Genomic DNA, 53115 nt, shown 5'->3' on the forward strand with positions numbered 1-53115 from the left:
GTATCGATCCGGTGCAGAGCCCTGGCGCAAAATCAGCACCTGCCAGCACCTCCGGCGACAGCGGCGATGTGCTACAGGGTGAACTGCTCGAAGCGTTGCTCGAAGGGATGGGGCTTGGCGATATGCAGCCCGTTCCGCAGTTTGATAAAGAGAACATGCGCCAGTTTGGCCAGATGTTAAGTATGTTCTCGCAGGGCACCGTGGCGCTGCTTTCCTCGCGTTCGATCTTAAAGCGCGGCGTGAAAGCAGATATGACAATGGTGCTGGACGATGCAAACAACCCGTTCAAACTGCTGCCGTCGGGTAAAACCGTGCTGATGCAGATGTTCGGTAACCGCATGCCGGGCTTTATGCCGCCGAAAAAATCGGTGCGCGATGCGCTGATCGACTTGCAGGCGCACCAGTTGGGGATGATCTCCGGTATCCGCGCCATTATCGCGGCGATGCTGCAATCCTTTAATCCTGAGCAGCTGGAAGAGGATGCGAAACGTGACGGTGCGACCTCACGTCTTGGCGTGCTCTCCAACCGCAAGGCCGCGATGTGGGACTACTTTGTGCGCACCTATGCGCAAACCGCCGGTGAGATTGACGATGACTTCCATACCCTGTTCGGTGAAGCGTTCCTCCACGCTTACGACATGGAGGTTAACCAGTACAAAGACTCACAAAGCGGATCGGAAGAATGAATATCAGCACCGCCTCAATATCACGACAAGGCGAGCGTGCCAGTAATCAGGATCAGACCGGAGAAACTATCGGCGAGCGTGCCGCCTGTTTTGTCGTCTGCGATGGCATCGCCGGTTTGCCCGGCGGTGACAAAGCGGCCGAACTGGCGCGCAATGCCATCATCACCGAGTTTGACGGCGATGAGCACCTCAATGCCCAGTACATTCGCAACTACATCAACGGCGCGAACCGTGCAATCCGTAAAGAGCAGCAAGCGGTACGGGATTACAACCGCATGGGCACCACCATGGTCAGCCTGTTTATCGATCGCGATTACGAGCTGGCTTACTGGGCCCACGCCGGTGACAGCCGTCTCTATCTCTTTCGCCGCGGCTGGCTCTATCATGTGACTACCGATCACAGCCTGGTCCAGCAGATGAAAGACGCCGGACATCAGGTTGAAGGCATTAACGGCAACCTGCTCTATTTCGCGCTTGGTCTCGGCGAGGATGAGCGCGAGCCGAGCTACAGCGATGTGGTGCCGATTGAAGATGGTGACGCTTTCTTATTGTGTACGGATGGTTTCTGGCACGGCGTCACCGAAGAGCAGATGCAGCAGTCGCTGCATATGGTCAATACGCCCGACGAGTGGCTGACATTAATGAATCAAATCCTGCTGAAAAACGGTGCCGGGTCACAAACCCAGCAGGATAACTACAGCGCCGTGGCGGTGTGGATGGGTACGCCTCAGGAGACCACGCTTTTGCATACGATCTCTGAAGCCGCTCAGTTTTTCCCTCTTCGTGATTGATACAGCTTACAAGGACTTTTATGAAACTTTGGCTACCGGGTTTGGCCCTGCTTGCGGCATGTGGCAGCGCGCAGGCAGAAAACTACCGCATCGTGCAATCGCCTTCGCAAAAACTGGATGTCTGGATCGACAATGTTGAGGATAACACTCCCAAAAGCTGGTGCGGTAAGACGCTGCCGCTGCGCATTGTCACCGGCGGCGAGAAAAAGCCTTCCGTTCTGAACAACTTCTTACCCCGTCTTGGCGCGCTGCTGGAAAACCAGTGCGGTGCCCTGACGCAGGTGCACTGGAAACTGACTGACGCGCAGGGTACGACGCTGGCTGAAGGTACCGCAGATAAAGCCAAAGAGTGGCAGCCGGTCGTCACCTCAAACGGCGCCGCGCCAGCGCAAACCACGACGCTGCAACAGCCGGTTGGCCGCCCTGAAGACCTTTCCCCACCCGCTAACCGTGCGCCGTGGCAGGAGTTCACCCTGCAGGATGGTTGCCATCTGCGCACCTTCTGGCAGGGCGATGCCAGCGCGGCAGCACTCTTCATCCCCGCTAAAGAGGATGGGAAATGCGAGAAGGGCGGCTGGCTGAACGGCCGCAGCGATGTTACGCAGGTCAGCAACGGCGCCGAAAAGAAAATTACTATGACCTTCGTTCACGGTTTCCCGGTGAGCGGCCTGAGCGACAAAGTGGACGCCGACCGTCTGCTGATCACCACCGTCAATAACGAACGTATGGTAGTGAGCGAAGGCAGTCTGGCGCAGAGCTGGATGATCTTGCCTTACGTTAACAGCCTCAACGGCTGGCAGGCCAACGGCACCGTCGCCGTCGAGATTTCGCGCGAAGTGGCCAGCGATGCCACACGCTTAAAAGCGCGGCTTGATGAAGTGCGCAAAGTCTGGACCCCGTGGTTCGAGCCGGGCACTCGCCTCAATATTCTGCTGATTGACTCCCTGCATCCGCAGTTGCGCGATCCCGCAGTCGGGACCTACAAAACCGTCAACTAAGGAGCAGCCATGAATACCCTATTTCAACAACTGGCGGGTGAGTCCCTGCAGGATAGCCTTGCACAGCTTGAGAGCCGTATTCGCACTCAGCCGGGCGACGCCGATTTACGCGCCGCGTTCGCACAGCTGCTCTGCCTGGACGGCAACTGGACACGCGCGCAGGCGCAGTTAAAAAGCTGGCAGGGGCTTAAGCCGCAGGCGCAGCCGACCGTCACCCTGCTGGAGCAGGCGATCGAGGGCGAGCGTCAGCGTGCCGACGTGATGGCCGGGCGCGCGCGTCCGGTTGCACCGGTCGAGCAGTATCCATGGCTGGCAGAGGTGATTAGCGCACTGGATCCGCAGGGCAGTGATGCCGACGCGCTGCGTGACGCGGCGCTGGAGAAGGCCGACGCCAATCCCGGTCAGCTCGCCACACAGGATGGGCAGACGGTAGCGTTCGACTGGCTGATGGATGGCGACAGCCGCTTTGGGCCGGTATGCGAAGCGATTGTGAATGGTCGCTACTTCTGGCTGCCGTTTAGCGCCATCTCCGCGATGCAGTTTCAGCCGCCCGCCAGCGCCACCGATTTAGTCTGGCGTCACACGCTGGTGCGCCTGCGCGATGGCAGTGAACAGGTGTGCCAGATCCCGGCGCGCTATCCGCTGGAGGATAACGCAGAAGATCGCTTTAAACTCTGTCGCGTCACCGAATGGCAGCAGCTGCCGGGCGAGTCGGCGCACTACCTCGGGATGGGGCAAAAAGTGTGGCTCAATGACGGTGCCGAATATTCGCTGCTCGATCTCGCCACAGTGACCTTCGCTGCGGACGCGACGAATGAGTAACTCCGCACAACATGACGAGGGCGATCTGCTGCGCAGCGGCTGGCGCTCGCGTCGCGGCAAAGATACCGTCGGCGCGCGCGATAAAATGCAGCCCTCGCTGCTCGATCGCCTGACCGATGACGCACCGGACAAAGTGCAGGAACCGGCGAATAACAATCTGATCACCCACTCGGCGCTGCGCCGCAATGTGCTGCGCGATCTGCAGTGGCTGTTTAATACCATCAATAACGAAGCGCAGCAGGATCTCTCCGGCTTTGATGAAGTTCGCCGCTCGGTGGTCAACTTCGGTATTTCGCCGCTGGCGGGCCAGCGGATGTCCGATATTGAATGGAATGATATTCAACGCAAGCTCACCGATGCGATCCTGCACTTTGAGCCGCGCATCCTGCCGCAGGGCCTGCAGGTGCGCTGTATCTCCGATACCAAATCGCTGGATCTGCACAATATTTTGTCGATTGAGATCAAAGGTCGTTTGTGGTGTGTGCCCTATCCGCTGGAGTTCCTTTTTCGCACCGATGTGGATCTTGAAAACGGGCATTTCGAGTTGAAAGACGCGGGGTAATTCATGGAAAGCAAATTACTGGAGTACTACAACCGCGAACTCGCCTGGCTGCGTGAGATGGGCCAGGAGTTTGCCGGGCGCTACCCAAAAGTGGCCGGACGTCTGGGCATGCGTGGGATGGATGTATCCGACCCCTATGTCGAGCGCCTGATGGAGGGCTTTGCCTTTCTCACCTCCCGCGTACAGTTAAAAATGGACGCCGAGTTTCCGCGCTTCTCCCAGCGTCTGCTGGAGATGGTCGCGCCGAACTACCTGGCGCCGACGCCCTCAATGGCAATTGCAGAACTGCAGCCGGACAGCGCCAAAGGCGATCTGAGCAACGGGTTTGTGGTGCCGCGCGGCACCATGATGGACAGCCAGGTGATGAAGAAGAATGGCGTCACCTGTAGCTACACCACCGCCCACGACGTCACGCTGCTGCCGCTGAAAATCAGCCAGGTTGAACTTGGCGGCGTGCCTGCCGATCTTCCTCTGGCGCAGGTTGGTTTAAGCCAGCGCGGCGCGCAGAGCGCGTTGCGTATTCGCCTGAGCTGCGATGGCCCGGTAAATCTCAGCCATCTCGATTTTGACCGTCTGGAACTCTTCCTGAGCGGGCCTGACATGCAGGCGCTGCAACTGCTTGAACTGCTGATGGAGCATCAGGTAGGCATGGTCTGCCAGGCAAACGCGCCGCAGGCTGCACTCCATGTGCTGGCGGATGACGCGCTGCGCCAGGAGGGCTTTGAGGCTAACCAGTCTCTGCTGCCTGACGACCTGCGCAATTTCGACGGTTACCGCCTGCTACAGGAGTATTTTGCTTTCCCGTCGCGTTTTCTCTTTATCAGCCTGCAGGGGCTGCGCACCATGCTGGAAAGCAGCGGCGAAGCCAAATCCTTCGATATCATTATTCTGCTTGATAAAGCGGACGGTCAGCTGGAGCGGGTGGTGGATAAGAGCCATCTGGCGCTGCACTGTACGCCGGTCATCAACCTGTTTCCAAAGATCGCCGAGCGGCAGAAGCTGAGCGAAAGCCTGCACGAATACCATCTGGTGGTCGATAACATCCGTCCGCTGGATTATGAGATTTACTCTGTTGGCAAAATCCACGCCAGCGTCGACGGCCAGCGCGATGAGCAGACCTTCCGGCCGTTCTGGAGCAGTTGGAGCCAGGATGAGGGCAATTACGGTGCCTACTTCTCGGTGCGCCGCGAGCAGCGCGCGCTCTCTGAGCATGCCCAGCGCTACGGCACCCGCACCGGCTATATCGGCTCCGAAGTTTTCGCCTCGCTAGTGGATGAGCAACATGCGCCGTGGCGAGAGGATTTACGCTATATCACCGCAGAAGTGCTGTGCACCAGCCGCGATCTGCCGCTGATGCTGCAGCAGGATATGGGGCAGTTTGTGCTGCCCGATTCGCTGCCGGTGAAATCACTCAAGTTGCGCAAAGGGCCGACGCCGCCGCGTCCGGCGCTGGCAGAAGGGCTCAGTACCTGGCGCTTAATCAGCCAGCTGCAGATGAACTACCTCAGCCTGATGGATGGCGAAAACGGCGAAGGCGCTGCGGCGCTGCGCCAGCTGCTTGGGCTCTATACCCGGCTGGCGGAAGCGCCGGTGGCACGCCAGATTGAGGGCGTGCGCCACTGCGTGCTGGAGCCCGTACATCGCCGGGTGCCGGAGCCGGGGCCGATTGTCTTTGCCCGTGGCGTTGGTATTACCCTTACCGTTGATGAGCAGGCCTTCTCCGGCTTCAGCCCGTGGCTTTTCGGCAGCGTGCTGGAGCGCGTCTTTGCCCGACTGGTGGGCATGAACAGCTTTACGGAGTTTACCCTCAAGAGCCAGCAGCGCGGCGAAGTGGGCTACTGGCCGCCGCGTATGGGCAAGAGGGCGCTGATATGACCGACACGCCCGCGCTCAAGCCTGCGATCGTCCGCCTGAACAGCTTGCCGGATGCCTTCTGGCAGAACGTGATGGCAACGCCGTGGCGTTACGATCTCTTTACTCTGCTGCGTCGCGTGGATGCGCGCGGCGGTGAGCGCTACCCGCTGGGGCGAGCGCCGCTGCCGCGCTTTGAGTCGCTGCGCGTCGGGCAGACACCATCGCTCAGCTTCGCGCCGGCAACGCTCGCCGGAGTGAAACAGCGCGAAGCGTCGCCGCTCTATGATGTGTCGATCTACAGCTTTGGTCTTTTTGGCCCTAACGGCCCGCTGCCCATCCATCTGACGGAGTATGCGCGCGAGCGTATCGACCATCATCAGGATGAGAGCATGAGCGCCTTTGCCGATCTGTTCCATCATCGGCTGACGCTGCTCTTTTATCGTGCGTGGGCGGATGCGCAACCGACGGTCTCTCTCGATCGCAAAGACAATAATCGCTTCGAGCACTATATCGCATCGCTGATCGGCATGGGGCAGCCAGGCCAACTGGAGAAGGGGACGCTTAGCCCCCATTCCCGCTTCGCGCTGGCAGGGCACTTAACCCGCAACGGCCGCGATCCCGAGGGGCTGGCGAAGATCCTGCGCGGCTATTTCAATGTGCCGGTCCACATTGTGGAGAACGTTCCGCAGTGGATGCCGCTCAGCCCGCGCGAACGCGCGCGTCTGCAGGGTGGGCGGCACGCGCCGCGTCTGGGGCAATCCACCTTTCTTGGTGAGGCGGTGCGCGATGTGTGCCATAAATTTCGCATTGAGATCGGCCCGCTACCGGCTGAAACCTACCGGCGCTTTCTGCCGGGAGAGAAGTATGTCGCCGCGCTTCGCGACTGGGTGCGCCAGTATCTGGGCATTGAGTATCAGTGGGCGGTGAAAATTATCCTGCGCAGCGAAGATGTTGTCGGCGCCGCGCTGGGCGGCGACAGCCGTCTGGGGTATAGCGCCTGGCTTGGTATGCAACCGAGACCAGAAGCGCGTGGAGATTTGGTATTTAGCCCGGAGGGGTAATCCTTCGATTTTGCATCCCTGTCTGACGTCTGCACATAATCATTCGCGTTGCGTTGCACGGTAAGCCGGCGTATCCCGGACGCTTACACCCGTAAGCACAAAGGAGATGGGGCCGCCATCGACGAGACAGCACGAAGGATGAAGTGCTAATTAATTATGAATAATGGAAGAACCCATGTCAGAAATCAGCCGCGCCGTCTTATTCGGCAAACTCGACACACTCTTATTCACCTCGCTGGAGAGCGCCACCGCGTTTTGTAAACTGCGGGGCAACCCTTATGTGGAGCTGGTTCACTGGCTGCATCAGTTGATGCAGCAGTCGGATGGTGATCTGCAGCAGGTTATCCGCCACTTTTCACTTGATGAGCAGGCGTTAACGCGCGATATCGTCGCGGCGCTGGATAAACTGCCGCGCGGTGCAAGTTCCGTTTCCGACCTGTCAGAGCATATTGATACAGCGGTTGAGCGCGCATGGGTCTACGGTTCGCTGAAATTTGGCGTCACCCGCATTCGCGGCGGTCACCTGCTCGCGGGGATCCTGAAAACCTGGAGCCTCGCCAACGTACTGAAAGGAATCTCCCCGCAGTTTGATCGCGTCAGCGCCGATGCGCTGCTGGATAATTTCGACACCATTTGTGCCAACAGCAAAGAGACGCAGCAGGCAACGGTCGCCCTGAATGATGAAAGCGGTGTTGCTGCACCGGCTCAGCAGGGAACGCTTGCTCAGTATGGCCAGGATCTCACCGCGCGTGCGCGTGATGGCAAGATCGATCCGGTTGTCGGGCGCGACGAAGAGATCCGCCAGATGGTCGATATCCTGATGCGCCGTCGCCAGAACAACCCATTGCTGACCGGTGAAGCCGGAGTGGGTAAAACCGCCGTGGTCGAAGGCCTGGCGCTGCGTATCGCCAGTGGCGACGTGCCTGAGCCGCTGGTGGACGTTCAGCTGTGGCTGCTTGATATCGGCATGCTGCAAGCGGGCGCAGGGATGAAAGGGGAGTTCGAAGCGCGTCTGCAGGCGCTGATTAACGAAGTGCAGTCCAGCCCGACGCCGATCATTCTCTTTATCGATGAGATCCACACGCTGATTGGCGCAGGTGGCCAGCAGGGCACTGGCGATGCCGCCAACCTGCTGAAACCGGCGCTGGCACGTGGGCAGCTGCGCACCATCGGTGCCACGACCTGGGCTGAGTATAAAAAATACATTGAGAAGGATCCGGCGCTGACCCGTCGTTTCCAGACCGTACAGGTTGCCGAGCCAGACGAAGAGAAAGCGGTACTGATGCTGCGTAGCACCGTGTCGGCGCTTGAGAAACATCACCGCGTACTGCTGCTGGATGAAGCCGTAGTTGCTGCCGTGAAGCTGTCGCATCGCTACATTCCGGCGCGACAGCTGCCGGACAAAGCGGTTGCTCTGCTCGATACGGCCTGCGCGCGCGTTGCCGTCAGCCAGAGTTCCCCTCCGCCGCAACTGGAAGATTGCCTGCACCGCATCGACGCGCTGGACGTGGAGATCGAGATTGCCAATCGTGAAGCCAAAGTCGCCGTTGGCGACAGCGAGCGCGTGGTGAAACTGCAGGCCGATCTGGAGAAACTCGCAGCGCAGCGCGATGAGCTGACGCAGCGCTGGGAGCAGGAGCAGGCGCTGGTGGACAGCATCATCGCCCAGCGTGCGCAGCTACATACCGCGCCGGAAGAGGCGCTGACCGAGTTACGCGCCACCCTTACCGAGCAGCAAAATGCGCTGCGCGCGTTGCAGGGCGATGAGCCGCTGCTCTTTACCTCCGTAGATGCCAACGTGGTTGCCGCCGTGGTCTCTGACTGGACCGGCATTCCGCTGGGCCGGATGGTGAAAGATGAGATCGACGCGGTGCTGAAACTGGCCGATACCTTAAATGAACGCGTTATTGGTCAGCGTCACGGTCTGGAGCTGATTGCCAAACGTGTTCGCACCTCGCGCGCGCGCCTTGACGATCCGAATAAGCCGGTCGGCGTGTTTATGCTCTGCGGCCCCTCAGGTGTCGGTAAAACCGAAACCGCGCTGGCGCTGGCGGAGTCGCTCTACGGCGGCGAGCAGAACATCATCACCATCAATATGAGCGAGTTCCAGGAAGCGCATACGGTCTCTACCCTGAAAGGCGCGCCTCCGGGCTACGTCGGTTATGGTGAAGGCGGCGTGTTAACGGAAGCCGTGCGCCGTCGTCCCTACAGCGTGGTGCTGCTGGATGAGATTGAAAAAGCGCATCCCGATGTGCATGAGATCTTCTTCCAGGTGTTCGATAAAGGGTGGATGGAAGATGGTGAAGGTCGCCATATCGATTTCCGTAACACCATTATCATCCTCACCTCCAACGTGGGTACCGATCTGATTACCGGCATGTGCGCCGACCCTGAGCTGATGCCGGATCCGGACGCACTGCGTGATGCGTTGCGCGCGCCATTGCTGCAGGTCTTCCCGCCTGCGCTGCTGGGCCGTCTGCTGGTGGTGCCGTACTATCCGCTAAGCGATGAGATGCTGGCGATGATCGTGCGTCTGCAGCTTAAGCGCATTCAGCGTCGTCTCGAAGAGAACCATGGCATCGTTTCCGAAGTGGATGAGAGCGTGGTTGAACAGATCGTTGCCCGCTGTACGGAAGTGGAATCGGGCGGACGTATGGTTGACTCCATCCTTACCAACACTTTGCTGCCGCTTATGAGCCAGCTATTACTCGACGCCAGCGCGCGAGACGAGCATTATAAGCGTTTACGTGTCACGTTTGAGCAGGGTGAGTTTCACTGTCAGTTTGCGGCGTAACGCCATTATCAAGAGAGTTTTCCAATATGACGGATCACGATAACAACCGGAGTGTACCGAACGCGTTGCCACCGGGATATCGCTTCAATGAGTTTGAAATTAAAGAAGTGATCGGTGGTGGAGGGTTCGGCATCGTCTATCGCGCCTGGGATCACCAGCTTGAGCGAACCATCGCGATTAAAGAGTTCATGCCCTCTTCGCTGGCAGTGCGTAACGACGACATGACGCTGGTGCTGCGCAGCGAGCGCTTCAGTAAAGCGTTTACCGCCGGTTTGAACAGTTTTATCCAGGAAGCCCGTTTACTGGCCCGTTTTAACCACCCGAACCTGCTGCATGTGCTGCGTTTCTGGGTGCAGAACGACACCGCCTACATGGGGACGGTGTTCTACAGCGGCACGACGCTGTCGCGCCTGCGCGAGAAGAATCCGGCACTGATCAATGAAGCCTGGATCCGCCGCATGCTGCCGATGCTGCTGGGGGCAATTAAGACCATTCACGATGAGGGTTATCTTCATCGCGATATCTCACTGGACAATATCCAGATTCAGGAAAACGGCTTACCGGTGCTGCTTGATTTCGGCTCCGCGCGCCGCAGTATCGGTTCTATTTCTGATGAAACCGAAACCATGCTGCGCCCGGGCTATGCGCCGATCGAGCAATATACCGACGACAACGAGAGCGAGCAGGGGCCGTGGACCGATATCTACGCTCTGGGTGCCGTGCTGCATACCATGATCATCGGCTCACCGCCGCCGGTCAGCGTAGTGCGCAGCATTCAGGACACCTATGTCCCGCTGACCCAGCGCGGGCTGCCGGGCTACTCTCATGCGTTATTGCAGGCTGTCGATCGCGCGCTGGCGCTGAAGATGGAAGATCGTCCGCAGTCGATAGATGAGTTTGCCGCGCTGATTGAGATGCCGGTCGCCGGTATCGACGATGTGCTGAACGTGAAGCAGCCTGGCACCATGCTGGTACCGGTTGAAGAGACGCCGGAAAAAGTTGAGGTTGCTGGCTGGCAGCGCTACAAACTGCCTGCGCTGGTCGCGGCAGGTGTGATTGTTGGTGTTATCGCCGGCGCGCTGCTGTTCAGCAGCAGCTCGGAGCCTGAAAAGGGCGCAACGGAGACGGTCAATAATTCGCAGCCGCAGCAGAACAGCGCGCCTGTCGAGCCGCCGCGCCAGACCGAGCCAGTTGCACAGCCGACGACTCAGCCAGCACAGAGCCAGAGTGAAACGCCGAGCGCCGCACCGGTGGCCTCGCAGACACCGATAGCACAACTCTTTGTTCGGATGAACGAGGGCGAGAAGCTGACGCTCAACGGCGAAAGCCAGTCTGTTTCACCGGCCACCAACGGTTTTGCCTCTCTGAAAGTGAAACCGGGCCGTTACGAGCTGGTGCTGGAAGGCAATGGCCAGACTCGTAGCCAGACTGTCGATATTGCTAACCCGGGCACCTGGCTTATCAATCCGCAGCCGCGGTAATCGTTGTTTACCCGGGCACCCTGACCCGGTCACGCGCGGGAGCGTCATCCCGCGCGTATCATTTCACCTTGCTGCAGGGAGCAACGGCTTCTTCTTTTCATCACGACCTTAGTCTCGTCCGACCTATAAAAAAGACAGAACTATGAATTTATTAACACACAGTAATAACGGTGGCAGTGAATTTACGTTTGTTGTCTCTCGCGCCAGCGCCAAAGCCGATGATAAGGTTCATACCGTCGCCGCCAGAAAGATCCGCGAGCTGGAGATGACGCTCACCGATTTTCACCTCGAATCCACCCAAATGTTAGACGTTGATGGCAATCCTGCCGTCGAGTTGTTTTATCAGTTCAGCAATGACAACCGGATCATTTATCAGCGGCAAACCATCATTTTGCTGGCGGATCCTGCAGCGGGTCAGAAAATGGTCAGCTATGTGGGCACCTGCCCGGGTGAATTTAGTGAGTCTTACCAACAGCAATATCAGGAAATTATTCAAAGCCTGAAATTCCATCGCGCTCGCTAACGCTGCACCGCCAGGCTCACCCTTCATTAAAATCAGATGTCACAGAGGACTTCACCATGCAAGACAGGATCACGGTCAAGCTGCCGGTAGACGGCCTGCTTTTCTGGAAACTCACCGGTCGCGAGGCGCTGTCTGAAGCGTTTGCTTTTTCCCTGACGGTGCTGGGCACCGACGCGCGTATCGACCGCAGCCAGTTGCTCGGCCAGCCGGTGACGGTGAATGTGCCGACGCAGGGGATTGCCGGCGGCATGCGCCATTTCAACGGTAAAATCACCCGCGTGGCGGTGAGCGCCACGGAGATGTCCGGGACGCGGTATGCGGTCTACCGGCTGACGGTGGAGCCGGACGTGTGGCCGATGAAGCGCGACCGCAACCTGCGCATCTTCCAGGAGCAGACGGTGCCGCAAATCGTGAAAACCCTGCTTGGCGAATACCAGGTGAACCTTGAGGACCGCCTGACCGGCAGCTACCGGAGCTGGGGCTACTGCGTGCAGTACCAGGAGAGCAGTTTTGACTTCATCAGCCGTCTGATGGAGCTTGAGGGCATTGCCTACCACTTCAGTCACGAAGCCGACCGGCACGTGATGGTGCTGACGGACGCCGCCACGGAACATCAGCCCTTCAGCGGGTACGAAACCATTCCCTACCACGCGACGCCGTCCGGCGGCAGCACCAGCGAGGAGGGCATCAGCCAGTGGGCGCTGGAGGACAGCGTGACGCCGGGTATCTACAGCCTTGATGACTACGACTTCCGCAAACCGAACGCCTGGCTGTTCCAGGCCCGGCAGAACCCGGCCTCGCCACAGCCGGGGAGCATTGACGTTTATGACTGGCCGGGCCGCTTTGTCGAGCACGGTCACGGGGAGTATTACGCCCGCATCCGCCAGGAGCGGTGGCAGGTGGAGCACCAGCAGATTCAGGCCACCGCCACGGCGACGGGTATTGCGCCCGGTCACACCTTTGCGCTCTACAACGCGCCGTTCTTCAGCGATAACGGCGAGTACCTGACCACTGAGGCGAACTACTTCCTGGAAGAAAACCGCTACGCCAGCGGCTCGGACGGCGAGACGGTGCACCGCACCGACTTCACCGTCATTCCCTCGTCAGTGGTGTTCCGCCCGGCACCGGTAACGGCGTGGCCGAAAACACACGGCCCGCAGACGGCAAAAGTGGTCGGCCCGCAGGGCGAGAGTATCTGGACGGACAAATATGGCCGGATAAAGGTGAAATTCCACTGGGACCGGCAGGCGAAAGGGGATGACACCAGCTCCTGCTGGGTGCGCGTGTCGAGCGCGTGGGCAGGCCAGGGCTTCGGCGGGGTGCAGATCCCGCGCGTGGGTGATGAGGTGGTGATTGACTTCATCAACGGCGACCCGGACCGTCCAATTGTGACAGGGCGGGTCTACAACGAAGCGAGCATGCCGCCATGGTCACTGCCCGACGATTCAACGCGTATGGGCTTTATGACGCGCAGTAAGGATGGAAGTAAAGACAACGCCAGCTATTTGTTCTTTGAAGACAGGCTGGGTAGCGAATCTGTCGATCTGCATTCTGAACGCGACATGAACGTTTCAGTCGAAGGTGTACATAATGAAGTTGTTCATCAAGCGACAATTTATGAACATAAAACAACCCGGTCAGTGACTGTCGATGATCACGATACACAGACATACAATAGTGGTCAGACAATCTCCGTCACGGCTAAAGGCCGAAAAGAGACGATAGTCGATAATGAGACTAAGTCGGTAAAGGGATATTCGGATAATAGTTACACAAAAAATCTCGTATTCAAAACTGACGAAAGTGTAAGCACAACGGCTGTAATAAAAATAATGTATGAAGCTCCGAAAATTATATTCGGCCAAACCATTGATGCACAAGGAAACGAAAGCCTTGTGAGAGCAATACCATTTGACATTAAACAAAAGCAAGGAGCAGTGGCATCCGCGCCCGGTGTGAGAGTTGCTCCTACCGATTATTTAGCATCCGCATCGAGTGCTGCAATCGGTGCAGCAACTGAAGTCTATTATAAAAAAGGCGTTGTAACAGAAATAAATGGTGTTGATAAATTAACGGTTAAGCAAAACCAAATTATTGATATTGAAGGTAACGTCGCAAGAAATATAGTTGGTAATAGTACTGATAATGTCCTTGGTGAAATAACTATTTATTCGCCTAGTAAAATTAATATTAAAAGTGATACTGAGGTCAACGTTGATACGCCATGGGCTGTTGAGAAAAAGTTAAATGTAACAGGCTTTGTGTTGAACTCAGTTTCTGTGACAGGTTTAGCTCTGGGTTTAACTGGTATGACTATAGGTATAACGACTACGAAAATTGAAAATGAAGCTGTGAAAATTGCCTACAACAATGGGTTTAAATATAAAAATGGAACAGTTAATGCGACTAACTATAAAGTAGCGTTGAAAACATCAATCCTAACAATGTTTAACTAAGAGAATAAAAATGCAATATCTAAAATATCTTAACATTATTGCTCCTATTATAGTTGTTCTTATTATATTATCCATTTTTGTTCGTAACTATAAAAATGGGCGAGTTGAGAAGCAAATTGCTAAAGACCCAGTTTATGTTAACGCGCTTATCACAAAAGTTGTGCCAGGAACACCCTCAACATTTGGTGTCGTAAACGTAACTCTGGATTATAAATTTAATGCTAACAATGGTGTTTTGATTGAAGAAAAAAATGTTATGACAGCAATCAAAACCATGGATTTATTCAATTATAAAGAAGGGGCTACTGTGCCTGTTATATATTTAAGAACAGATCCTCACAAGAACATGTTAAATGTAAAGAACGCTTTGGAAGAGTTGTAACTTAAAAATCCTACACTAGTGATTAATTGATGCAGGCTAAGTCTTTGAGACTAAAAGTCTCTAAATCCGATTTTTTAAGTTGCAACTTGGTCTGCAATAATTATTGCATAATTTCATAAGGTTTATCGCGCAAGAGGAAATGCTTTGTTGTTTGAGGTGAGGATTAATAATGGTATGGCGAAATGGTACTGAAATAAGTGCGGCAATATAAAAATACAATCATATGATTATATTTTCATTGATTTTTATGGGGCTGTAATTTGCTCGACTCATCTTTTATTACTCTTATAGGTGTCCTCATTGCGTGTGTCGGTGTGATTGCTTACTGCGATTACACCGGTGCTATTTACGATAAGTTTAAAAAAGAGGGAGTCAGAGTCGAAGCTAAAATAATAAGCAAAGAAAAATAGGTGCGTCAGGCACAGGGAATACAAAATTCCGTATGATTGTTGAGTTTCCAACCGAGGATGGCATCGTTAGGGCAACGGCTAAAAGATTTTTCACACCTGAGGATCTTATTAAAGTGATGAGAAACAATACCGTTATTCTTTACTATATGCGTCATGCGCCACAAAAGGTGCTTCTCATGCCAAACGAAATGGCGTGAAGATTTACACTTAAAAGGCCATCCGTTCTTCGGTGTTAATATGTCGACCACCAAAGCACACAATAGTAAATAGAAATCAGTATGCGAGGCGAATGGATGTCTGAATCAACATTATGGAGCATTTCCCTTTCAGTAATTGTAATAGGTTGGATGGCATACAGTGTTATTAAAACAGGCATTGATGACACGAAGTTTCGAGCCAAAGGGGTAAAGGCAGAAGCGCGGATAATTAATAAGAAAAATATTGGGGTGTCGGGTACTGGCAACATGAGGTTCAAAATGGAGCTTGAGTTCGAAACAAAGAATGGAACAACTCGCGCCTGGGCCAGGCGGTTTTTTACGCCTGAAGAGTTGATAAAAATAATGAGAAAAAATACTGTCTTATTGTATTATTTGCCGGAAAATCCTAAAAAGGTGTTTCTCGTGCCAGGGGATATGGAATAACGTATGCTTCATTTTGCTCCGACTTCACTCAAGATGACGACGTCAATGTCTCTAGCACGAGACCTGCGCAGGACAGTGAATGACTAATTTTTATGGAGATAGGACAAAGCGATATGATGGGGTTGCTGTTAGCACTCGGGATATTTGCCAGTATCATTATATTGTGTTTTATGTCAGTCGCCAGAAGGGATAAAATCCTTCGTGAAGGAAGGTCGGTAATTGCCATAATCGAAACGATAAGACCTGTTGCTTCTGATGATGCTGGAAATACAACAGTAGTATATACCTTGAATGTTGAAGGGCGTAAAATTCAGGGGCGAGAAAAAATTGATGCTTTTTATGCTCCCCAAATGCAGAAAGGTATGGGAATAAAAATTATGTACATCGATGATAAGAATTTTGTTTTTGTTTTTGATAAATAGCTCTTCTGAAAAACAACTTGCTATAGTGGATTTTTTAAAATCCAGTCATTATAAACTATCCTTTTTATTAAATTGGATTTAGAGGAGGGTTAATGGCTCTGGAGGAGTACTCTAAATATTTCATGTATGGGGGTGTCATTTTAACAGCAGCGGTCACCGTCTTTTTTTGCTTTTTAGAAAGACAAGATAAAAGCAATGTTTCGGGAATAAAGCATTATCTCTCCAGCAACCGTTGGCAGGGTGAGGTAATGCAAACAAATATTGAATCCTGGCAAAAGTTAAACGCCATGTATGGGAATGACCACTTTTATGATATTGATTTCTTCCTGCCCAATGACAAGCAGTTATACACAGCGAAAAGTTTAATTTTCTCAGAACAAGCGCATATGCTGAAAAAGGGATTAAGTATAAAAGTCAAGAAAGGGACGAAAGGTAAAATGGCCGTCATTTCAATATACTTTGGTAATTAGCGTTAATTGTTATGGGAAAATAGAGTTGCCATTAGCTTATTATGGTCTGCAAATACAGCCAAAAATAAATGCAATATGTCATGATAGTAAAGGTTAACCTTAGAGTAAATGACGGGCTGGTTTTTATAATGTCTATGCGCCTATTTATTTTGTAGCAATTATAATTATTGTTGAATGATGTGTTATTTATGTTTAATTTTTAAGCTTCCGTTTTACAGACATTATAATCAATAGAATCATTATCTATTCTCTTTATGTGAGGGCAAGGCGTGTCTATCGGCAACGATATTGGCTTGTTGTTAAGTATCGCAGCACCATGTGCATTAATAGGCTGGGTTTTCTATACTGGATCTGTTTATTATGCTTTTAAAAAGCATGGGGGCAGGACTGTAGCAGAGATCACAAACATAAAGCAGACCTCCACTTCAGGTACGGGTTCACCAAAGTGCGTTTTTAGCTTGTCATTTAAAACATTAGATGGGAAAGAAATTCATACAAACCACACTCAAGTTGTTACAGTGCTGGACTTAATGAAGCTTGAACGCGAAAGGAAACTAGATATCTATTATAATAAAAAGGATCCGGGAAAAGTTTGGCTGATATTGAAAGAGTATTAGAGATTTAGTGTCTCTCAAGTAAAAGTTGGCTTGTGATATTTTTAGGGCTGTTTTAAATAAATCTTTAACTCTATGTTTTAAGCATAATTCAGAAGGTCGATTTTGATATACCTGACATACATTTTCCCACTGCTTTGCATTGTTCTTTTTTTCTTTCTCGGACTCCGGGATTTCAAAAATCAAGAATGAAAAAAAGCATTGCCCGAGATCCCGTCTATACCGATGCATTAATCACTAAAGCGGCACCTGGCACACCGGCCCCCAATGGCATTGTCAATGTGACTCTGGATTATGAGTTTGAAGACGCATCAGGAAATCGATACACAAAGAAAAATACTGTAACTGTCGTTAAAACCATGGAAATGACGCAATACAATGTTGGCGCAACGGTTCCGATCGTTTATTTGCGCAGCGATCCCACACAAAATAAACATACTCTTCCGAGCGTACTGAAATAACCCTTTTTCTCAGGCGCCAACACCACTCTTAATCTTCCAAAGGAAGTTATATGAAGATTATCAAACCGCTGCGGCTAAGCGTGTTAAACCGTCCGTTCCGTTTGCAGGGCCAGAACCATCTGGGCGTTGCCGTGATGGCGCTGGCTGATATGAGTGCTGCGCCAAAGCTTCGTCCCGAAGTTGAACTCTGGCAACTGGCGGCCAGCGAGTTGCAAACGAGCGGCGGCGTGCTCGATATGGCGATGCCGAAGGCGCGCGCTGAGTTTCTTGCTACCGGTTACGCGTATACGCAGCACCATCAGGATAAAACAGCTTGCGCGGTTCGCATCGAAGTCGACACGCTGACTAAAACCCTCGCCGTTACCGGCGATCGTTACTGGGCAGGCTCAAGAGCGACCGCACCGAAACCGTTTGAACAGATGCGCCTCGACTGGAGCCGCGCGTTTGGTGGTGAAGGGTATGAAGAAAACCCGCACGGCATCGGCGCTGTGATGGAAAACTACAACGGCACCCAGTTCCGTCGCTTGCCAAATATCGAAGCGCTACAACATCGCGTAGTTTCGCCGCGCATGAAACCGGAGCCGGCGAGCTTTGGGCCGCTGGATCTGACATGGCCGCGCCGTTTCCGCCGCATGGGCAAAAACTACGATGCCCGCTGGCTGCAGAATGATTTCCCCGGTTTCGCCCCGGATATCGACTGGCGCGTCTTTAATGCCGCCAGCCCCGATCAGTGGTGGGAAGAGCGTGATTCACTGCCGCCGCAGGCCGCCTGGCGAATCTGGAACATGCATCCGCAAAAGCCGGTGCAGGAAGGCACTTTACCGCCGTGGCAGGCGCGCTGCTTTATTCAGCGCCAGCGCGGGGAGGAGATCCTGTTTGAGGAGATCGCGCTGCGTGCCACCACCGTCTGGTTCTTCCCCCACCTCGAGCAGATGGTGCTGATTTGGCACGGTAACCAGCGGATCAACGAAGATGATGCCGCCGATGTGCTGCACCTGATGCCGGCGCTGGAAAAAACGGGTGCGACACGCTCCGTTAATCACTACCGCAAAGTCCTCACTCAGCGTCTCGATAAAGAGAAGGGTGCGCTGTTTGCCTTCCGTGAAAAAGATTTGGTGCCGGAAGAGGCTATCGGCCCGTGGATCGACAATGAGGTGCAGCAAAATCACAGCCCGATGCGCGAGAACCAGAATGCGCGTGCCACACAACTGCGTGAGCAGCACCGGGCGCGGCTGGAGGCGCAGGGCGGCGATGTCAGTGACCTGATGAAAGCGTTTGATGAACCTGAATTGCCCAAACTTGATGAACTGCCTGAGTTTATCGAAGAGATGGAGCGTAAAGCGGCGGAAATGCAGCAGCAGGCCGAGGCGCGTAAAGCGGAGATGGAAGCAAAATATCCTGACGCCGCAAATGATGAAAATCGCCCGCGCGGCCCGGAATCGATGCATCGTATGAATGATATGCTTGAGCGCAACGCCTCGCAGATGAGCGAGAAGAAGCTGGCGCAAAGCCGTGAAGCACTGCATCAGATGTACCTGATGTCTGCTGCGCAACAGCCGCCGGCAATAAAACTGACCGGCGATATCGCACTCATCATTCGCCAGCGTGCCGAACGCACCATGGCGCAGGGCGGCGACTTTAGCGGGCTCGATTTAACCGGGGCCGACTTCTCCGGCATGGATCTGAGCGGCGCAAACTTTACTCACACCCTGCTGGAGTGCGCGAATTTAAGCAATTGTAAGCTTGATGGCGCGACCTTCACTCAGGCGATGCTGGCGCGCGCCGATTTACAAAATGCCTCATTGCGCGACTGCTGCCTCGACAAGGCCAGCCTGGCGCTGGCGCAGTGTAAAGGCACCGGTTTTCAGGGCGCGCAATTCAATGAAACCGAGATGACCGGCGCGTTGTTCGACACGTGTGACTTCAGCCATGCCCGCCTGAATAATCTCTTATTCCGCGAGACAGGCTTTAGTGAGTGCCGCTTTAATTACGCCACTATTGATAGCGGCGTCTTTATGGAGCTGACGCTACCAAAGCCGGATTTCAGCCATGCGGTGATGAATAAAAGCAGCTTTATTAAATGCGAGCTTCAGCATGCCAGCTTCGCCGCGGCACAGCTGGATAGTTGCTCATGGGTTGAAAGCCAGCTGGAAGAGGCGAATTTCGCGGGTGCCACGCTTGTGACCTGCGCGGTGGCCTCTGGCGGCACGCTTGCAAGAGCAGATTTCAGCGGTGCACATCTCAAGCAGAGCAACCTGCGTCAGGCGGTGTTAACCGGCGCGCGCTTTACCCGGGCCAGGCTCAATAATAGCGATCTCAGCGAGGCGCAGTGCGAAGCGGCGGATTTTAGCGGCGCAACCCTCACCGGCAGCATGTTTATTCGTACCGACTTTCGCCGCGCACGTCTTAACGAGGCGAATCTGATGGGCGCGATGTTGCAGAAAAGCCGCCTCGAAGGGGCCGATCTCAGCTTCGCCAACCTGTTCCGTGCCGATCTGTCGCAATCTTTTACCAGCGAGACGACGCAGCTCCAGGGCGCTTATACCAAACGGGTTAAAACATTGCCGAAGCGTGACGGGGAGGTGATATGAAGAGATTAACGGCCGCAGAGCTACAGCAGAAAATTAAGGGCGGCGAAGCGATCATGGAACTCAGCCTCGACGACCTCGATCTGCAGGGCTGCGATCTCTCCGGGGCGATTTTTCAGGAGGTGTCATTGCAGGGGGCGAACCTGCAAGGTGCGAACCTCAAAGAGAGCGTTTTTACCGAATGCCAGCTGAGCGGCGCAAACCTTAAAGCAACCCTGCTGGAAGAGACGGTATTTAACCAGTGCGAGATGGCGGACATCACCGCCATCGGCGCGACGCTGACCCGCTGCGTCTTTAATGACTGCAATCTGGCAAAGAGTGATTTTTCGCGCATAAGCAGCGATACCAGCCAGTTTATGCGCTGTGCGCTGGAGCAGAGCCTGTTCAGCGGCTCGACCTTCGATCGCTCCACTTTCTATGAGACCCCGCTTGGCAGAGCGAAGCTCGATAACTGCACTAATCTGATGACCACGCTGTTTAATATCGATCTGCGTGATGTCGATCTGCAGGCGAGCCAGTTTGAGCGCACGGTCTTTTTCAACTGCGACCAGCGCGGCAAACACTATGCGAAGCATAAATTCACCGGTTGCCAGTTTACCGATAACCAGCTTGATGGCGCTGATTTCAGTGGCGCGCAGCTTACGCAGTGTAACTTTAAAGGCGCATCATTAAAGCAGGCACAGCTTCGTGGCGTGAATGCCACCCAGGCACTGTTTATGGAAGCGGACTTAAGCGGGGCGCAGGCGCAGGGCAGCCTGTTCGATCAGGCAATATTCGTCGGCGCGACGCTCAACAAGGCCTCCTTTAAGCAGAGCCGCTTCTTCCAGAGCATCCTGCAGCAGACGACCGCGCAGGAAGCGGAATTCACCCTGTGTGATTTGACCTATGCGGACTTCTCTGCCGCCGATGTCCGGCTGGCGGATTTTCGCGGTGCGACTTTTTCGCGCACCCGTTTTCATCGCGCCCGGCAGGACAACGCGCGCTTTGCCGATCGTAAAGGCATCCTTGAATATGACGAAGAGTTACTGGCGGCGGAAGCCTGGAGCGCCGAACGCCATAGCAGAATTTACGGAGACTCATTATGACGAATATTAATCACCAGCTGCTGATGGCGGCGATCCCCAGCGGACAGTTCTCCGCACAGGTCACTCACTGCTTTGAGGATGGCAGCCTGATGGTTGAAAGCGAAGGCCGCGGCTGGCACTGTCGTCGCGCCGTGAGCTGCGTCATCGCTCCGCAGGCGGGTGATACGGTCCTGATTAGCGCCGTTGATAACCAGATGTGGCTGCTCGCGGTGCTGGAGCGCCAGAATCCGGCCTCTGCCGCAGAGCTGAGCGTACAGGGCGATCTGCATATTGCCAGCCAGGGTGCTCTGAGCCTCAGCAGTGAAGCGCTTAATATCAGTGCGGCAAAAGGGGAGTGTCATATCAGCGAGATGAATTATAGCGGCGACAAGATCTCCGCATGGGTATCCCTTTCGCGCATTGTCGGCAAGCGGGCGGAATCGGTCTGGCAGACGGTGACGCAAATCAGCCAGCAGCTGTTTCGCACCACGCGCCAGATGGAGCATGTGCGTGCCGGGCAGCTGGATATGAAAGCAGAAGATTATCTGCGCATGCATGCGCAGAACACGGTCATCACTTCAAAAGCGATCACCAAAGTCGATTCTGAACAGATCCATATGGGTTAAGGAGAGAGTATGTTTGCTAACTGCCAGCTGATGGGCGTTGACCTGGCGTTTCCGGACGTCTGCCTGACGCCGATGCCTGCTCCGACGCCCATTCCCTATCCGGATATTGCGCTTGGGCCAACGGCTATCCCGAATGCGCTGAATATCCTTTTTATGGGGATGCCCGCACATAATATGGCGACGGTCACGCCGCTTACCAACGGCGACAACCCGGGCGTGGCGACCGGCGTTGCATCCGGCACCGTAATGGGGCCATCACGTCACCTGACCGGCGCATTCACCGTATTGTTGAAAGGCACGCCGGCCACACGCTTAACCAGCGTAAGCCTGCAAAACTCCACCAACGCAATCGGCATGCGCATCGTGCCGAGCCAGTTCAAGGTATTGATGCTGGCACCTTAATCACCATCAAACACACAGCAATTTTATTAAAACAATAAGCGCACCGATAATTTCAGGTGCGCTTTGACATAGTCGCTTTTGAGGGATTAATCACTATGTTGAACAGAATTACGGTCAAGCTGCCGGTAGACGGCCTGCTTTTCTGGAAACTCACCGGTCGCGAGGCGCTGTCTGAAGCGTTTGCTTTTTCCCTGACGGTGCTGGGCACCGACGCGCGTATCGACCGCAGCCAGCTGCTGGGCCAGCCAGTGACGGTGAATGTGCCGACGCAGGGGATTGCCGGCGGCACGCGCCACTTCAACGGCAAAATCACCCGCGTGGCGGTGAGCGCCACGGAGATGTCGGGGACACGGTATGCGGTCTACCGCCTGACGGTGGAGCCGGACGTGTGGCCGATGAAGCGCGACCGCAACCTGCGAATCTTCCAGGAGCAGACGGTGCCGCAGATTGTGAAGACCCTGCTTGGCGAATACCAGGTGAACCTTGAGGACCGCCTGACCGGCAGCTACCGGAGCTGGGGCTACTGCGTGCAGTACCAGGAGAGCAGTTTTGACTTCATCAGCCGTCTGATGGAACTTGAGGGCATTGCCTACCACTTCAGTCACGAAGCCGACCGGCACGTGATGGTGCTGACGGACGCCGCCACGGAACACCAGCCCTTCAGCGGGTACGAAACCATTCCCTACCACCCGACGCCGTCCGGCGGCAGCACCAGCGAAGAGGGCATCAGCCAGTGGGCGCTGGAGGACAGCGTGACGCCGGGTATCTACAGCCTTGATGACTACGACTTCCGCAAACCGAACGCATGGCTGTTCCAGGCCCGGCAGAATCCGGCCTCGCCGCAACCGGGGAGCATTGACGTCTATGACTGGCCGGGCCGCTTTGTCGAGCACGGTCACGGCGAATATTACGCCCGCATCCGCCAGGAGCGGTGGCAGGTGGAGCACCAGCAGATTCAGGCCACCGCCACGGCAACGGGTATTGCGCCGGGTCACACCTTTGCGCTCTGCAACGCGCCGTTCTTCAGCGATAACGGCGAGTACCTGACCACCGAGGCGAACTACTTCCTCGAGGAGAACCGCTACGCCAGCGGGTCAGACGGCGAGACGGTGCACCGCACCGATTTCACCGTCATTCCCTCGTCGGTGGTGTTCCGCCCGGCGCCGGTAACAGCGTGGCCGAAAACCCACGGCCCGCAGACGGCAAAAGTGGTCGGCCCGCAGGGCGAGAGTATCTGGACGGACAAATATGGCCGGATAAAGGTGAAGTTCCACTGGGACCGTCAGGCGAAAGGGGATGACACCAGCTCCTGCTGGGTGCGCGTGTCGAGCGCGTGGGCAGGCCAGGGCTTCGGCGGGGTACAAATCCCGCGCGTGGGGGATGAGGTGGTGATTGACTTTATCAACGGCGACCCGGACCGTCCGATCGTGACAGGGCGCGTCTACAACGAAGCGAGCATGCCGCCATGGTCACTGCCCGCTGCCGCAACACAGATGGGCTTTCTCAGCCGCTCAAAAGATGGCTCGGTTGATAACGCCAACGCCCTACGCTTTGAAGATAAAGCGGGGGAGGAGCAGGTGTGGATTCAGGCCGAGCGTAATCTGGATGTACATGTAAAAAACGATGCTTCCCATTCCATTGGCAGTAATCACAGTCATTATGTGCGCAAAAACGCGCTTCATCGCGTTGAAGCCAACCAGACCCATGTCGTAAAGGGGCAAACAGAAAACCTCACCGGAAAAGGCAAGCTTGATGCTGCGGTTGAGCAATTTATTATCGCCTCTGGCACGCAGCTTCGGCTGGTCTCCGGTGATAGTGCGATTGAGTTGAACGCTAACGGCAAAATCAATCTGATCGGTAAATCGTTTAACTTTTTTGTTGAAGAGGATGGGCATATAACCACCGGTGGTAAATTGCATCTCAACACTGAAGGAACACCTGCGCCAACCGCAGCACCGGGATCGGGTCATAAAGGCGATATTCACACAGCCGTAGAGCGATTTTTCTCTCCGCAAAGTGAGGTAAAACATGCCGCGCCTGTGGCAACTGCCACTGCGTCTCCTCCAACTCAAAAACCGATCGCGAAATATAAAGCACCGCCGCCGCTGAAAGGGGATTATGTTTACAGTAATGAAAAAAGCAAGAAACTCTTTATGCCTTTTAGCGATGGTGTGATAGAGAAAATAAACAGCTCACCTAAAATGCAACAAGATTTGAAAAAATTGCTGGATGATGAGTGGAATATAGCACCAAACGTGCCAGGTTCAGGCTCCTGGACAGATACTGATAACAAACTTATGGTGCTGGATCCAGAACATATGGCGAATGACGATGAGGCTGTTATTACCCTTGCCCACGAATTGGGGCACGCCACTAGCCCTTATACTCATGATTTAACATCTCGGACCAATTTTGTGAATAGCATGCTCAATGATGAGGGTCATGCCACGTTGAATGAAATTGAGGTTAGGCGAGAAATTTATCACAATATGGGAGTAGATATAGGCTCAGTCTTTGGATCACAAAACGAGAGTAAGTATATTAAAATATTTAAAGATATGGATAGCGGTAAGATTACACGTAACTCAGCAAGCAAAGCAATCGGTGAAATATATAGACGGGGAGAAGTTGCTTCCAGTTCGCTTACAGACGAGGTTTATGAGGAACATTATGGCAAGATGTATGATGCTAATAAGTCGAAACCGTAACCTGGCGAGAATTTTACTTATTAGTGCTTCCCTGTCTTTTTCAGCTTGTTTATGTGCAGAAGAAAAAAATATGAATACAGAATCTTTATGGTCACTTGCTTCAGAACTTAGAAATAGTATCGGTATGAACGCAAGTGTTATTGGAGAAATAACCGGTCAGCCGCTTTCTCGTGTTGATCCGGATAATGACATTCGCTTAACAACACCATCATTTAAACTTGATGACGGTGTTCAGATTAATAATTTTATTGTTCGATTGCATGTTAATTACCCTCATAGTATTAACATCATAAATTTTGATATTGAGCAGTCATGTATTTTGGTTTCGCAGGTTAAAGATCTTTACCCTCAACTCACCCTATCAAGTGTGCCAAGAGGTAGAGCAACAAATGAGAAATTCAACTGGGTTACTCCAAAGGATGATAAGGGGAATCGCATAATTTTGGGGTTTTCTCAATCTACGCCATCATGTCTTAAAAGCCTCGGCTTCAGACATTATGATAATTAGATTCTAGTACCTATTTTATTCAGGATGAATTATGGAATATCTGCTACAGGAAGGTTCCTTCTCTCTTTTTCCTGCCAATTGGCAAGATACTAGCATGACTGTGCTTCGCGATAATGATAGTGGCCTTTCGATCATTGTCAGCCGGGGGACCATCCCCACAGGTAGCGATTTTGAAAAAGAGTTCCATCGCCAGTGGGATGTTTTACGTACTCAAATGAGTGATATAAACCAGAGCGAATTTCAGCGAATTTTCGTAGGATCGGACCGCAAAACCCGCGCGGTGGAGGTAGAAACATCCTTTACCGGAAAGGGGCAACCAGCCAGGCAGAAGCAATTTGCTGTTCAGGTTCCTGATACAGCAGTCATTATGATCTTCACCCTTTCAGCGTTACGAGCGTTTGACGACAAGGACCAGGCGCGTTGGGAAGGGATTAAACAGAGCCTTAAGCTGCACGAATAATGGAATCGGTAGCATGAGCGAGACACACGCTGCCCGTCAGGGCGATCAAATTATCCACTCCAGCGTTTTCGCTGATATCACAAGCCTTGTTGCTGAAGGCGTGGCGTATGCCGTAATCGGCTCGGCCGTTGCGTTTGCAGCGACCACCGCCGCACCCTTATTGGGGGTGGGCGCAGCTGCAGCCAGCGTCGCGGCCATTGGCTCAAGCTGTATTTTGAGCGGGATACTGGGCGGAGTACTGGCGAACGTTGCCGGGATTACGGATGACATCAGCAATGTGGCCAGCAGCCTCGGCGATGCGTTATTTCCTCCATCACCTGCGGGAACCATCGTAACCGGGTCGTCCAATGTAATAACGAATGGCAAGCTCGCCGCGCGCGCTGCGGGAGAGTTAACAGCCCCCGAGTATACGCCCGCTCAGCCGCAATCGCCGGACAGCTTCGCAGACTATGCTGGATTGTTACTCGCCGGCGCAAAACGGTTTGGCAGCGAGATGTGGCAGCCTACGGTGGGCTCGGCAAACGAGGCAACCTCACCCTGTGAAGAGGATAAGGTTGCCTGTGAAAAACATTCGGGGCCGCAATATCTGGCTCAGGGTTCAAAAAGTGTCTTTATTAATGGACGACCCGCCGTTCGGGCAAAAGATAAAAGCACTTGCGAAGGGACGGTCTCTGATGCTGTTTCGCCAAATGTCATCATAGGTGGGGATACGCTGACGGTCCGTGATATCAAAAGCGGCAAATTACCAGGGCTGTCGGTTGCCATGATCGCACTTTCGCTCATCCGCGGCCGTCCAGGGAAGATGCTGAAAAACATGCCTTGCGCAATCGTTGCAGCTGGCGGTGGCATGTTGGCAGATATGGCGGTAAATGCTCTCTTCGGCTCACCAAATCCTGTTCATGCGGCGACCGGTGTGAAAGTGCTTAACGATGAAAATGAACTCGATTTTTCACTCGCGGGGCGTTTTCCGCTGCGATTTCAGCGGAGTTACAACAGCCTTACCACCCGCGTTGGGCTGTGTGGGCTTGGCTGGGCAACCGTTTTTGATAGTTATCTGTTGCTGGATAATGAAGAGGTAACTTGGTTTGACGATAGCGGCCGTGAGTTACGTTTCAGAATGCCTGCCATCGATCAGGCGCTGTATAGCATCAGTGAAGGAGTAATTGTTCGTCGTAACGATAGCGGAGATGTGGCTATCGCTGATGAAGATGGTGCCGTGTGGCGCTTATTTAAGCCGACTCGAGCAGACCCGACTATTTTACGCTTGGCCTCATTGAGCGATGAATATGGAAATGCGTTAGAGACTGGTTGGGATGAAACGGGGCGACTGGTCCTCATCCATGATGCTCCCGGTTCTATCAACATCAAGCTAACTTATGACGACGCGCGTTTTCCACTACGCGTAACGGCGGCCAGCCATATTGATGGGGAGCAACATTGGCCATTGATGCGTTGGCATTATGATGCGCGTGGACAACTTGCTTCAGTAATTGATGCGACAGGTATTACCCGACGTGAATATCGTTACAACGATAATGGATTGATGACGTGGCACCGCTCAGCAAGTGGACTGGAAAGTGAATACCGCTGGGAGATGTTTGATCATTGGCGTGTAATTGAAAATCGTACAAACAGCGGTGACGGTTACCGTTTTGCTTACGACCTTGTTGCAGGATTGACCACTGTTACACACATTGATGGTCAAACTCGTCAGCACTACTGGAATCAGCAGGGGTTAATTGTTCGTTTTATTGATGAGCGCGGAGAAAATTGGCGCTATGAATGGAATGACGACGAGCAATTAACCTGTCGTATCGATCCGCTCGGCAATAGAGTCAGGTTTGTCTATGACGACATAGGCAACAGGGTTGAAGAGGTTGATGCTGCTGGCCACTCGCGGTCGACTCAATGGTTGCCAAACCGTGCGTTGCCCTCGGCAATCAGTGAACACGGGCGAACCACGTTTTTTTATTATGACGAACATTTTGGTCTTGTGAGAGTGGTTGATGCTCTCGGCCAGACAACATTATGGCGTCGCGATGAGTTTGGTCAAGTTATCGAAGAAATTGACGCGGGTGGAAACCTAAGGCGCCATGAGTACAACGACGCGGGCCTGATCATTCGCGAAACCGATTGTTCGGGTTATGTCACTCGTTACCGCTATCATTCTCTGGGCTGGCCACTGGTTGTTCAAACAGCCGATGGCGAAGTAACCCGATACCATTACGATGCTGCCGGACGTCTGCTTAAGATAGCACGAGCAGAAGAGTGGCTCGAAACCGTGGTGTGGAACGATAAAGGCCTTCCGATAATTCATGAATCAGCTGATGGTGGCCGAAGTGAATTTGGATATGACCCTATCGGGCGGCTCATTGCGACGCGCAATAGTCAAGGGGAAGAGATCCGCCGCAGCTGGGACACTCGCGGACGTCTTATTGCGCTGCATAATCAAAATGGCGAAGCATACCGTTTCCGTTGGGGAGCAGACTCGCTGCTGTTGGAAGAGCAGGGGCTGGATGGCGTAATAAGCCGTTACAGCTACGATGCCTGCGGACGTACGCTGACGCGAACTTTTGCAGCCGATCATCCTCAGGCCATAACGCACAGTTTTCGCTGGAGCGCGACTGGAGAATTGTTGGCACGAACGACGCCTGAAGGCCAGACACGCTGGCACTGGTCACCAGAAGGCCTCCTGAAGCGTATTAGCCTGCATCTTGCGCTTGATGAGAACAGCTGGAGTTCCCAGGCTGAACAGGAAATCCTGTTTACGTTCGACGATCTTGGACGCTTGACGAGTGAAGAGAGCGAAAATGGGATCCTTGCATGGTCCTATGATGCGCTGGGTAATCGCGTTTCGACAAAACTGCCTGATGGCCGAGAATTAAAACAGTATTACTACGGTAGTGGCCATCTGTTGGGGATTGCCGTCGACAATCTGCCGATCACAGATTTCAGCCGAGATACACTCCATCGTGAGGTAAGCCGAACGCAGGGTTTGTTAACAACCCGTAGCCATCACGATCGACTCGGTCGATTACAGCAACGGGATGTCTTCGAAGGCAATGCGCAGCGACCAGCACCTCGCCGCTGGTCGCGTCGTTGGGATTATGACTACCAAAATAACCTGATCCGCGAAGAGCGTGATGATAACCCCTTTATTTGGCATCGCTGGAAATACGACGGTGCGGGGCGCCTGCTTGTGCAGGACGGGTCGCTGCCCGGACACGAGCAGTGGCGATGGGATGCCGCAGGTAACCCAACGGATAATCTTTCGCCCAAAGTTGTGCGGCATAATCGCGTGACGCAATTAAATGGTATTCGTTGGCAGTATGATATTCACGGCCGCACCGTAGCGAAAGATAATGGGCAGACGCGTTGGTTGTACCGCTACGATGGTGAACATCGGTTGATAGAAGTCGTTAGCCAGCCCCGTAATCGCAACAAACCACAGGTGCAGGTAACTTTCCGTTATGACCCTCTGGGAAGACGCACCAGCAAAATCTGCCGTCAGATTCTTGGTGGCCAGGTGGTCGGGCGCAGCGTAACAACGCATTTTGTCTGGGATGGCTTCAGGTTGCTCCAGGAAATTCATGGCGATGTCCCGCTGACATATGTCTATAGCGATCAGGCGAGCTACGATCCACTTGTACGTATTGATGGCATTAATGACCCGGAGATCTACTGGTTTCATTGCCAGCCAAACGGCACCCCTGAGCTACTCACTGACGCAGAGGGTGAAGTTCGCTGGAAAGGGCAGAACAGCGCGTGGGGTAAACTGTTACGTGAAACGTTGGATAATCCCACTGATTATGCGCAGAACCTGCGAATGCAGGGGCAATATTTGGATCGTGAAACGGGTTTACATTACAATCTTTTTCGCTATTACGATCCGGATTACGGAAGGTTTACCCAGCAGGATCCGATAGGGCTGTCTGGCGGGTTAAATCTTTATCAGTATGCGCCTAACGCGCTTGGCTGGGTGGATCCATGGGGATTGAGTCAGCGTAAGTGTTCTAATACCAGCACCAGCTCACTGAAGGGTGGAATAAAGTCTGAACATCAATCAGGCTCAGCGGTTATCCACTGGCATGACAATCGGTCCCCGGATAACCGGTTCGGTCATTACTCTGTTGAAGTTAAAATTAATGGGATGAGTTTACACACGCACCAGGCTGGGGGCCCGGGGGAATCAACAATGATTACAACTCGTGGTTTTGATAGGTTACCTCCGGCAGCTAAAAGCGCTGAAGTGGAATTACCTAAGGCTGATGAAGCTGTTAAATACTTAGGGGGGGTATTAGATAAGAATGGCCCTCTTTATGATCTTAAAACACAAAGCTGTGTAACCCATGTTTGTGATGTTTTAAGGCGCGGTGGGATAGATGTTCCAAATGAACCTGGGGCACAAATGAAGTATATTCTGAGGCTTTTAAAATAAGGATTAAAAATGTTTTCATTATGTCCTATTCACAATGTTGCCCGAAATGTGACAGTTTCATTGGCTATAAATGAGGCCTTGAAACAAAGCAGGAAACTGCCGGACGTAGTCAAGGTGGTAATTATTAAGCCGGATGAGGGGATGAAGAAAGAGTATGTTTTTGTTGATCGGGAATTGCTGGTAAGTCACGGCTTAAATCAAGTTGATGGCATTGTTTTCTATGACAGGGATAAGGCAAATAAAAAGATGAATGATAGAATTACTATAAATAAAATATCTCATCATCTTTGTAGCGTCTGCCCGGAATGCTTAAAGGAAAAACTTGGTTTAGATGCGAATGCTTAATAGTTGCCACCAAGAGTTTTTAACCTTCGTCAAAATGTTCTGCAGAAATGCGCAGATGATTTCTTAGGGTTATTTGTAAATGTATTTTATGATCAATATAAAGTTAAAAACTGTCGCATATTCAGAAGTGAAAACCACATTGTTTATTCGCTCCTTGCTTGTTTTCACCACCATTTGTATTTCGACTCCTCTTTATGCAGATGAAAATCTCATCAAACTAAAAGCGTTGAATGACTTTGCAGATCAGCTCAAAGAGAACATCGGTCAGGATGTGAATACCGTTGAGCCGATTGTGGGGCATCCGCTTTTTCGTCTCAATCCGGCCAATGAGTACTGGCTGACAACCAAACCTTTCACGCTTAATGGCGGGGTTACTCTCTCTAATCTCGCTGTGCGATTGGATCATAAGCATCCACCGAAGGTTTTTATCATTCATTATGACGTGAGTGATGGATGTATTTTATTGTCAGACGTTAGAAAGATTTATCCGCAGCTAAAACTCTTTAGCGCGCCACACGGGCACTCGGTTAATGAAACTTTTGCCTGGATCACCCCTTTAGATAAAAACGGTAATGCGACAGCTTTCGCCTTTCCTTATGCCGAACCGGCCTGTCTTAAGGGAATGACGGTGCGAAATTTTGCCGATGACGTATAACTCCAGTGCGCTTTGTAACACTTAACCGTCGACATTCAATCGCTTTTTATAGATTCATTTATCACCTGTGATGTACTTTGTTCCGTGCAGTTAAAACATCATAAGAATCAACTTAGGTTATCAGGGAAAGAGTATGTCTTATCACCGTCGCACCTTTGGCAACGTGCCATATTACGCTGCTTTATTAACCTGCCTGTTATTTGCGCTCCCTCATGCTTCAGCCGCACTTCAGCTTAACCAGTACGATAAGTTAGATACGGTTGAGAGCATTACTGCCGACAAAGCGGTCGTTGTGCAGCTAAAAAAGCTGCTCGGCAATGAGTACGACAATTTTATTTCTAACTTCGATGTTTATGGCGAGCCGCACCACACTGCGGATGGTGGCCTGTTTGTTTCTGGCTGGATGCAGCATCTTGCTCAGGAGAACGCCTCGGCCTTCGTCATCTATCCCGATGGTCGGTTGTCTGCAGCATGGATTTTGCCAGATGACAGTGTGGTTAATTACCGTACCAACCACCCCAATGACGGCATCAGCAAGGATATTCAACAGTGGGCAAGCCAGCTTAAGGGAAAAACGCTCCCGGATATTGCGCCTCAGGATGCAAGTTTCACCGGCACCTGGCAGGGCAAGGACAACGATGCCTCAACGCTAAGCCTGAAGTTAACGCAGATGGGCAACAAGGTGATTGGGACTTACTGTTACATCACACAGCAGGGGAATCGTATTGATTGCGCTGAAGAGGATAAACCTAACCTTCTTGGCTCGGTGAAAAATAACGTTGCGACAATCAGCTTCGATTCAAACTTTGGTGCGGTGAATGGTCAGGCGACATTAAAACTTGAGGAAAGTACGCTTCGCTGGACTATGACGCGAACGCCGGTGAATGGCGAATATTACGCGCCTGAACAGTTTGTCCTGAGCAAAGAGGATGTCCCGGCGGGTGCGACGACCCGTTTATTACAAACCGCAAAGTTTACCCTCTTTGTCCGCAATAATTGCGGCGCATTCTTGAAGCCATGCGACGACGTGCTCTATAACGGCGTGCGCAATAGCGATAGCACCACGATTAGCCTGAAGGGGAAAACGCTGCAGGACAGTGCAAACAACGTTACCGGCGCCGAATTCCATAATGGCAACATAACCTATCGCGTTGATTATCAACAGCCGGGCTTATTGGTTATGCAGGGCGCAAAGGTGCTGGTTAATCAGCCAGCAAAATGGCTGAACTAATGACTCAACGGAACAAAATAATGACCGGACGTTTATCCCTTGCAGCGCTGCTGCTGAGTTTTACCGCTGTGGCCGGGGCACAGCAGGGCCTTGAGGAGCCTGATTTCACGGTAACGCTGAATCAGCAGCCCGTTTCACTGGGTCAGCCATGGAGTGATAAACTCCAGGCGTCGCTGGGTAAGAGCAGCGAAGACAGCTTTGTCGGTGAAGTCCCTTTTGGCGACGGTAACTACAAATTTTATCGTCACGTATTTAATGATTTTGATGTCTATAGCGCAAATCTGTGGTGGGACAGCCAGAGCCGAGATTTTGATAGCTATATCGTTGCGCAGATAACCCTGCGAGGAGCGACATCGCATACCGCGCGCGGCATTGCTCCAGGTAGCAGCGAAGACAATGTCACAGAGCTTTATGGGCCGGGTGAAAAAGAGAGTAGCGATGGGGCAGAATGGATTGGCTATCAGCGCGATAACAAGCGGATCTCTTTCGAGATCGTAAAAGGCAAAGTGAACTCCATCAACATCAATTACGTTGACGATCGGCAGTAACTGCGCTCCGCGATAAAAGCCCCTGCCAGGTTTCCCTGCCGGGGGCTTTTTCGTTATTACTGTTTACAGCCCGCGCACTGCTTGTTCTGGATCTGCTGGAAGAAGTCATTCCCTTTATCATCCACCAGAATAAACGCCGGGAAGTTCTCCACCTCGATCTTCCAGATCGCCTCCATGCCCAGTTCCGGGTACGCAACGCACTCCAGGCTCTTAATGCTCTGCTGCGCCAGCACCGCAGCCGGGCCGCCAATACTTCCCAGATAGAAACCGCCGTGTCTGGCACAGGCATCGGTAACCTGCTGGCTGCGGTTGCCTTTTGCCAGCATAATCATGCTCGCACCGTGGGATTGCAGCAGGTCAACGTAGGAATCCATACGCCCTGCGGTGGTTGGGCCAAGCGAACCGGAAGCATAACCTTCTGGCGTTTTCGCCGGGCCTGCGTAGTAGATCGGGTGATCTTTTACGTACTGCGGCAGCTCTTCACCATTATCAATCAGCTCTTTCAGCTTCGCGTGGGCGATATCGCGCGCCACGATAATGGTGCCATTAAGCGAAACGCGGGTCGATACCGGGAAGGCGGAGAGCCGGGCGAGGATCGCTTTCATCGGCTGGTTAAGATCGATTTTCGCCACATCGCCTTCACCCTGCTGACGCAGTTCTTCCGGAATATACTGCGCCGGATTAGCCTCCATTTTCTCAATCCAGATCCCGTCGCGGTTGATCTTCGCTTTGATATTACGGTCGGCGGAGCAGGAGACACCCATACCGATCGGGCAGGAAGCACCGTGGCGCGGCAGGCGGATCACGCGGATATCATGGGCGAAGTACTTCCCGCCAAACTGCGCGCCAAGTCCGAGGTTTTGCGCCTCTTCCATCAATGCCTGTTCCAGTTCAACGTCACGGAAGGCCTGACCATGCTCATTCCCTTTGGTTGGCAGACCATCGTAATAGCGGGTCGACGCCAGCTTCACGGTTTTCAGCGTTGATTCAGCGGAAGTCCCGCCAATCACAAAGGCGATATGGTAGGGCGGGCAGGCCGCGGTGCCCAGCGTACGCATCTTCTCCACCAGATAGTTTTTCAGCTTCGCTGGGGTGATCAGCGCCTTGGTCTCCTGATAGAGATAGGTCTTATTAGCCGAACCACCGCCTTTGGCGATGCACAAGAATTTATACTCGTCGCCATCGACACTATAGAGATCGATCTGCGCGGGCAGGTTGGTACCGGTATTCACCTCTTTGTACATATCCAGCGGCGCATTCTGTGAATAGCGCAGGTTATCTTCGGTGTAGGTGTTATACACCCCACGCGCCAGCGCGGCTTCATCGCCGCCGCCGGTCCAGACACGCTGGCCTTTTTTACCCATGATGATTGCCGTACCGGTATCCTGGCAGGTCGGCAGTACGCCTTTGGCCGCGATTTCAGAGTTACGCAGGAACTGCAGGGCGACATACCTGTCGTTCTCGCTTGCCTGCGGGTCGGTCAGAATGGCGGCAACCTGCTTCTGATGGGAGGGGCGCAGCATAAACGCGGCGTCGTGGAAAGCCTGCTGTGCGAGCAGCGTTAGCGCCTGCGGCTCGACTTTTAGCACCTGCTCACCTTCAAACTCTGCGACAGAGACATGTTCGCGGCTCAGCAGATAGTATTCCGTTTCATCTTTTGCCAGCGGGAACGGATCCTGATAAACAAACGGTTTGTTCGACATAGCTCATTACTCCACAAAAATAAAACCGCCGGGAAAGCCCGACGGTTATGAATCAGAACATCATGGTAATCCACGGATAGCCAATCAACAGCAGGGCGGCGAGGAAGATGGCACCGAAGATGGTACCCAGACGCCAGTAATCTTTAGTCGGCAGGTATCCGCTACCGTAGTAAATCGGGCTTGGGCCCGTGCCGTATGGGGTGATGATACCCATGACACCCAGTGAGGTGCAGAGCACCAGCACAACGACTTCCATATTGATACCAGGAATGGTCGCTGCGATGGTTAACATCGCCGGCAACAGCGCTGTGGTGTGTGCCGTGGTGCTGGCGAAGAGATAGTGCAGCAGATAGAACGCCAGCAGCAGAGCGATGGTTGCCATGCCCGGAGAGATGCCGCTCATCAGCAGTCCACCCTCTTTGCCCAGCCAGGCAATAAAGCCGGTGGATGAGAGGCCATCAGCCAGCGCGACCAGCGTGGCGAACCAGACAAAGGTGTTCCAGGCCGGTTTATTGCTGGTGATATCATTCCAGCTCAGAACACCGGTCCACAGCATCAGCACCACAACCAGCAGGGCGGCGAGTGCCGGTTCAATAAAGTCGGCTGCGAAAATCCACATCAGCAGCGCACAGCAGACAAAGACCAGCAGCAGAATTTCATTACGGGACATTCTGCCGAGCTTCTCCAGCTCGCGGCTCGCCCACAGCGGGACTTCATCATTCACTTTCACTTCAGGCGGGTAGAACCAGTACGCCAGCAGCGGCATAGTCAGAATCAGCAGCAGGCCCAGCGGCAGGAAGGCGATGAACCAGGTGCCCCATGAAATATTGATTCCAACGATGCTTTTCACCAGCGCCAGCGCCAGCAGGTTAGGCGCAAGAGCAGAAAGGAACATGGAGCTGGTGATACACGCTGCGGTGATCGCCACCCACATCAGGTAAGAACCAATGCGGCGCGCACTCGGATCGTTCGGTTTTGAACCATACAGCGGCGGCAGGTTGGCAATAATCGGATAGATGGTCCCGCCGCTGCGTGCGGTGTTAGAGGGCGTAAACGGTGCCAGCAGCAGATCGGCGAAGGTGATGGCATAGCCGAGCGTCAGGCTGCGGCGACCCAGGTATTTAACGAGGATCAGCGCCAGGCGGCGACCAAACTGGGTCTTATCGTAACCGGCGGCAAACATAAATGCGCCGAAGATAAGCCAGACGGTGGAGTTGCCGAAACCGCTGACTGCCCATTTAAAGGACTGGCCCGCCAGCTTGAATTTCGGGTCTGCCAGCTGTTCCGGACTGAAAAGCACCCACTGACTACAGAGCGCAATTACTACCACGCCCGTCATGCCGATCACGGCACCCGGCAGCGGCTCGAAGATCAGGCCGACAATGACGCCAACGAAGATAGCAAAATAGTGCCATGCGTAAGGCGGTAAGCCTTCTGGCACCGGAACGAACAGTAACAGTATGGCCACGATAATGGGCAACGCCATCATCACCAGGCGGTTTTTATTACCGGCCTTTGTGTGCTCTGCAGTAGCAGAAGCTGGGGTTGGAGTTTTCTCTTTCATAGTGAGCATCTACAAGTAGTTAAGAATTCGGATTGATCGTGGAAGTGAGTTTGATTTATTTAGTTTCAAAAGATATTTTAGTTATTAAAATCATCTTCTCTTATTCCGCTGATCTTTATTTATCGCAAAAACGATCGGCAATAAATAACAAAATAAGTCTATTTCTATATTGCCCCTGACGATGGGATTTCTCTTGATTAAGATCAATAAAACGAAAAGATAGGTGCTTTTTTTAATATCTGGAATACCCACTATGAATGATGTGGTTAATTTCCAGAAAATCAGGAAAATGTTAAATATTTGTGTTGTTATTTAACGGGCACGCACTGTAATTCTTGATTAAATTATTGATATTTAGGGTTTTTGTCTGTCTTGCTCTCACGTCATCAGGCGTAGCCAAGTAATAGTTATGTTACCGGTAATTATAAAAATGTGAACGCAATATTTAAAAATGATAATACAGTGGAGGTAGGTCTGTTATTGCAGGGGTTAAATAGTTTTATAACTAACGTAATTAATTTGGTAAATAAAATTCGCGGTATATTAATTACACGACACCAGGATTAATAACCAGAACGAAAATAGATCCGTCACCGAATTCAAGATTTATCAATTTTAGATGTGGAGCTTATTATGACCAGCAACGAACGTATTCTCAGCCCGTTTACATTGCCAAACGGCGTAGAACTAAAAAACCGTTTGTTAATGGCGCCAATGACCACCTGCACGGGTTATTTTGACGGTACCGTTACTAGCGAGTTAGTGGAGTATTACCGCGCACGTTCAGGGGCTATTGGCACCATTATTGTTGAGTGTTGCTTTGTCGACGATCTCGGCCTCGCTTTTCCGGGGGCGATTGGGATTGATAGCGATGAAAAAATCGCCGGTCTGGCGAAGATTGCCGCCGCCATTAAGGAGAAAGGTTCAAAAGCCATTCTGCAGATTTACCACGGCGGGCGCATGGTGGAGCCGAAACTGATCGGTGGACGTACACCTATTGCGCCGAGCGCGATTGCCGCACCGCGCGAGGGTGCCGCGACCCCGGTAGCGATGAGCGCTGCGGAAGTGGAAAACATGATTGCCAAATTTGGCGAAGCCGTACGTCGCGCCATCCAGGCAGGCTTCGACGGCGTTGAGATTCACGGCGCTAACACTTATCTCATTCAGCAATTCTTCTCTCCTCACTCCAACCAGCGCGACGACGAGTGGGGCGGCAGCCGCGAAAACCGGGCCCGCTTCCCGCTGGCCGTGCTGGATATCGCTCACAAGATGGCGCGCCAGTATGCTGATGACGCGTTTATCATCGGCTACCGCTTTTCACCGGAAGAGCTGGAGGTCCCCGGCATCCGTTTTGATGACACAATGTTCCTGCTGGAGAGGCTGGCCGCTCGCGGTCTCGATTATCTGCACTTTTCCGTGGGTGCTGCGCTGCGCTCCTCCATTAATGACACGACCGATCCGACGCCGCTGATTGATAAATACTGCGCATTGCGCTCAGAAACGCTGGCGCAAATTCCGGTAATGGGTGTTGGCGGCATCGTCAACGCGGCGGATGCGGAAGAGGGGCTGGATCACGGTTACGACCTGATGGCGGTGGGCCGCGCCTGCATCGCCTACCCGGACTGGGCTTCGCGCATTGCCAACGGTGAAACCCTTGAGCTCTTTATGGACAGCACCCAGCGTGAAGCGCTGAACATCCCCGAGCCGCTATGGCGTTTCTCGCTGGTGGAAGCGATGATCCGTGATATGAGCATGGGCGCGGCGAAGTTCAAGCCGGGCCTCTTTGCTGAAACCGTGCAGGATGACAGCACCACGCTGGTGTTCAACGTCAGTCTCGAAACGGACTGCATTGCGGATATTACGCTGGCTGAAGGCCCGCTGGATGACGTCGAGTTTACCAGCAGCTTTGAAGAGATCCGCAGCCGTATCATCGATGCCAACTCTCCGCACGTAGACGCCATCTCCGGCGCAACCAGCCAGAGCGAAGCGGTTAAAAAAGCGGTGTCGAAAGCGATGGTGAAATCGAGCAAAGCGCGGATCGCCGAAGAGGGTGGTGATGTCAGCGCGCCGAAAAATTACGATGTGATTGTTATCGGCAGCGGCGGTGCTGGCCTGGCTGCGGCAATTCAGGCGCACGACGAAGGTGCCAGCGTCCTGATCGTCGAAAAAATGCCGACTATCGGTGGCAACACTATCAAAGCATCGGCAGGGATGAACGCGGCGGAAACCCGCTTCCAGCGCGTAAAAGGCATTCAGGACAGTAAAGAGCTGTTCTACGCTGAAACCCTGAAAGGGGGCGGTGAGAAGAACGATCCTGCTCTGCTGCGCCGCTTTGTTGAACATGCCCCGGAAGCGATTGAGTGGCTGGCACGTCGCGGCATTATGCTTAACGACATTACCACCACCGGCGGCATGAGCATTGACCGTACGCACCGTCCACGCGACGGATCGGCAGTAGGTGGCTATCTGATCAGTGGCCTGCTGCGCAACGTTACCAAACGCAATATCGACGTCATGCTGGACACCTCCGTCGAAGAGATCCTCTTTGACGCGGGCGAAGTGCGCGGTGTACGCCTGCTGACCGAAGAGCAGGAGACCTTGAGCGTCGAGGCGAAGAGCGTGATTGTCGCCACCGGTGGCTTCAGCGCCAACAGCGCGATGGTCGTGAAATATCGCCCCGATCTGGACGGCTTCGTCACCACCAACCATAAAGGCGCGACCGGTAGCGGGATTTCGCTGCTGGAACGCCTTGGCGCTGCCACCGTGGATATGGGCGAAATCCAGATCCACCCGACGGTTGAGCAAAATACCTCTTATCTGATTTCAGAATCGATTCGCGGCGGCGGGGCAATTCTGGTCAATCAGCAGGGCAACCGCTTCTTCAACGAGATGTCGACCCGCGATAAAGTCTCTGCGGCCATCATCGCGCTGCCGGAGCACTATGCTTACATCGTCTTTGATGAGCACGTTCGTGCAAAAAACAAAGCGGCGGATGAGTATATTGCCCGCGGTTTTGTCACCAGCGCCAGTTCGCCACGCGAACTCGCGGATAAGCTGGGTATGGATTATCATGCCTTCCTCGCCACGCTGGAGCGCTACAATGGCTTTGTTGAAAAACAGCATGACGATGATTTCGGGCGCACCACCGCACTGCGCGCACCGATTAACGAAGGCCCGTTCCACGCTATTCAGATAGCGCCAGGCGTGCACCACACTATGGGCGGTGTGACCATCAACACCGACACCCAGGTGCTTAACAGCGAGCAGCAGGTTATTCCGGGGGCTTTTGCAGCGGGTGAAGTGGTAGGCGGTCTGCACGGCGGTAACCGCATCGGCGGCAACGCGGTGGCAGATATTATCGTCTTCGGTTCGCTGGCGGGGCATCAGGCCGCGCTGCGTGCAAAACGGTAACGCATTAACGTAAAATGGCTGCGCCTTATCAGGCCTCACTCTCCCTGGCCTGATAAGCGTAGCGCCACCAGTACGCAACAGAAGGAGTATGCAATGTCTGCTAATCCGAGCTGGCGCTACTCAGCCGTGCTGATGGGCTCGCCCATCCTGCTCACGCTCTTTGTCCATGATGAGGCGCTCGCCTCCCGCGTATTCTCCCTGATTAAGCGCTACGAAGATCTTTTCACCGTCAACCGCGCCAACTCTGAAGTGATGGCAATCAATCACGCCGCAGGGCAGCATCCGGTTGCCGTCAGCCGTCCGGTTTTTGAGCTTATCAAATGTGCGAAAGCCGCCAGCATGATGCCGGGCAGCGCCTTCAACCTGGCAATAGGCCCGCTGGTGAAACTGTGGCGAATCGGTTTTAAAGGTGACCGGGTGCCAGAGGCGGACGCGATCGCCGCGCGGCTGCGCATCACGCGCGTGCAGGACGTTGTCCTTGATGATACCGCGGGCAGCGTTTTTCTTACCCAGGCCGGGATGGAGATCGATCTTGGCGCGATTGCCAAAGGGTTTATTGCCGACAGGGTGCGCGACTATCTGCACAAGCAGGGGGTGAGCGAGGGATTAATCAATCTTGGCGGCAACGTGCAGACGCTGGGGACGCCGCAGGGGCGGTGGTCGATCGGCGTGAAAAAGCCGTTCGCACAGGCGGATGCGCTGATTGGCACGCTTGAGGTCGCCAACCAGTCGGTAGTCACCTCTGGCACCTATGAGCGCTATTTCGAGCAGGATGGCCAACGCTGGCACCATATCCTCGATCCGCGCAGCGGCTACCCGCTGGAAAATGAACTCGACAGCGTGACCGTCATCTCCGGCGACTCACTCGACGGCGATATCTGGACCACGCTGCTCTTCGGCCTCGGCGTCGAGAAAGGGTGTGAGCTTCTGAAACAGCGCGAGGATATTGAAGCCCTGTTCGTCACCAAAAAGCGTGAAGTGATCCTCTCCTCCCGCCGCCACTTCACCTACAACCACGTTGACGACAGCTACCGGTTTATTGACTGTACTGCTTGAGCAGGCTGTACTGCTCCGCAATAAGCTGATAGCGATAGACCGGCCGACCAGTCGCACCATAGTGGATGGTGGTGTAGAGAATATTGATCTGCGCGAGCCAGATCAGATATTTACGGCAGGAGACGCGGGAGATATTGACCGCATTCGCCAGCTCATCCGTCGAAAACTCAATCCCCGGATGGGCATCGATCCACTGGCAAATGGTGCGCAGGGTCTGGGCAGTGAGCCCCTTCGGCAGCCGACGTGTATCTGCAACTTCCGGCGCGCCGCCGTGCAGCAGGCGATCAACATCCGATTGCTCATAGTAGGGGTGTGCATCCATCAGCTTGCGCTTCTCGCGCCAGGTGGTAAGCGCCTCTTCAAAACGCGGGAACTGGAACGGCTTAATCAGATAGTCGACCACACCGTAGTGCAGTGAGGTCTGAATGGTGGCGGCATCGGCAGAAGAGGTGATCATAATCACGTCGATAGCCCGCCCGCTGGCGCGAATGATCGGCAGCAGATCGAGACCGCTGTCCTGCTGCATATAGACATCCAGCAGCACCAGGTCGATCGCAAGCAGCGGATTGTTCACCATCTCCTCGGCCTGACGCAGCGTTGACGCCGTGCCGCAGCACTGAAAACCGGCTATCTGCGCCACGTACATGCGGTTCAGCTCGGCAACCATGGCATCATCGTCAACAATTAATACATTTATCACGCGTTCTTCCTTTCACTATCCCACGGGAGATGGACAAAAAATTGGGTAAATACACCGGGTTCAGATTCCACGCTCACAGTGCCGCCAAGTTCAGCCAACTGCTGGCTGGCGAGGAAAAGCCCGACGCCGCGGTTTTCACCCTTGGTAGAGAAGCCTTTGCGAAAGATAGCGTCGATATTGCCCGGCGCAATACCCGGCCCGTCATCGCTCACTTCACCGGCCAGCCAGCCATCCTGGTAATGCAGGAACAGACCGACTTCACCCTCCTGCTGGCCGCTCATCGCATCAAGCGCATTCTCAATCAAATTACCAAGCACGGTAACCAGCACCGTCACCTGTTTCTCATTCGGGTTATCCGGCACATGGCTCTCATCAGCCAGCGTCAGGGTAAAACCGCACTCTTTGGCCCGGTTGATTTTACCGAGCAGAAAACCGGCCACCACCGGCGACTTGATCTGATGCTGGATCGCGCCGATATCGCTCTGGTAGTTCTGGGCCGTTTGCAGCACATACTCCTGCAGCTTGTCATAGCGCTTCATATTTAACAGACCGAGGATGACATGCAACTTGTTCATGAATTCGTGCGAGGTGGTTCGCAAGGCATCGACATAATTGACCATACCATCGAGCCTCTGCATCAACTGGCTCACCTCGGTCTTATCGCGGAAGGTACAAATGGCGCCGATAATACTCTCCTGGCTGCGTACCGGTACGGTGTTACTGAGTAGCAGACGACCGTTACACCCCAGCTCGCGATCGAAAATAGGCGTGCCGGTCTGCAACACGCTCAGCAGATCGGCAAGCAGAGGTTGATGCGTGCCGGAGCCCTGCGCCGTACTGCTGAGCAACATCCGTCGCCCGGCATGGTTCAGCAGCGTTACGCGCCCGTCGGCATCCACCGCCATCACCCCCTCTTTAAGGGACTGCAACATCGCCTGGCGCTGTTTAAACTGGGCTGAAATCTCATACGGCTCAAGGCCAAGCAGAATGCGCTTTAACACACGCACCACTTGCCAGACGCCAACGAAGCCCACCAGTGCGCTGAATATTAAGATCCACATCGCCGCCTGGCGGCTACGGCTTACCTGCTCGTCGACCTCGCTTAACGAAATGCCGACCACCACGACGCCGATCTGCTGGTGGCGCTCATCAAAAACCGGGGTAAAAACGCGCAGCGCCGGCGCCAGTACGCCGCGGTTCACTGCGGCATTCTCGTGGCCCTTTAACGCAGGCTGCAGATCCTCGCCAATAAAGTTCTGCCCGATCATGCTGGCATTCGGGTGCGCGTAGCGAATGCCCTGCATATTGGTCACCACCGCATAGAGCAGATCGTTTCGCGCCGCCACCGCCTGCGCAAGAGGCTGAATAACATTGCTATTAGGCGGCAGGAGCAGCCCGCGCCTGATTTCCGGCGCATTGGCAAGAGTACGCGCCACCGCGAACCCGGTTGCTTTCACGCCGTCGCGCGTGGCGTTGCTTATCTGCCAGAACCAGAGGGCGCAGGCCAGCAGCAGCACGGAACCCGTCACGCTGCACACCATAAGTGTAACCATGGTGCCGAACTTCATTGGCCGTTTGCGCGGGGAGGTCGCCGTGGGCGCTATTTGAGTCATGCCGAACCCGAATCATTTATCTGAGAAAAGTTATTATCGCCGATGGGCGGCAATTCATAAAGCCGTGTGATAAATGAGGAAAAATAGTCGCGCCGGGAAGCGTGACCCCACTCGCAAGCAGGAAGCGCAAATACCCTTATAGTGTGTGGGGAACCTTTAACAAGGAGCAGGATATGAGCAGTAAGCCAAACGGTTCAATGGAGGCGCGTCGTAATAGCCGCACGGGCGATATCGACCGCCTCGCCACGCTGGATATGCTGACGCTTATCCATCAGGAGAGTGAAGAGGTCACGCAGGCGGTTACCGCCTGTCTCCCGACGATCGCCCGGCTGGTTGATAACGCCAGCGCGACGCTTAACCAGGGCGCAAGAGTGGTGCTTGCCGGGGCGGGTGCCTCGGGGCGGGCGGCAGTACAAACCGTCGAGGCGTTCGCGCCGGATAGCCAGCACGGGCTGCTGGCGTTAATGGCCGGTGGCCCACGGGCGGGGAAAGCGCAGCAGGATCGCGCAGCGGGGGACTATGCCTGCGGCGGTAACGATATCAGGGCGCTGGGGCTAACGGCGCGCGATATGCTGGTGGTGCTGTCGTTAAGCGGCAAAACACCGTGGGCAAACGGGGCGCTGCAGCAGGCGAGGGCGCTTGGGGCATACGTGGTGTTGATCACCCGCGCGCAGGCGTGCGAAGCGGCGCAGTACGCCGATATTGTCATCGCGCCCGATACGGGAGCCGAAGCGGTAAGCGGTTTTGGCGAGCCAAAAGCGCAGCTGGCACAGCAGCAGATCCTCAACATGTTTTCTACCGGGCTGGCCATTCGTGGTGGGCGCGTTTACGGCAACCTGCGCGTCGACGTGGCGCCGGTGAATCTGCACTGGGCCGAGCGGCAGATCGCCGTAGTGATGGCGGCGAGTGGCTGTTCGCGTGAAGAGGCGAAACGCGCGCTGGCGCAGGCGAATAATGAGTGTCGCACCGCTATTTTAATGCTGCTGACCGGCGTAAGTGCCTCACGGGCGCAGGTTCTGCTGGCAGAGAACCATCGCCATTTGCGTCTGGCGATCGCCGGCGCGGAAAGTGAAAAAGTCGACGCCTGATAATCGCTATCCGGCCGCTGCGTGCGGCCGTTATTTATTTTCCATTTAATTGAAATACGCTAAATTTTATTTCTCCCCTTAAGATAAATTCCCGCCAAAATAAGTCCACACAGAGTGCGCCACTACTTTTTTTAATTAAAAAAAGCAGGCAGCAAATAAAAACAAAATTATTCTATTTTGTGAATGATATTTTAAATTAACGTAAAAATACGTTAATATGCGTCACCACGAATCACTTGTTGTTACCTAATCGAATAATTATGCCTGCAATGAAAAAAACAATTATTGCCTTCAGCGCCGTCGCGATGCTCGTCAGCTCTGCGACCAGTGCATGGGCGGAAGAGAACCAAAAAACCGACTTCCTGCTGATTGGCGGCGGTATCATGAGCGCCTCCCTGGGCACCTGGCTGCAGACCCTGCAACCGGAGTGGAAACAGGTGATGGTTGAGAAGCTCGACGGCGTTGCGCTTGAGTCCTCTAACGGCTGGAATAATGCCGGTACCGGTCACTCGGCAAATATGGAACTGAACTACACGCCACAGCGTGAAGACGGCTCCATTGATGTCACCAAGGCGCTGGAAATTAATGAACAATTTATGATTTCCCGCCAGTTCTGGTCCACCCAGGTGAAGCGCGGTATTTTAACCAACCCGCACTCCTTTATTAATTCCACGCCGCACATGAGTTTTGTCTGGGGCGATAATGTGGATTATCTGGCAAAACGTTATGCCGCGCTGCAGCAAACCACGTTATTCCAGGGAATGAAATTCTCCACCGATCACCAGCAAATTAAGCAGTGGGCACCGCTGGTGATGGAAGGGCGCGATCCGCAGCAAAAAGTGGCCGCGACCTGGACGCCGGTCGGTACCGATGTGAACTATGGCGAAATTACCCGCCAGCTGATCGGTAGCCTGAAAAAGAGCAAAAACTTCTCGCTGCAAACTTCGTCTGAAGTCACCGATTTCAAACGTAATGCCGACAACTCCTGGCATGTGACGATCAAAGATGTGAAAAGCGGCGATGAGCACACTATCGATGCGAAATATGTCTTTATCGGTGCTGGCGGCGGCGCGCTGAAGCTGCTGCAAAAAACCGGTATTCCGGAAGCGGACAACTATGCGGGCTTCCCGGTAGGCGGCTCCTTCCTGATGACCGAAAACCCGGCTGTTACCAACATTCACCGTCAGAAAGTGTATGGTCAGGCTTCCGTGGGCGCACCGCCGATGTCGGTTCCGCATATTGATGCGCGCGTCATTGACGGTAAACGTGTGGTGCTGTTCGGGCCATTCGCGACATTCTCGACCAAATTCCTGAAAAACGGCTCCTTCTTCGATCTGCTGAGCACCACCACTACCAGCAACTTTATGCCGATGACCCATGTAGGTCTGGATAACTTTGACCTGGTGAAATACCTGATGGGTCAGGTGATGCTGAGTGATGACGACCGCTTTGAAGCGCTGAAAGAGTACTACCCGCAGGCGCGTAAAGAGGACTGGAAACTGATCCAGGCCGGTCAGCGCGTACAGATCATCAAGAAAGATGAAGATAAAGGCGGCGTGCTGAAGCTGGGCACCGAAGTGGTGGTCGATCAGCCGAAAACCCTCTCTGCGCTGTTAGGCGCATCGCCGGGTGCCTCTACCGCAGCGCCGATTGCCCTGAACGTCATCAAGAAGATGTTCCCGGAGCAGTTCAACTCGCCGGAGTGGCAGAGCAAGATCAAAGAGGTTGTACCGAGCTTTGGTCAGCATCTGAACGGCAACGTCGCACTGACGCAGCAGGTGTGGGATGACACCGCCGCCGCGCTGGAGCTGACCAAGCCGCCGGTTATCGACATGAAAGACGCGCAGGCTGCAACGCCAGCCGCGCCGAAGAGCGAAAACGCGCCACAGCATGATATGGCGCTGTAAATAAGAGAGGCGCACCGCGGTGCGCCTTTTTTTATGCCCTACAGATGGCGGGCAAACCATGCGGTTTGTACCTTGCTGACACGCTCAAACGCCTCCCCACTATAGATATCGTAATGGCGCGCGTCTGCCTCTTCGTGCAGCGCTTTCTCTGCTGCCGCCACTGCGTCAAACAGCGCCCGGCCTTGTGCAGGCGGGTTAACGCTATCTTCAGCCGCAATCACCACCAGCGTCGGGCAGGTCACCTTCGCCGCCCACTCCGCGGGGTGATAATTCACCGTTTCGCGAACGGTCAGAAAGGGGATTTTGATATCCATCTGCGGGAAGCGGGTGCGGTTCTCCTCAAAGAACGCTTTCGATTCCGCATCGGAAAGCACGCGAGTGATCGCCACCATCATCTCTTTGCCGGTCGCCTGCTGCTTCTGCGCCATCTTATCCAGCGTGTCGATAAAGGCGCGCTTTTCGCCTTCATTCATATGCCCGGTGACGATCGCCTCACCGTCTGCAAAGGCCAGCTGGCTGACCACGCATTTTATACGCGCATCCTGCGCGGCAGCGGCGAAGACGTGGCAGCCGCCAAATGACGTGCCCCACACTCCGATGCGCCCGGCATCCAGCGCGGGCTGCTCAACGACCCACGCTACGACCGAAAGAATATCCTCAATCTGCATAGCAGGCACCAGCCGTCCACGCTCTCCTTCGCTGTCGCCAAAGCCGCGATAATCGAAGGTGACGGTAGCAAAACCGGCCCTGGTGAAGGCCTCGGCGAAAGCAGGCAGCAGGATCGGCTGGATGCCGCAGAAGCCGTGACATAACACGACGGTGGGATGGGGGCCTGCCGCAGCAGGCGAGCGCAGGGTAAGGGCGATACCATTGGTGAGCGAGTAAGTTGAAGTATCCATATAACTTATGATTTCCTTTTTATCATTTGTCTGAATAATCAATTGCTTAACGGTGAAATGTCATCTTACCCGCCCGCGCTTTTTATCGCCAGATATCAATGCAGAGATAACCTGTTTTGCTATACCGGGATAGTTTTCATTAATGGCACAGCCGCGATGATACGGCGTTAAATCATTTCGTACGCCTTGTGCGAAGTGAGGGTTGAGAATAATCGCAACAACAGGAAAAGTGTCTCTGTTTACTTCCCGCGCCGCGCTTTATATATTTCACGCGGTTTTAAATCATCACTATGGCCCGGTTAACAGAATCACGCTATTTCAAAAAAGGCGGCTATTAGTGCTGCCCTGCGTGCGTGTCGGCCCTATTTCGGAGAAAACAGAGTGAACCCAAAAATTAAAACGGCGCTTTGCGTTGTCGCCGCGCTTTTACCATTTGCCAGCGAAAATATGGCTTCAGCCAGTGACCGCATGGCCAGGATCGTCAACGGCACACCGGCGCAACCCGGCGAATTTCCTGAGTTTATCACCATCAATACCGACTCAACGCTCGCCGGGCACCGCTGCGGTGGCGTACTGGTTAATTCCCGCTGGATATTAACCGCCGCCCACTGCACCACCACATTTGATTTAACCCATGACAATATTTTAATTGGCGCGGAGAGTTATCAGCCGTTAAAAATAAAAGAGAGCGTGCCGGTTGAGAAAATTGTTGTGCACCCTTCATACGATATTTCGACAATGGAGGGATCGGCAAAATACGATATCGCCTTAATTAAACTGGCCCGTGAAACCACCAGCACCGATTTTGCGCTGCTGGCCGGAAATAACCCGGGCGATGAGCCGCCCGCAGCGCTAACGGATATTCCACTGACCGGCGTGGGCTTTGGCGTGAATGAAAATGGACTCAAACCGAACGTGCTCTATAAAGGGCAGTTGAGCGTACTGGCGGATAACCAGTGTATCGATGTCCCGCAGTTCTATCCGCCGACTTATTTCGATCCGCAGATGCACATTTGTGCCGGTTACGCCACCGCCGGGGGCGATTCGGGCGGCCCACTGTTTGCTGATTACAATGGCAGCCGCTACGTTGTCGGCATTGTCTCGCGGGATCTCATTCTGCCGGCGCAGCAGTTCACGCGCGTCAGCTACTATGCGGACTGGATCAACGCCACCGTTGCCGGGTAGCGCCTGTCAGGGAAGCAGGGCTGCCGCTTAGCGGCCTGGCTGCTCCTTCTCCAGCCGCCGGTAAAGCGTGCTGCGCGAAATGCCCAGCTTTTTCGCCGCCAGGCTCATGTTGCCCTGCGCTTCGGCAATCGCCTGCCGGGCATCGGCCTGCGGCGCGGCAGCCGCGTTTACGGCAGTTACCGGCTCACCCGGCAGATCGCTAAGCGTAATGCGATCGCCATCTTCCGCCAGCGCCATCAGCACGCGCAGCTGGCTCAGTAACTGGCGTACATTGCCGGGCCACGGTCGCTGCGCCAGCACGTTCAGCACCTCATCGCTTAATGTCAGCCCGCGATGGGCAGCGCCCAGTTCATGCCACAACTTTTGAATAAAGCCCGGCAGGTGAGGCCATGCGCGCAGCGGCGGGATCGGCAGATGAAACTCCTGAATGCGATAGAGCAGATCCTCGCGGAAGCTTCCCGTTTGCACCCGCGCGGCGAGATCCTGGTGGGTGGCGCAAATCAGCGTGAAGTTGACCTCCACGCTGCTGTTGGCGCCGAGCGGCGTCACGCGCTTCTCCTGTAGCACCCGCAGCAAGCGGGTTTGCAGCGCCAGCGGCATATCGCCAATCTCATCCAGGAACAGCACGCCACCATCGGCTTCGCGGCATTTACCGATATAGCCTTTCGGGTTCGCACCGGTAAACGCGCCGGGGACATAGCCGAAGAGTTCAGACTCAATTAAAGGCTCCGGCAGCGCCGCGCAGTTGATAGCAACAAATTTCCCCTCGTGCCACTGGCTGCGCTGAAAAAGCTCACGCGCCAGATGCTCTTTGCCGCAGCCCGTTTCACCCGTAATACAGAGGGCGATACCGGCATTAACGATGCGCAGCGCTTTCTCTTTTTCACGCGCCATGTGATCCGGCTGATAAACCCTGCGCGGCGCGCTGTAGCGCCGGGCGGGCAGCGTCTGGCGGGCAAAGTAGTGGCGCGCGTGGCTCGATTCGAGGGCGCACTCACCGGCTTTTGCACTGAAACCGGGGAAGAGGGTGTCGATCTCCATCGCGCCAAAGTGGTTGGCGGTAAGGGAAAACTCCTCCATCGCCAGCCGGTTCGCGCCGAGCAGGGTGTTCTCTTCAAAAATAAGCAGCAGCTCCTGGGCGCTGCCGAGCACCGCCCGATCGTGATGCAGGCTTAACAACCAGCGATTTGCGCCGAGCGCGCTGCTGGCCCAGCTATGTTCAATCTGGCACACCGCGCGGCGGATCAACGCCGACGCATCGCGGCGCGGGGTGTGCGCCGGGGTGGAGAGATCCAGCACGCCAGCAATCTGTCCATCGGGGCGGAATACCGGCGCGGCGGAGCAGAATAGCCCGGCGTTACGGCTGAGAAAGTGTTCGCCGCCGGAGACTTCGCAGTGGCGCTGTAATGCCAGCGCCGTGCCGATGGCATTGGTGCCGCGCGCGTGTTCGCCCCACAAATGGCCCGGCGAGAGGGCAAAGCGCTGCGCTTTATGCAGAAAGTCGCTGTTCCCGTAGGTCTCCAGCACCAGGCCGGTGGCATCGGACAACACCAGAATCGACGGATGGCTGGAGAGTTGCGGGCGCAGCCGCGCCAGCAGCGGGGCGACCAGGTGGTTCACCCAGCCATTCTCCGCGCGGGCGTCATTGAGCAGAGAGGAGGCCACCCAGGGCTGCACGTCATCATCCCGGGTTAATCCATAACGTGAGCTGCGCTGCCAGGAATCTTCCAGTTGATATGGCAGGCTGACCTCTTGCGGGGCGGGGGACAACGATCGGGCGCGTGATGGCATGTTACTCTCCGATAATTGAAATGTTGCAATTGTGTATCACATGAGTGTCGCGTATGTAGCGACGTGCAACACACTTCCCGTAATCGCCATCACGCTTTTTTGTTTCCGCACTTTTCGCTTTTACGGTGAGAGATTTTTTATTCTCTGATTTTCCTGATGATTTTTCGTTTTTACCGGTCGTTTCAGTAGTTGGCATAAGAACTGCTTATATGCTTCTGTCCACCACAGAGTGAGACGCCTCTTCTGTACCGATAATAACGAGGAACACCTTATGAAATATCTGCACCCTGGCCTTGATGGCGCGAAAGTCTCTTATAAGCCGCGTTATGGCAACTATATTGGCGGCGAATTTGTCGATCCGATTGAGGGCCGCTGGTTTACGAATACCTCGCCGGTGACCGGAGAGGTGATTGCCGAGTTCCCGCGCTCCGGGGCGGAAGATATTGAAAAAGCGCTCGACGCCGCCCATGCCGCCGCCGAGAGCTGGGGCAAAACCAGCGTGCAGGATCGTGCCAATGTGCTGCTGAAAATTGCCGATCGCATCGAAGCCAACCTTGAGCTGCTGGCGTTAACGGAAACCTGGGACAACGGCAAACCGATCCGCGAAACGCTGGGTGCCGATATTCCTCTCGCTGTCGATCACTTCCGCTACTTTGCCGGCTGCGTCCGCGCGCAGGAGGGGACGGCGGCAGAGATCGACAGCAATACCGTCGCATACCATATCTATGAACCGCTCGGCGTGGTCGGGCAGATTATCCCGTGGAACTTCCCGATCCTGATGGCGGCCTGGAAGCTGGCTCCGGCGCTGGCCGCCGGTAACTGCGTGGTGCTGAAACCCGCCGAGCAGACGCCGCTGGGCATCTGCGTGCTGATGGAAGTGATTGGCGATCTGCTGCCGAAAGGGGTGCTGAACGTGGTGCACGGTTTCGGTATGGAAGCGGGCGAACCGCTGGCGCGCAGCAAGCGCATCGAGAAGATTGCCTTTACCGGCTCAACGCCGATTGGCCGCCACATCCTGGCCTGCGCGGCTGAAAATATCATCCCCAGCACCGTCGAGCTGGGCGGTAAATCTCCCAATATCTACTTTGAAGATGTGCTGAATGGCGACGCCGAGTATATCGATAAAGCGGTTGAAGGCGTGGTATTGGGCTTCTTTAACCAGGGCGAAGTCTGCACCTGCCCGTCGCGCGTGCTGGTGCAGGAGTCCATCTACCCGCAGTTTGTTGAGAAAGTGATTGCCCGCATGGAGAACATCCGTAAAGGCGACCCGTTTGACACCGACACCATGATTGGCGCACAGGCATCACAAGAGCAGTACGACAAAATCCTCTCCTATATCAACATTGCCCGTGAAGAGGGCGGCGAAATTATCGCTGGCGGCGCGCACCTTGAGCATGGCGATAAGCTGGAGAAGGGTTACTACATTCAGCCGACGCTGATCAAAGGCCACAACAAAATGCGCTGCTTCCAGGAGGAGATCTTCGGGCCGGTGATCGGTATCACCACCTTTAAAGATGAGGCGGAAGCGCTGCAAATTGCCAACGACACAGAATATGGCCTCGGTGCCGGGTTGTGGACGCTGGATATCAACCGCGCGTGGCGTATGGGGCGTGCGATTAAAGCGGGTCGTGTCTGGACCAACTGCTACCACCTCTACCCGGCACATGCGGCGTTCGGTGGCTACAAAAACTCGGGCGTGGGGCGTGAAACCCACAAACTGGCGCTCAGCCACTATCAGCAGATCAAAAACCTGCTGGTGAGCTACAGCGGTTCCCCGCTGGGTCTCTATTGATTATCCATCAGCATGAGGGTGAAAGAATGCAACTGAAAAGCATGAAGGCCGCCGTCGTGAAGGCGTTTGGCCAACCGTTGGTGATTGAAGAGGTGATGGTGCCCGCCGTGGCACCGGGCAAAATCCTGGTAAAAATCGCCGCCACCGGGGTGTGTCATACGGATCTGCACGCCGCGGAAGGTGACTGGCCGGTAAAACCCAACCCGCCGTTTATTCCGGGCCATGAGGGCGTCGGCCATGTGGTTGCCGTCGGCGCGGGCGTGACGCATATCAAAGAGGGCGATCGCGTCGGCGTGCCGTGGCTCTACTCGGCCTGCGGGCATTGCGAGCACTGCCTCGGCGGCTGGGAGACGCTGTGCCATGGTCAGCAGAACTCCGGTTATTCGGTCAACGGCAGCTTTGCTGAATATTGCCTGGCGGATGCTAATTATGTCGGCATCCTGCCGGATAATGTCGGTTTTAACGAAATCGCGCCGATTCTCTGCGCCGGGGTGACGGTCTATAAAGGGCTGAAGATGACCGAAGCCTCCGCCGGACAGTGGGTGGTGATCTCCGGGATTGGCGGGCTGGGGCATTTAGCCATTCAGTATGCGGTGGCGATGGGGATGAATGTCGCCGCGGTCGATATTGATGATGAGAAACTGGAGTTTGCCCGCCGTCTTGGCGCTTCGGTGGTGGTGAATGCCCTGAACGAGGATCCCGGCAGCCGTTTTCACGAGGAGTTTGGCGGCGCGCACGGAGTGCTGGTCACGGCGGTGTCGCCGAAGGCCTTCGCACAAGCCACCACTATGATGCGTCGTGGCGGCACCATGGTGCTGAACGGTTTGCCGCCAGGCACGTTCGATCTGTCGATCTTCAATATGGTGTTGGATGGCATTACGGTGCGCGGGTCGATTGTCGGTACGCGTAAAGATCTGCAGGAGGCGCTTGATTTCGCCGGACGCAACAAGGTGCATGCCGAGATCGCCGTGGAGCCGCTGGAGAACATCAACGACATTTTCGAACGCATGCGCGCCGGGAAAATCACCGGCCGTATTGTGGTGGATATGGCGATGTAAAAATTGCCGGATGGCGCGTAAACGCTTATCCGGCTGATATTAACGAAGCCGCTGAAACCGCGTAGGCCTGATAAGCGCAGCGCCATCAGGCATTGAACCTGGCATGCTGCTTCGGTGGAAGGATTCCGTTCACCAGGCGTGCGGTCATATTCCGCGGCACCGCTTGCCGGATGGCGGCTTCGCCTTATCCGGCCTACAAAAACGGAGCCACTGAAACCGCGTAGGCCGGATAAGCGTGTAACGCGCCATCCGGCATTATCTCCGCGGCAGCCTTGCCGGATGGCGGCTACGCCTTGTCCGGCCTACAAAAACGCGCTTTCAGCGACACCGACTTTGTTTTTATCTGC

General features: G+C 54.3%; 43 protein-coding genes (1 of these 43 running past the window's edge). 36 read left to right on the plus strand and 7 right to left on the minus strand.

The features are described from left to right. From tagH to IAE48_RS06030, 29 genes are all read left to right on the plus strand, one after another. Positions 1 to 686: the end of a type VI secretion system-associated FHA domain protein TagH gene (tagH, locus tag IAE48_RS05890; RefSeq protein ID WP_200133767.1), read on the plus strand. Its footprint begins 1135 nt before the window's first position; 686 of the gene's 1821 nt are visible here — the last part of the coding sequence; the start codon falls outside the window, past its left edge; it ends in the stop codon at positions 684 to 686. Further along, the gene (locus IAE48_RS05895; protein ID WP_023480106.1) at positions 683 to 1477 is read left to right on the plus strand and encodes a PP2C family serine/threonine-protein phosphatase; all 795 of its coding nucleotides are present in this window, start codon (positions 683 to 685) and stop codon (positions 1475 to 1477) included. The genes tagH and IAE48_RS05895 overlap by 4 nt, the downstream gene beginning before the upstream one ends. A gap of 20 nt (positions 1478 to 1497) precedes the next feature. Next, positions 1498 to 2475 carry a hypothetical protein gene (locus IAE48_RS05900; RefSeq protein WP_200133768.1) on the plus strand — a complete coding sequence of 326 codons (978 nt, stop codon included), beginning with the start codon at positions 1498 to 1500 and terminating at the stop codon, positions 2473 to 2475. A gap of 9 nt (positions 2476 to 2484) precedes the next feature. Next, complete coding sequence (locus tag IAE48_RS05905) at positions 2485 to 3297, plus strand: type VI secretion system accessory protein TagJ (RefSeq protein WP_200133769.1); 813 nt, start codon at positions 2485 to 2487, stop codon at positions 3295 to 3297. Further along, the gene (gene tssE / locus IAE48_RS05910; RefSeq protein ID WP_094419669.1) at positions 3290 to 3859 is read left to right on the plus strand and encodes a type VI secretion system baseplate subunit TssE; all 570 of its coding nucleotides are present in this window, start codon (positions 3290 to 3292) and stop codon (positions 3857 to 3859) included. The genes IAE48_RS05905 and tssE overlap by 8 nt, the downstream gene beginning before the upstream one ends. A 3-nt stretch (positions 3860 to 3862) precedes the next feature. Beyond that, a complete protein-coding gene (gene tssF / locus IAE48_RS05915; protein WP_023480090.1) occupies positions 3863 to 5734 on the plus strand; it encodes a type VI secretion system baseplate subunit TssF in 1872 nt (623 codons plus the stop codon). Further along, complete coding sequence (tssG, locus tag IAE48_RS05920) at positions 5731 to 6774, plus strand: type VI secretion system baseplate subunit TssG (RefSeq protein WP_094419670.1); 1044 nt, start codon at positions 5731 to 5733, stop codon at positions 6772 to 6774. Before tssF ends, tssG begins: the two co-directional genes overlap by 4 nt. 175 nt (positions 6775 to 6949) lie before the next feature. Continuing rightward, positions 6950 to 9568: a type VI secretion system ATPase TssH gene (gene tssH / locus IAE48_RS05925; protein WP_200133770.1), complete on the plus strand. Its 2619-nt coding sequence runs from the start codon at positions 6950 to 6952 to the stop codon at positions 9566 to 9568. A gap of 26 nt (positions 9569 to 9594) precedes the next feature. Then, positions 9595 to 11049, plus strand: coding sequence for a protein kinase (locus tag IAE48_RS05930; protein WP_200133771.1), 1455 nt, complete (start codon positions 9595 to 9597; stop codon positions 11047 to 11049). A gap of 142 nt (positions 11050 to 11191) precedes the next feature. Continuing rightward, positions 11192 to 11572, plus strand: coding sequence for a DcrB-related protein (locus IAE48_RS05935; RefSeq protein ID WP_023480152.1), 381 nt, complete (start codon positions 11192 to 11194; stop codon positions 11570 to 11572). A gap of 56 nt (positions 11573 to 11628) precedes the next feature. Continuing rightward, a complete protein-coding gene (locus IAE48_RS05940; RefSeq protein WP_233631437.1) occupies positions 11629 to 14028 on the plus strand; it encodes a type VI secretion system Vgr family protein in 2400 nt (799 codons plus the stop codon). A 10-nt stretch (positions 14029 to 14038) separates the two neighbouring features. Next, positions 14039 to 14410 (plus strand): hypothetical protein, encoded by a 372-nt coding sequence (locus IAE48_RS05945; protein WP_200133772.1) that lies wholly within the window; start codon positions 14039 to 14041, stop codon positions 14408 to 14410. Between the two features lie 703 nt (positions 14411 to 15113). Beyond that, a complete protein-coding gene (locus IAE48_RS05950) occupies positions 15114 to 15461 on the plus strand; it encodes a hypothetical protein (RefSeq protein ID WP_200133773.1) in 348 nt (115 codons plus the stop codon). Between the two features lie 92 nt (positions 15462 to 15553). After that, entirely contained in the window at positions 15554 to 15883 is a 330-nt protein-coding gene (locus IAE48_RS05955) for a hypothetical protein (protein ID WP_233631438.1), read from the plus strand. A gap of 92 nt (positions 15884 to 15975) precedes the next feature. Further along, positions 15976 to 16353, plus strand: a complete 378-nt coding sequence (locus tag IAE48_RS05960; RefSeq protein WP_200133774.1) for a hypothetical protein — start codon at positions 15976 to 15978, stop codon at positions 16351 to 16353. A 269-nt stretch (positions 16354 to 16622) separates the two neighbouring features. Continuing rightward, entirely contained in the window at positions 16623 to 16970 is a 348-nt protein-coding gene (locus IAE48_RS05965; protein WP_200133775.1) for a DUF3592 domain-containing protein, read from the plus strand. A 185-nt stretch (positions 16971 to 17155) separates the two neighbouring features. Beyond that, complete coding sequence (locus IAE48_RS05970) at positions 17156 to 17428, plus strand: hypothetical protein (RefSeq protein ID WP_233631439.1); 273 nt, start codon at positions 17156 to 17158, stop codon at positions 17426 to 17428. A 50-nt stretch (positions 17429 to 17478) separates the two neighbouring features. After that, positions 17479 to 20019: a DUF2169 domain-containing protein gene (locus IAE48_RS05975; protein WP_200133776.1), complete on the plus strand. Its 2541-nt coding sequence runs from the start codon at positions 17479 to 17481 to the stop codon at positions 20017 to 20019. Then, positions 20016 to 21101 (plus strand): pentapeptide repeat-containing protein, encoded by a 1086-nt coding sequence (locus tag IAE48_RS05980; protein WP_200133777.1) that lies wholly within the window; start codon positions 20016 to 20018, stop codon positions 21099 to 21101. Before IAE48_RS05975 ends, IAE48_RS05980 begins: the two co-directional genes overlap by 4 nt. Beyond that, the gene (locus IAE48_RS05985) at positions 21098 to 21706 is read left to right on the plus strand and encodes a DUF3540 domain-containing protein (RefSeq protein WP_054804652.1); all 609 of its coding nucleotides are present in this window, start codon (positions 21098 to 21100) and stop codon (positions 21704 to 21706) included. Before IAE48_RS05980 ends, IAE48_RS05985 begins: the two co-directional genes overlap by 4 nt. Before the next feature lie 9 nt (positions 21707 to 21715). Continuing rightward, positions 21716 to 22108 (plus strand): DUF4150 domain-containing protein, encoded by a 393-nt coding sequence (locus IAE48_RS05990; protein WP_007371701.1) that lies wholly within the window; start codon positions 21716 to 21718, stop codon positions 22106 to 22108. A 95-nt stretch (positions 22109 to 22203) separates the two neighbouring features. Next, entirely contained in the window at positions 22204 to 24816 is a 2613-nt protein-coding gene (locus IAE48_RS05995) for a type VI secretion system Vgr family protein (RefSeq protein WP_200133778.1), read from the plus strand. Further along, a complete protein-coding gene (locus tag IAE48_RS06000) occupies positions 24779 to 25324 on the plus strand; it encodes a hypothetical protein (RefSeq protein ID WP_200133779.1) in 546 nt (181 codons plus the stop codon). Before IAE48_RS05995 ends, IAE48_RS06000 begins: the two co-directional genes overlap by 38 nt. A gap of 31 nt (positions 25325 to 25355) precedes the next feature. Further along, positions 25356 to 25784, plus strand: coding sequence for a DcrB-related protein (locus tag IAE48_RS06005; protein WP_200133780.1), 429 nt, complete (start codon positions 25356 to 25358; stop codon positions 25782 to 25784). Between the two features lie 13 nt (positions 25785 to 25797). After that, the gene (locus IAE48_RS06010) at positions 25798 to 30222 is read left to right on the plus strand and encodes an RHS repeat-associated core domain-containing protein (RefSeq protein WP_200133781.1); all 4425 of its coding nucleotides are present in this window, start codon (positions 25798 to 25800) and stop codon (positions 30220 to 30222) included. 9 nt (positions 30223 to 30231) lie between these two features. Next, on the plus strand, positions 30232 to 30567 hold the full coding sequence (locus tag IAE48_RS06015) for a hypothetical protein (protein WP_200133782.1): 336 nt from the start codon (positions 30232 to 30234) through the stop codon (positions 30565 to 30567). 79 nt (positions 30568 to 30646) lie between these two features. Then, positions 30647 to 31222, plus strand: coding sequence for a hypothetical protein (locus IAE48_RS06020; protein ID WP_233631440.1), 576 nt, complete (start codon positions 30647 to 30649; stop codon positions 31220 to 31222). A 133-nt stretch (positions 31223 to 31355) separates the two neighbouring features. Then, on the plus strand, positions 31356 to 32453 hold the full coding sequence (locus IAE48_RS06025) for a hypothetical protein (protein ID WP_200133783.1): 1098 nt from the start codon (positions 31356 to 31358) through the stop codon (positions 32451 to 32453). Between the two features lie 20 nt (positions 32454 to 32473). After that, positions 32474 to 33001, plus strand: a complete 528-nt coding sequence (locus IAE48_RS06030) for a hypothetical protein (RefSeq protein ID WP_200133784.1) — start codon at positions 32474 to 32476, stop codon at positions 32999 to 33001. A gap of 56 nt (positions 33002 to 33057) precedes the next feature. On the opposite strand, the gene fumA is transcribed toward IAE48_RS06030, so the two are convergent. Beyond that, positions 33058 to 34704: a class I fumarate hydratase FumA gene (gene fumA / locus IAE48_RS06035; protein WP_200133785.1), complete on the minus strand. Its 1647-nt coding sequence runs from the start codon at positions 34702 to 34704 to the stop codon at positions 33058 to 33060. Positions 34705 to 34756: 52 nt separating this feature from the next. Then, the gene (locus tag IAE48_RS06040) at positions 34757 to 36268 is read right to left on the minus strand and encodes an anion permease (RefSeq protein WP_042715318.1); all 1512 of its coding nucleotides are present in this window, start codon (positions 36266 to 36268) and stop codon (positions 34757 to 34759) included. Positions 36269 to 36901: 633 nt separating this feature from the next. Between IAE48_RS06040 and IAE48_RS06045 the strand changes: the two genes are divergently transcribed. Both IAE48_RS06045 and IAE48_RS06050 read left to right on the plus strand, forming a co-directional pair. After that, entirely contained in the window at positions 36902 to 39679 is a 2778-nt protein-coding gene (locus tag IAE48_RS06045) for a flavocytochrome c (RefSeq protein ID WP_200133786.1), read from the plus strand. A 93-nt stretch (positions 39680 to 39772) separates the two neighbouring features. Beyond that, the gene (locus IAE48_RS06050) at positions 39773 to 40735 is read left to right on the plus strand and encodes an FAD:protein FMN transferase (RefSeq protein WP_200133787.1); all 963 of its coding nucleotides are present in this window, start codon (positions 39773 to 39775) and stop codon (positions 40733 to 40735) included. Here IAE48_RS06050 and dcuR read toward each other — a convergent pair. Both dcuR and IAE48_RS06060 read right to left on the minus strand, forming a co-directional pair. Next, a complete protein-coding gene (gene dcuR, locus IAE48_RS06055; RefSeq protein ID WP_200133788.1) occupies positions 40716 to 41435 on the minus strand; it encodes a two-component system response regulator DcuR in 720 nt (239 codons plus the stop codon). The two genes, IAE48_RS06050 and dcuR, sit on opposite strands and share 20 nt — an antisense overlap. Then, positions 41432 to 43048, minus strand: a complete 1617-nt coding sequence (locus IAE48_RS06060; RefSeq protein WP_042715327.1) for a sensor histidine kinase — start codon at positions 43046 to 43048, stop codon at positions 41432 to 41434. The genes dcuR and IAE48_RS06060 overlap by 4 nt, the downstream gene beginning before the upstream one ends. A gap of 173 nt (positions 43049 to 43221) precedes the next feature. Here IAE48_RS06060 and IAE48_RS06065 point away from each other — a divergent pair, with 173 nt between their 5' ends. Next, positions 43222 to 44136 (plus strand): N-acetylmuramic acid 6-phosphate etherase, encoded by a 915-nt coding sequence (locus IAE48_RS06065; protein WP_200133789.1) that lies wholly within the window; start codon positions 43222 to 43224, stop codon positions 44134 to 44136. 260 nt (positions 44137 to 44396) lie between these two features. Then, entirely contained in the window at positions 44397 to 46043 is a 1647-nt protein-coding gene (gene mqo / locus IAE48_RS06070) for a malate dehydrogenase (quinone) (RefSeq protein ID WP_076769981.1), read from the plus strand. Between the two features lie 38 nt (positions 46044 to 46081). Here mqo and IAE48_RS06075 read toward each other — a convergent pair whose 3' ends face one another. Further along, positions 46082 to 46942, minus strand: a complete 861-nt coding sequence (locus IAE48_RS06075; RefSeq protein ID WP_200133790.1) for an alpha/beta hydrolase — start codon at positions 46940 to 46942, stop codon at positions 46082 to 46084. A gap of 381 nt (positions 46943 to 47323) precedes the next feature. Between IAE48_RS06075 and IAE48_RS06080 the strand changes: the two genes are divergently transcribed. Then, positions 47324 to 48127 carry a serine protease gene (locus IAE48_RS06080; RefSeq protein WP_200133791.1) on the plus strand — a complete coding sequence of 268 codons (804 nt, stop codon included), beginning with the start codon at positions 47324 to 47326 and terminating at the stop codon, positions 48125 to 48127. Between the two features lie 27 nt (positions 48128 to 48154). Here IAE48_RS06080 and IAE48_RS06085 read toward each other — a convergent pair whose 3' ends face one another. Next, entirely contained in the window at positions 48155 to 49918 is a 1764-nt protein-coding gene (locus tag IAE48_RS06085; protein WP_200133792.1) for a sigma-54-dependent Fis family transcriptional regulator, read from the minus strand. Between the two features lies 1 nt (position 49919). Then, entirely contained in the window at positions 49920 to 50114 is a 195-nt protein-coding gene (locus IAE48_RS06090; protein ID WP_200133793.1) for a hypothetical protein, read from the minus strand. Positions 50115 to 50189: 75 nt separating this feature from the next. On the opposite strand from IAE48_RS06090, the gene IAE48_RS06095 reads away from it, so the two are divergent. After that, a complete protein-coding gene (locus IAE48_RS06095; RefSeq protein ID WP_094419690.1) occupies positions 50190 to 51710 on the plus strand; it encodes an aldehyde dehydrogenase family protein in 1521 nt (506 codons plus the stop codon). Between the two features lie 26 nt (positions 51711 to 51736). Next, positions 51737 to 52768 carry an alcohol dehydrogenase AdhP gene (gene adhP, locus IAE48_RS06100; protein ID WP_200133794.1) on the plus strand — a complete coding sequence of 344 codons (1032 nt, stop codon included), beginning with the start codon at positions 51737 to 51739 and terminating at the stop codon, positions 52766 to 52768. Positions 52769 to 53115: the final 347 nt, after the last annotated feature.

Source organism: Kosakonia sp. S57 (assembly GCF_016516575.1).
Lineage (GTDB): Bacteria > Pseudomonadota > Gammaproteobacteria > Enterobacterales > Enterobacteriaceae > Kosakonia > Kosakonia cowanii.

Bases quoted from the DNA above. Each gene is read 5' to 3' on its own strand.
- IAE48_RS05895 (WP_023480106.1), top strand. From the start codon at position 683: ATGAATATCAGCACCGCCTCAATATCACGACAAGGCGAGCGTGCCAGT.
- IAE48_RS05900 (WP_200133768.1), top strand. From the start codon at position 1,498: ATGAAACTTTGGCTACCGGGTTTGGCCCTGCTTGCGGCATGTGGCAGC.
- IAE48_RS05905 (WP_200133769.1), top strand. From the start codon at position 2,485: ATGAATACCCTATTTCAACAACTGGCGGGTGAGTCCCTGCAGGATAGC.
- tssE (WP_094419669.1), top strand. From the start codon at position 3,290: ATGAGTAACTCCGCACAACATGACGAGGGCGATCTGCTGCGCAGCGGC.
- tssF (WP_023480090.1), top strand. From the start codon at position 3,863: ATGGAAAGCAAATTACTGGAGTACTACAACCGCGAACTCGCCTGGCTG.
- tssG (WP_094419670.1), top strand. From the start codon at position 5,731: ATGACCGACACGCCCGCGCTCAAGCCTGCGATCGTCCGCCTGAACAGC.
- tssH (WP_200133770.1), top strand. From the start codon at position 6,950: ATGTCAGAAATCAGCCGCGCCGTCTTATTCGGCAAACTCGACACACTC.
- IAE48_RS05930 (WP_200133771.1), top strand. From the start codon at position 9,595: ATGACGGATCACGATAACAACCGGAGTGTACCGAACGCGTTGCCACCG.
- IAE48_RS05935 (WP_023480152.1), top strand. From the start codon at position 11,192: ATGAATTTATTAACACACAGTAATAACGGTGGCAGTGAATTTACGTTT.
- IAE48_RS05940 (WP_233631437.1), top strand. From the start codon at position 11,629: ATGCAAGACAGGATCACGGTCAAGCTGCCGGTAGACGGCCTGCTTTTC.
- IAE48_RS05945 (WP_200133772.1), top strand. From the start codon at position 14,039: ATGCAATATCTAAAATATCTTAACATTATTGCTCCTATTATAGTTGTT.
- IAE48_RS05950 (WP_200133773.1), top strand. From the start codon at position 15,114: ATGTCTGAATCAACATTATGGAGCATTTCCCTTTCAGTAATTGTAATA.
- IAE48_RS05955 (WP_233631438.1), top strand. From the start codon at position 15,554: ATGGAGATAGGACAAAGCGATATGATGGGGTTGCTGTTAGCACTCGGG.
- IAE48_RS05960 (WP_200133774.1), top strand. From the start codon at position 15,976: ATGGCTCTGGAGGAGTACTCTAAATATTTCATGTATGGGGGTGTCATT.
- IAE48_RS05970 (WP_233631439.1), top strand. From the start codon at position 17,156: ATGAAAAAAAGCATTGCCCGAGATCCCGTCTATACCGATGCATTAATC.
- IAE48_RS05975 (WP_200133776.1), top strand. From the start codon at position 17,479: ATGAAGATTATCAAACCGCTGCGGCTAAGCGTGTTAAACCGTCCGTTC.
- IAE48_RS05980 (WP_200133777.1), top strand. From the start codon at position 20,016: ATGAAGAGATTAACGGCCGCAGAGCTACAGCAGAAAATTAAGGGCGGC.
- IAE48_RS05985 (WP_054804652.1), top strand. From the start codon at position 21,098: ATGACGAATATTAATCACCAGCTGCTGATGGCGGCGATCCCCAGCGGA.
- IAE48_RS05990 (WP_007371701.1), top strand. From the start codon at position 21,716: ATGTTTGCTAACTGCCAGCTGATGGGCGTTGACCTGGCGTTTCCGGAC.
- IAE48_RS05995 (WP_200133778.1), top strand. From the start codon at position 22,204: ATGTTGAACAGAATTACGGTCAAGCTGCCGGTAGACGGCCTGCTTTTC.
- IAE48_RS06000 (WP_200133779.1), top strand. From the start codon at position 24,779: ATGGCAAGATGTATGATGCTAATAAGTCGAAACCGTAACCTGGCGAGA.
- IAE48_RS06005 (WP_200133780.1), top strand. From the start codon at position 25,356: ATGGAATATCTGCTACAGGAAGGTTCCTTCTCTCTTTTTCCTGCCAAT.
- IAE48_RS06010 (WP_200133781.1), top strand. From the start codon at position 25,798: ATGAGCGAGACACACGCTGCCCGTCAGGGCGATCAAATTATCCACTCC.
- IAE48_RS06015 (WP_200133782.1), top strand. From the start codon at position 30,232: ATGTTTTCATTATGTCCTATTCACAATGTTGCCCGAAATGTGACAGTT.
- IAE48_RS06020 (WP_233631440.1), top strand. From the start codon at position 30,647: ATGTATTTTATGATCAATATAAAGTTAAAAACTGTCGCATATTCAGAA.
- IAE48_RS06025 (WP_200133783.1), top strand. From the start codon at position 31,356: ATGTCTTATCACCGTCGCACCTTTGGCAACGTGCCATATTACGCTGCT.
- IAE48_RS06030 (WP_200133784.1), top strand. From the start codon at position 32,474: ATGACCGGACGTTTATCCCTTGCAGCGCTGCTGCTGAGTTTTACCGCT.
- fumA (WP_200133785.1), bottom strand. From the start codon at position 34,704: ATGTCGAACAAACCGTTTGTTTATCAGGATCCGTTCCCGCTGGCAAAA.
- IAE48_RS06040 (WP_042715318.1), bottom strand. From the start codon at position 36,268: ATGAAAGAGAAAACTCCAACCCCAGCTTCTGCTACTGCAGAGCACACA.
- IAE48_RS06045 (WP_200133786.1), top strand. From the start codon at position 36,902: ATGACCAGCAACGAACGTATTCTCAGCCCGTTTACATTGCCAAACGGC.
- IAE48_RS06050 (WP_200133787.1), top strand. From the start codon at position 39,773: ATGTCTGCTAATCCGAGCTGGCGCTACTCAGCCGTGCTGATGGGCTCG.
- IAE48_RS06060 (WP_042715327.1), bottom strand. From the start codon at position 43,048: ATGACTCAAATAGCGCCCACGGCGACCTCCCCGCGCAAACGGCCAATG.
- IAE48_RS06065 (WP_200133789.1), top strand. From the start codon at position 43,222: ATGAGCAGTAAGCCAAACGGTTCAATGGAGGCGCGTCGTAATAGCCGC.
- mqo (WP_076769981.1), top strand. From the start codon at position 44,397: ATGCCTGCAATGAAAAAAACAATTATTGCCTTCAGCGCCGTCGCGATG.
- IAE48_RS06075 (WP_200133790.1), bottom strand. From the start codon at position 46,942: ATGGATACTTCAACTTACTCGCTCACCAATGGTATCGCCCTTACCCTG.
- IAE48_RS06085 (WP_200133792.1), bottom strand. From the start codon at position 49,918: ATGCCATCACGCGCCCGATCGTTGTCCCCCGCCCCGCAAGAGGTCAGC.
- IAE48_RS06090 (WP_200133793.1), bottom strand. From the start codon at position 50,114: ATGCCAACTACTGAAACGACCGGTAAAAACGAAAAATCATCAGGAAAA.
- IAE48_RS06095 (WP_094419690.1), top strand. From the start codon at position 50,190: ATGAAATATCTGCACCCTGGCCTTGATGGCGCGAAAGTCTCTTATAAG.
- adhP (WP_200133794.1), top strand. From the start codon at position 51,737: ATGCAACTGAAAAGCATGAAGGCCGCCGTCGTGAAGGCGTTTGGCCAA.